62 protein-coding genes, 3 tRNA genes, 2 pseudogenes and 1 riboswitch (2 of these 68 cut by a window edge) are annotated in these 54281 nt (G+C 66.5%); of the genes and pseudogenes, 28 read left to right on the top strand and 39 right to left on the bottom strand.

The features are described 5' to 3' along the window. The 6 genes from EV138_RS13260 to EV138_RS13285 all read right to left on the bottom strand — a co-directional run. Nucleotides 1-124, bottom strand: the 5' portion of a protein-coding gene (locus EV138_RS13260) for an ATP-binding protein (protein ID WP_133979116.1). The gene continues 956 nt to the left of window position 1, outside the view; only the first 124 of its 1080 coding nucleotides appear in the window; the start codon lies at nt 122-124; its stop codon lies beyond the left edge, outside the window. Then, nucleotides 121-1521, bottom strand: coding sequence for a DUF5691 domain-containing protein (locus EV138_RS13265; protein ID WP_133979118.1), 1401 nt, complete (start codon nt 1519-1521; stop codon nt 121-123). The genes EV138_RS13260 and EV138_RS13265 overlap by 4 nt, the downstream gene beginning before the upstream one ends. Nucleotides 1522-1636: 115 nt before the next feature. Continuing rightward, nucleotides 1637-2947, bottom strand: coding sequence for an SWIM zinc finger family protein (locus tag EV138_RS13270; protein ID WP_133979120.1), 1311 nt, complete (start codon nt 2945-2947; stop codon nt 1637-1639). 70 nt (nt 2948-3017) lie between these two features. Further along, nucleotides 3018-5336, bottom strand: coding sequence for an MDR family MFS transporter (locus EV138_RS13275; RefSeq protein WP_238158109.1), 2319 nt, complete (start codon nt 5334-5336; stop codon nt 3018-3020). Nucleotides 5337-5690: 354 nt separating this feature from the next. Then, nucleotides 5691-5852, bottom strand: a complete 162-nt coding sequence (locus EV138_RS13280; protein ID WP_238158110.1) for a hypothetical protein — start codon at nt 5850-5852, stop codon at nt 5691-5693. Between the two features lie 450 nt (nt 5853-6302). Further along, nucleotides 6303-6674: a glyoxalase superfamily protein gene (locus tag EV138_RS13285; protein WP_133979124.1), complete on the bottom strand. Its 372-nt coding sequence runs from the start codon at nt 6672-6674 to the stop codon at nt 6303-6305. A gap of 123 nt (nt 6675-6797) precedes the next feature. Between EV138_RS13285 and EV138_RS13290 the strand changes: the two genes are divergently transcribed. The 6 genes from EV138_RS13290 to EV138_RS13315 all read left to right on the top strand — a co-directional run bounded on the left by EV138_RS13290 (nt 6798) and on the right by EV138_RS13315 (nt 10742). Then, entirely contained in the window at nt 6798-7244 is a 447-nt protein-coding gene (locus EV138_RS13290) for a phage holin family protein (protein ID WP_133979126.1), read from the top strand. Continuing rightward, entirely contained in the window at nt 7241-7705 is a 465-nt protein-coding gene (locus EV138_RS13295; protein WP_133979128.1) for a DUF3618 domain-containing protein, read from the top strand. The genes EV138_RS13290 and EV138_RS13295 overlap by 4 nt, the downstream gene beginning before the upstream one ends. Continuing rightward, the gene (locus EV138_RS13300) at nt 7702-7974 is read left to right on the top strand and encodes a DUF4235 domain-containing protein (RefSeq protein WP_133979130.1); all 273 of its coding nucleotides are present in this window, start codon (nt 7702-7704) and stop codon (nt 7972-7974) included. The genes EV138_RS13295 and EV138_RS13300 overlap by 4 nt, the downstream gene beginning before the upstream one ends. A gap of 286 nt (nt 7975-8260) precedes the next feature. Continuing rightward, nucleotides 8261-9133: a LysR substrate-binding domain-containing protein gene (locus tag EV138_RS13305; RefSeq protein ID WP_133979132.1), complete on the top strand. Its 873-nt coding sequence runs from the start codon at nt 8261-8263 to the stop codon at nt 9131-9133. 194 nt (nt 9134-9327) lie between these two features. After that, nucleotides 9328-10155: a SigB/SigF/SigG family RNA polymerase sigma factor gene (locus tag EV138_RS13310; protein WP_133979134.1), complete on the top strand. Its 828-nt coding sequence runs from the start codon at nt 9328-9330 to the stop codon at nt 10153-10155. Nucleotides 10156-10244: 89 nt separating this feature from the next. Continuing rightward, the gene (locus tag EV138_RS13315; protein WP_133979136.1) at nt 10245-10742 is read left to right on the top strand and encodes a DNA polymerase ligase N-terminal domain-containing protein; all 498 of its coding nucleotides are present in this window, start codon (nt 10245-10247) and stop codon (nt 10740-10742) included. Here the strand turns inward: EV138_RS13315 and EV138_RS13320 are convergent. The 8 genes from EV138_RS13320 to EV138_RS13355 all read right to left on the bottom strand — a co-directional run bounded on the left by EV138_RS13320 (nt 10729) and on the right by EV138_RS13355 (nt 16517). Then, a complete protein-coding gene (locus tag EV138_RS13320; RefSeq protein WP_133979138.1) occupies nt 10729-11037 on the bottom strand; it encodes an AzlD domain-containing protein in 309 nt (102 codons plus the stop codon). The genes EV138_RS13315 and EV138_RS13320 overlap by 14 nt on opposite strands. After that, nucleotides 11034-11723, bottom strand: a complete 690-nt coding sequence (locus EV138_RS13325; RefSeq protein ID WP_166678577.1) for an AzlC family ABC transporter permease — start codon at nt 11721-11723, stop codon at nt 11034-11036. The genes EV138_RS13320 and EV138_RS13325 overlap by 4 nt, the downstream gene beginning before the upstream one ends. Next, nucleotides 11720-12262, bottom strand: a complete 543-nt coding sequence (locus tag EV138_RS13330; protein ID WP_133979142.1) for a CGNR zinc finger domain-containing protein — start codon at nt 12260-12262, stop codon at nt 11720-11722. Before EV138_RS13330 ends, EV138_RS13325 begins: the two co-directional genes overlap by 4 nt. Before the next feature lie 61 nt (nt 12263-12323). Beyond that, on the bottom strand, nt 12324-12968 hold the full coding sequence (locus tag EV138_RS13335) for a nitroreductase family protein (RefSeq protein ID WP_133979144.1): 645 nt from the start codon (nt 12966-12968) through the stop codon (nt 12324-12326). Between the two features lie 43 nt (nt 12969-13011). Next, complete coding sequence (locus tag EV138_RS13340) at nt 13012-13632, bottom strand: L-threonylcarbamoyladenylate synthase (protein WP_133979146.1); 621 nt, start codon at nt 13630-13632, stop codon at nt 13012-13014. A gap of 9 nt (nt 13633-13641) precedes the next feature. Further along, nucleotides 13642-15006 carry a S41 family peptidase gene (locus EV138_RS13345; RefSeq protein WP_133979148.1) on the bottom strand — a complete coding sequence of 455 codons (1365 nt, stop codon included), beginning with the start codon at nt 15004-15006 and terminating at the stop codon, nt 13642-13644. 69 nt (nt 15007-15075) lie between these two features. Continuing rightward, on the bottom strand, nt 15076-15675 hold the full coding sequence (locus tag EV138_RS13350) for a class F sortase (RefSeq protein ID WP_166678578.1): 600 nt from the start codon (nt 15673-15675) through the stop codon (nt 15076-15078). A gap of 32 nt (nt 15676-15707) precedes the next feature. After that, a complete protein-coding gene (locus EV138_RS13355; RefSeq protein WP_238158111.1) occupies nt 15708-16517 on the bottom strand; it encodes a DUF4397 domain-containing protein in 810 nt (269 codons plus the stop codon). 221 nt (nt 16518-16738) lie between these two features. On the opposite strand from EV138_RS13355, the gene EV138_RS13360 reads away from it, so the two are divergent. Further along, the gene (locus EV138_RS13360) at nt 16739-17449 is read left to right on the top strand and encodes a hypothetical protein (RefSeq protein WP_133979151.1); all 711 of its coding nucleotides are present in this window, start codon (nt 16739-16741) and stop codon (nt 17447-17449) included. Between the two features lie 28 nt (nt 17450-17477). Beyond that, nucleotides 17478-18977, top strand: a complete 1500-nt coding sequence (locus tag EV138_RS13365; RefSeq protein WP_133979153.1) for a DHA2 family efflux MFS transporter permease subunit — start codon at nt 17478-17480, stop codon at nt 18975-18977. On the opposite strand, the gene EV138_RS13370 is transcribed toward EV138_RS13365, so the two are convergent. Continuing rightward, nucleotides 18974-19738 (bottom strand): DNA alkylation repair protein, encoded by a 765-nt coding sequence (locus EV138_RS13370; protein ID WP_133979155.1) that lies wholly within the window; start codon nt 19736-19738, stop codon nt 18974-18976. The genes EV138_RS13365 and EV138_RS13370 overlap by 4 nt on opposite strands. Nucleotides 19739-19925: 187 nt before the next feature. Here EV138_RS13370 and EV138_RS13375 point away from each other — a divergent pair, with 187 nt between their 5' ends. From EV138_RS13375 to EV138_RS13405, 8 genes and pseudogenes are all read left to right on the top strand, one after another. Then, a complete protein-coding gene (locus tag EV138_RS13375; protein ID WP_133979157.1) occupies nt 19926-20315 on the top strand; it encodes an STAS domain-containing protein in 390 nt (129 codons plus the stop codon). A gap of 16 nt (nt 20316-20331) precedes the next feature. Beyond that, nucleotides 20332-21249, top strand: a complete 918-nt coding sequence (locus EV138_RS13380; RefSeq protein ID WP_166678452.1) for a chemotaxis protein CheB — start codon at nt 20332-20334, stop codon at nt 21247-21249. Next, nucleotides 21249-22040: an ATP-binding protein gene (locus EV138_RS13385; RefSeq protein ID WP_133979160.1), complete on the top strand. Its 792-nt coding sequence runs from the start codon at nt 21249-21251 to the stop codon at nt 22038-22040. The genes EV138_RS13380 and EV138_RS13385 overlap by 1 nt, the downstream gene beginning before the upstream one ends. Nucleotides 22041-22049: 9 nt before the next feature. Then, a pseudogene (locus tag EV138_RS37970) lies at nt 22050-22208 on the top strand (hypothetical protein); the annotation flags it as partial. A 133-nt stretch (nt 22209-22341) separates the two neighbouring features. Continuing rightward, a complete protein-coding gene (locus EV138_RS37625; RefSeq protein WP_238158417.1) occupies nt 22342-23940 on the top strand; it encodes a CheR family methyltransferase in 1599 nt (532 codons plus the stop codon). 4 nt (nt 23941-23944) lie between these two features. Next, nucleotides 23945-24976 (top strand): LacI family DNA-binding transcriptional regulator, encoded by a 1032-nt coding sequence (locus EV138_RS13395; protein ID WP_133979161.1) that lies wholly within the window; start codon nt 23945-23947, stop codon nt 24974-24976. A gap of 24 nt (nt 24977-25000) precedes the next feature. Then, nucleotides 25001-25585 (top strand): D-sedoheptulose-7-phosphate isomerase, encoded by a 585-nt coding sequence (locus EV138_RS13400; protein WP_112248073.1) that lies wholly within the window; start codon nt 25001-25003, stop codon nt 25583-25585. Between the two features lie 121 nt (nt 25586-25706). Beyond that, complete coding sequence (locus tag EV138_RS13405) at nt 25707-26438, top strand: polyprenol monophosphomannose synthase (RefSeq protein WP_202866709.1); 732 nt, start codon at nt 25707-25709, stop codon at nt 26436-26438. Nucleotides 26439-26617: 179 nt separating this feature from the next. Here EV138_RS13405 and EV138_RS13410 read toward each other — a convergent pair whose 3' ends face one another. Further along, on the bottom strand, nt 26618-26968 hold the full coding sequence (locus EV138_RS13410; RefSeq protein ID WP_133979162.1) for a metallopeptidase family protein: 351 nt from the start codon (nt 26966-26968) through the stop codon (nt 26618-26620). Between the two features lie 626 nt (nt 26969-27594). Between EV138_RS13410 and EV138_RS13415 the strand changes: the two genes are divergently transcribed. The 3 genes from EV138_RS13415 to EV138_RS13425 all read left to right on the top strand — a co-directional run bounded on the left by EV138_RS13415 (nt 27595) and on the right by EV138_RS13425 (nt 27927). Then, nucleotides 27595-27667 (top strand) — tRNA-Glu (locus EV138_RS13415). Between the two features lie 59 nt (nt 27668-27726). Beyond that, nucleotides 27727-27803, top strand: a tRNA-Asp gene (locus EV138_RS13420). Between the two features lie 51 nt (nt 27804-27854). Further along, a tRNA-Phe gene (locus EV138_RS13425) sits at nt 27855-27927 on the top strand. A gap of 74 nt (nt 27928-28001) precedes the next feature. Here EV138_RS13425 and EV138_RS13430 read toward each other — a convergent pair. The 13 genes and pseudogenes from EV138_RS13430 to EV138_RS13480 form a co-directional block, all read right to left on the bottom strand. Then, on the bottom strand, nt 28002-29213 hold the full coding sequence (locus EV138_RS13430; RefSeq protein ID WP_133979163.1) for a tyrosine-type recombinase/integrase: 1212 nt from the start codon (nt 29211-29213) through the stop codon (nt 28002-28004). After that, entirely contained in the window at nt 29210-29416 is a 207-nt protein-coding gene (locus EV138_RS13435) for a helix-turn-helix domain-containing protein (RefSeq protein ID WP_133979165.1), read from the bottom strand. The genes EV138_RS13430 and EV138_RS13435 overlap by 4 nt, the downstream gene beginning before the upstream one ends. Before the next feature lie 32 nt (nt 29417-29448). After that, a complete protein-coding gene (locus EV138_RS13440) occupies nt 29449-30759 on the bottom strand; it encodes a DUF3631 domain-containing protein (RefSeq protein ID WP_133979167.1) in 1311 nt (436 codons plus the stop codon). Next, the gene (locus EV138_RS13445; protein ID WP_133979169.1) at nt 30756-31634 is read right to left on the bottom strand and encodes a bifunctional DNA primase/polymerase; all 879 of its coding nucleotides are present in this window, start codon (nt 31632-31634) and stop codon (nt 30756-30758) included. The genes EV138_RS13440 and EV138_RS13445 overlap by 4 nt, the downstream gene beginning before the upstream one ends. Nucleotides 31635-31658: 24 nt before the next feature. Beyond that, nucleotides 31659-32099, bottom strand: coding sequence for an RRQRL motif-containing zinc-binding protein (locus tag EV138_RS13450; protein WP_238158112.1), 441 nt, complete (start codon nt 32097-32099; stop codon nt 31659-31661). Continuing rightward, nucleotides 32096-32386, bottom strand: coding sequence for a DNA cytosine methyltransferase (locus EV138_RS37975; RefSeq protein ID WP_238158113.1), 291 nt, complete (start codon nt 32384-32386; stop codon nt 32096-32098). Before EV138_RS37975 ends, EV138_RS13450 begins: the two co-directional genes overlap by 4 nt. Then, nucleotides 32383-32553: a hypothetical protein gene (locus EV138_RS37980; RefSeq protein WP_238158114.1), complete on the bottom strand. Its 171-nt coding sequence runs from the start codon at nt 32551-32553 to the stop codon at nt 32383-32385. The genes EV138_RS37975 and EV138_RS37980 overlap by 4 nt, the downstream gene beginning before the upstream one ends. Nucleotides 32554-32584: 31 nt before the next feature. Beyond that, nucleotides 32585-33154, bottom strand: a pseudogene (locus EV138_RS38585) (DNA cytosine methyltransferase); the annotation flags it as partial. Continuing rightward, nucleotides 33049-33384, bottom strand: coding sequence for a hypothetical protein (locus EV138_RS13460; protein ID WP_133979173.1), 336 nt, complete (start codon nt 33382-33384; stop codon nt 33049-33051). The gene EV138_RS13460 and the pseudogene EV138_RS38585, both read right to left, overlap by 106 nt. Before the next feature lie 173 nt (nt 33385-33557). Continuing rightward, on the bottom strand, nt 33558-35765 hold the full coding sequence (locus EV138_RS13465) for a cell division protein FtsK (protein WP_133979175.1): 2208 nt from the start codon (nt 35763-35765) through the stop codon (nt 33558-33560). A gap of 2 nt (nt 35766-35767) precedes the next feature. Further along, entirely contained in the window at nt 35768-36622 is an 855-nt protein-coding gene (locus EV138_RS13470) for an ABC transporter permease (RefSeq protein WP_133979177.1), read from the bottom strand. Continuing rightward, entirely contained in the window at nt 36619-36861 is a 243-nt protein-coding gene (locus EV138_RS13475) for a hypothetical protein (RefSeq protein WP_133979179.1), read from the bottom strand. Before EV138_RS13475 ends, EV138_RS13470 begins: the two co-directional genes overlap by 4 nt. After that, complete coding sequence (locus EV138_RS13480) at nt 36858-37109, bottom strand: DUF6284 family protein (RefSeq protein ID WP_133979181.1); 252 nt, start codon at nt 37107-37109, stop codon at nt 36858-36860. The genes EV138_RS13475 and EV138_RS13480 overlap by 4 nt, the downstream gene beginning before the upstream one ends. A gap of 190 nt (nt 37110-37299) precedes the next feature. Between EV138_RS13480 and EV138_RS13485 the strand changes: the two genes are divergently transcribed. The 5 genes from EV138_RS13485 (at nt 37300) to EV138_RS13505 (ending at nt 40801) form a co-directional block, all read left to right on the top strand. Beyond that, nucleotides 37300-38031 (top strand): GntR family transcriptional regulator, encoded by a 732-nt coding sequence (locus EV138_RS13485; RefSeq protein ID WP_133979183.1) that lies wholly within the window; start codon nt 37300-37302, stop codon nt 38029-38031. Beyond that, nucleotides 38031-38528 (top strand): GNAT family N-acetyltransferase, encoded by a 498-nt coding sequence (locus EV138_RS13490; protein WP_133979185.1) that lies wholly within the window; start codon nt 38031-38033, stop codon nt 38526-38528. The genes EV138_RS13485 and EV138_RS13490 overlap by 1 nt, the downstream gene beginning before the upstream one ends. 125 nt (nt 38529-38653) lie before the next feature. Beyond that, nucleotides 38654-39253 carry a hypothetical protein gene (locus EV138_RS13495; protein WP_133979188.1) on the top strand — a complete coding sequence of 200 codons (600 nt, stop codon included), beginning with the start codon at nt 38654-38656 and terminating at the stop codon, nt 39251-39253. A gap of 269 nt (nt 39254-39522) precedes the next feature. After that, nucleotides 39523-40341, top strand: a complete 819-nt coding sequence (locus EV138_RS13500; protein ID WP_133979190.1) for a hypothetical protein — start codon at nt 39523-39525, stop codon at nt 40339-40341. Then, entirely contained in the window at nt 40328-40801 is a 474-nt protein-coding gene (locus tag EV138_RS13505; protein WP_133979192.1) for a type II toxin-antitoxin system VapC family toxin, read from the top strand. The genes EV138_RS13500 and EV138_RS13505 overlap by 14 nt, the downstream gene beginning before the upstream one ends. A 70-nt stretch (nt 40802-40871) precedes the next feature. On the opposite strand, the gene EV138_RS13510 is transcribed toward EV138_RS13505, so the two are convergent. From EV138_RS13510 to EV138_RS13525, 4 genes are all read right to left on the bottom strand, one after another. Beyond that, on the bottom strand, nt 40872-42173 hold the full coding sequence (locus tag EV138_RS13510) for a restriction endonuclease (protein ID WP_133979193.1): 1302 nt from the start codon (nt 42171-42173) through the stop codon (nt 40872-40874). Nucleotides 42174-42322: 149 nt separating this feature from the next. Further along, on the bottom strand, nt 42323-42973 hold the full coding sequence (locus tag EV138_RS13515; RefSeq protein WP_133979195.1) for a hypothetical protein: 651 nt from the start codon (nt 42971-42973) through the stop codon (nt 42323-42325). Nucleotides 42974-44335: 1362 nt separating this feature from the next. Next, nucleotides 44336-45133, bottom strand: a complete 798-nt coding sequence (locus tag EV138_RS13520) for a pentapeptide repeat-containing protein (RefSeq protein WP_166678580.1) — start codon at nt 45131-45133, stop codon at nt 44336-44338. Between the two features lie 1253 nt (nt 45134-46386). Further along, the gene (locus tag EV138_RS13525; RefSeq protein WP_133979199.1) at nt 46387-47085 is read right to left on the bottom strand and encodes an SDR family oxidoreductase; all 699 of its coding nucleotides are present in this window, start codon (nt 47083-47085) and stop codon (nt 46387-46389) included. Between the two features lie 538 nt (nt 47086-47623). After that, nucleotides 47624-47831, top strand: a riboswitch (cyclic di-AMP (ydaO/yuaA leader). A 4-nt stretch (nt 47832-47835) separates the two neighbouring features. On the opposite strand from EV138_RS13525, the gene EV138_RS13530 reads away from it, so the two are divergent. Further along, the gene (locus tag EV138_RS13530; RefSeq protein WP_133979201.1) at nt 47836-49380 is read left to right on the top strand and encodes a glycoside hydrolase family 16 protein; all 1545 of its coding nucleotides are present in this window, start codon (nt 47836-47838) and stop codon (nt 49378-49380) included. Between the two features lie 222 nt (nt 49381-49602). Next, nucleotides 49603-49962, top strand: coding sequence for a YciI family protein (locus tag EV138_RS13535; protein ID WP_133979203.1), 360 nt, complete (start codon nt 49603-49605; stop codon nt 49960-49962). Between the two features lie 52 nt (nt 49963-50014). On the opposite strand, the gene EV138_RS13540 is transcribed toward EV138_RS13535, so the two are convergent. Together EV138_RS13540 and EV138_RS13545 are read right to left on the bottom strand one after the other, a co-directional pair. Continuing rightward, complete coding sequence (locus tag EV138_RS13540; RefSeq protein WP_133979205.1) at nt 50015-50647, bottom strand: histidine phosphatase family protein; 633 nt, start codon at nt 50645-50647, stop codon at nt 50015-50017. Nucleotides 50648-50708: 61 nt separating this feature from the next. After that, nucleotides 50709-51401, bottom strand: a complete 693-nt coding sequence (locus EV138_RS13545) for a DUF4386 family protein (RefSeq protein ID WP_133979207.1) — start codon at nt 51399-51401, stop codon at nt 50709-50711. Nucleotides 51402-51545: 144 nt separating this feature from the next. Between EV138_RS13545 and EV138_RS13550 the strand changes: the two genes are divergently transcribed. Further along, nucleotides 51546-52214, top strand: coding sequence for a class I SAM-dependent DNA methyltransferase (locus EV138_RS13550; RefSeq protein WP_133979209.1), 669 nt, complete (start codon nt 51546-51548; stop codon nt 52212-52214). Nucleotides 52215-52264: 50 nt separating this feature from the next. On the opposite strand, the gene EV138_RS13555 is transcribed toward EV138_RS13550, so the two are convergent. The 4 genes from EV138_RS13555 to EV138_RS13570 form a co-directional block, all read right to left on the bottom strand. Then, the gene (locus EV138_RS13555) at nt 52265-52846 is read right to left on the bottom strand and encodes a carboxymuconolactone decarboxylase family protein (RefSeq protein WP_133979212.1); all 582 of its coding nucleotides are present in this window, start codon (nt 52844-52846) and stop codon (nt 52265-52267) included. Next, nucleotides 52836-53159, bottom strand: coding sequence for a hypothetical protein (locus EV138_RS13560; RefSeq protein WP_133979214.1), 324 nt, complete (start codon nt 53157-53159; stop codon nt 52836-52838). Before EV138_RS13560 ends, EV138_RS13555 begins: the two co-directional genes overlap by 11 nt. Before the next feature lie 83 nt (nt 53160-53242). Continuing rightward, nucleotides 53243-53689, bottom strand: coding sequence for an AAA family ATPase (locus tag EV138_RS13565; RefSeq protein ID WP_133979216.1), 447 nt, complete (start codon nt 53687-53689; stop codon nt 53243-53245). A 67-nt stretch (nt 53690-53756) separates the two neighbouring features. Continuing rightward, a complete protein-coding gene (locus EV138_RS13570; RefSeq protein WP_133979218.1) occupies nt 53757-54143 on the bottom strand; it encodes a VOC family protein in 387 nt (128 codons plus the stop codon). 75 nt (nt 54144-54218) lie between these two features. Between EV138_RS13570 and EV138_RS13575 the strand changes: the two genes are divergently transcribed. Further along, nucleotides 54219-54281: the 5' portion of an NUDIX hydrolase gene (locus EV138_RS13575; protein ID WP_133979220.1), read on the top strand. The gene runs 414 nt beyond the window's last position; 63 of the gene's 477 nt are visible here — the first part of the coding sequence; it begins with the start codon at nt 54219-54221; the stop codon falls past the right edge of the window.

A 54281-nucleotide genomic window follows, 5' to 3' on the forward strand; every position in this document is an offset into this window, starting at 1 on the left:
AGGTCACCACCGCGGCCGGGGACATCCGCCAGGCCGGCGGCCGGGGCCGGTCGTCCGAGGCGATCAGCGCGGCCAGCTCGTCGGCGTACTCGTCCTCGGCGTGCGGCCGCAGTACTTCAGTCATGACAGCTCCTCGTACATTTCCCGGCGGAAGATCAGGGTCTCGACGAGACGCAGCCGCCAGGTGTCTTCCTCACCGGTCGGCTCGCGAGTGATCGGATGGTTCAGTACCTCGGGCGGTACGGCGCGGGCCGCGATGCTCGCCAGACGAGCCCACTTGCGGCCTGTTCCCACCTTCATGAGCAGGTCGAGCACCATTTGGCCGAGCGCCGGCGGCCACGGAACCGGCAACCCGCCGACCAGCTCCGCAAGATCGACCTGGGCGCGCAGTACTTCGAGCGCCGGCACCCATTCGTCGTCGGGCAGCACCCGCAGCAACTCGGCGATCCTGTTGCCCGTGGCAGCCTTGGTCTGCAGCAACGCACGAGCCCACTCGACGTTCCGCTCGCGCACGGCCGCTTCGGCCCAGGCCACCTGCAGTACTTCGGGAGCGCATCCCTCGACCGTCAGCTGCAGATACTCCGGCTCGGAGGCCGCCAGTGGCGCCGCGGCGAGGATCTGCCGGAACCACCAAGCGCGTTTGCCGATCCCCTCCTGCGGCTGCGGATCGATCCCGTCCCGCTGCATCGCCGCGTCGACCCGCGAGGGCAAGGTCACCGCGAGAACACCCTGACTGACCATCAGGTGCGACCTCACCCGCGCCGCCATCCGTTCGCCGTACTGCGAACCAGGCAGCCGCGCGAGCAAGGCGGCCGCGGCCCGGCGGACCTCCTTCGATCGGTCGTCGAGCGCCGCCTCGAAAAACTCCTCGTCCGCCAGGGACAACTCGCTGCCCAAGAGGGTAAGGAACTCGACCCTGGTCGGCGCCACCTCGGCCGGCCAGACCTCACGAAGGGCCTCCAGTGCGGCGATGGGATCGCGGCGACGCAACTCGCGCAACCAGCTCCGGCGCTGGATCGCGTTGCCGTGCGTCCAGATCTCGACCTTGTTGCTGTCAGCAACCGCTTCGTGCAGGAACCGCCACTCCGGGTTGAGCTCGGCGAGCCAACTCGCCCGCCGCCCGGCCGCCTTGACCACCAACGGCCTGTACTCCGAGCGTCCGCGGGCGTAGTCGGCCAGGGCGGGCAGGTGCTCGGGCGGCACCCCCCAGCCGCGGGCGTCGGCGGCCCGCAACCACTCCCCGAGCGCTGCCGTCTGGAACCCACCGAGCATCGCGGCCAGCCGTCGGACGGCGGCCCGGCGCGGCAAGGGTTTGTCCTCACCTGTTGCTTGCGGCAACGGCTCCAACCCTTCGAGCGGCTTCCGCCCCGCGCGTTTGTAGACGGTCGCTAGCGCTGCGGCGTCCAGCAGTCCACCGTCACCGAGCTGCTCCCGGATCGACTCCGGCAACTCGTCGAAATGCGCCGGCCGCCGCTCCGTCCCGAGCAACGCCGAACTCACCAACCCGTCCCAGCCCCTCACAACCCCGTCACCCTCCCGCCACCGCGGCCACTCGAGCCGGCGCCGCAGCTCAACGCGCCACCGCGCCGTCCACCCGCCCCTCGGCTCCCGACCCGGATCGCGAGCGGAGCCCGGCTCATGACAGCACCACCGGGCGGTCGGTGTGCCAGCAGGTCATCGGTTTGAAGCCCGCGCGATTCCACTCGCCGGCAACGGTGATCGGGTCGCCCGCCGAGACGGCGAGCAGCTTCCACGGATCCACGCCCGGCAGCAGTTCCAGCCCGCCGGTCTCGTCGACCAGGGCCCAGCCGTCGCCGTTGCGCGCTGGTCGCACATCGGCCAGCACCAAGGGCCAGCGTTCGTTCCACGGGTCGGCCGCGAGCGACTCGACGTACGAGGCCAGGGCCTGTTTCGCGGTGAAGCCGCTCGGGCGCGGCCCGGGCAGACGTGGCGCCGACTGGGTGAGCAGCGCGCGCATCGGCAGGACGCCGGGGTAGAAGGACAGTACGCCGGGGACGAGCTCGCCGGGGCGGCCCGGCAACGGATCGAGCTGGCGGCCACCCGCGGCGAAGTTCAGGATCAGGGCGAGTCTGCCGGTCGAAGCGCCGCGCAACCACACCCGCCGTACGGTCAGGTGGTCGTCGGGCTCGATCACGCGGCCGAGCACGAGCCAGTCGTCCTCGACCTTCTCGCCTTCGGCCAGCACTCGCGCGGTCTCGACGGTCCAGCCGATCCGCGACTGCACGGTGTCCGCGAGCGACGGCGGCAACTCCGCCAGCCGCGCATGGGCCGACACGGTGAGGTGGATCAGCGAGAGCTCCTCCAGCAGCTCACCCGGCCAACCGTGGCCCCGGCCGACGACGCCCGCCGCCCGGCGTACGGAACCTGCAACGCCCGGCGCCTGCGCGTCCACCATCCGCGCGGCGAGGCGGCTCAGCTCGGCGGACCCGCGCTGCTCGAAGCCGCTCAGCCCCTGCCGCACCTGATCGTCCAGCCAGCCGCGCAACTCGGCCATCCCACCCGCGACGCGCTCCATCCGGCGGGCCACCCGCTGCTGCGCCGCGAGCGGATCGACCACCTCACCAGGCTTCTTCTCCGCGCGCTCGGCCGCACGATCTGCTCGATTCGCGCGCTCTTCGACCCACTCGGTCACCCACGGCGGTTCGCTGCCGGCGGCGATCAGGTTCGTGGACCACTGCAGGAGCAGCCCGAGTGCGTGCTTGCAGGGGAACTTCCGGCTCGGGCAGCTACAGCGATACGCGGGACCGCTCAGGTCGACGATCGTCTGGTACGGCTTCTTGCCACTGCCCTGACAAAGCCCCCAGACAGCCCGCTCCGAACTGCCCTGCTCCGACCACTTGGCCGGATTCGCCTGGCTCTGCCCCGCCTTGGCCGAGGCGGCATCAGGGGCAAGCGCCAGCACCCGCTCGACATCCCAAGGCCCCACGACACCCCCAACCGCCTCTAGAGCAACCTGTGAGTCGAGAGCATGCCATCCGCCGCCGACAGCCGCTCCACTACCCGAAGGCCTGGCGCTCCTTCCCGTGGGTGGGATAGCCGTTGCCGTGGTCGACAGTGGCATCCGGGCGATGCGAGTTGATCGCCTGCGGAGGCGCAGCGGGCGGGGGTGGAGTAGCCGACAGACCATCGCGTACGGCGCCGAGCAGGCGCACCTCAACTGCTTCCAGCTCCGCGATGCGCTGCCTGATCGCCTCTTCTTCGAGCCGGGCCGCCGCCAGCAGCTCGTCGGCCTCGGTCTTCGCGGTCTCGCGGAGGTGATCGGCCGTCCGCTGGCTCGCACTCAGCACGCTCAGCTCGTACCGGCGCAGCTCTCCGACCAGCGCGCCCTGCTCACGTTGCGTGTCCAGCACCGGCGCCATCGGATGATCGCTCTCGACTCCGGGCAGCGTCTGCTCCAGCTCCGCAAGCTGCTGGTCGACCCGGGTGAACAGGTCGGCCACATCGGTCCGCATCTGCCGGATCACCGTTGCCGCCGCGTGAACCCGCTCGGTCGCCTCCCGCTCACGCTCCAACGCGGTCCGCTCAGCCGAGGCGATCACGTCCAGCGCGACGGCCGCTGCCCGCGACGCGTCGTCGTCGGGCACCGGCACGACACCTGGACTTCCCGCACCGGGCGCCGCCGCCGCGGCCAGATCCGCTTCAGGCAGCCCGTCCGCGGGCCCTGCGTCGGGATCGGTCATCGCGACGGTCCGGCGCAGCGGGACCTCGCGGATGAACAGCACCGCCAACAGACTCACCAGGGCGGCGCCGGCCGCGATGGCGAAGATGCGCCCGGTCGCATCGCCGTACGCATGCCGCACGATGGTCGCCAGCTGCGGCGGGAGCGCTCCGACATCCAGCACGCTCTTCCCCGACCCGTCCTGGAGCGCCTGACCGGCTTGAGCTCCGGCAGGGCCGAGAGCGCGCAGATTCGAGGTGATCAGGTCCGTCACCCTGGTCGCAAGGACCGCGCCGAGCACGGAGACTCCGACAGCACCACCGAGACTGCGGAAGAACGTGACCGAGGCGCTGGCAGCACCCACCTCGCTGACGTCGACGGTGTTCTGTACGGCGAGAACCAGGTTCTGCATCATCATGCCCATGCCCATGCCCATCCCGAGCATCCCGAGGCCGACGTACCAGTACGGGCTGGTGTGGTCGATCGTGCCCAGGACGGCGAGTCCCGCGACCAGGAACAGGCCGCCGAGGACGAGGTACCGCTTCCACTTGCCGAAGCGCGTGATGAGTTGTCCGGCCCCGACCGAGCCGACGAACGACCCGAACATCATGGGGATCGTCAGCAGCCCGGCCTCGGTGGCGCTGTAACCGCGGGCGATCTGGAAGTACTGGCCGAGGAAGACCGCACTGCCGAACATCGCGACGCCGACCGCGAGGCTGGCCAGGATCGCCAGCGCCGTGGTGCGCTCACGGACGACCTTCAGCGGTACGAGCGGCTCGCTGGCCTTGCTCTCGACGACGATCGCCAGGATGGCGAGAAGAGCAGCGCCGCCCAGGAACGCCGCGGTCTCGCGCGACCACCAGGGGAAGTGGTCGCCGGCGAAGGTGACCCAGATCAGCGGCAGGCTGGCGGCCGCGCTGATCAGCAGGGCGCCTGCGTAGTCCATCTTCACCTTGCGCTTGATCAGCGGGAGGTGGAGATAGCGCTGCAGAACGATGAGGCTGAGCACCGCGAGCGGCACACAGACGTAGAAGCACCAGCGCCAGCCGAGCCAGGAGGTGTCCACGATGACCCCGCCGAGCAGCGGACCGCTGACGGTGGCGACGGCGACGACGGCGCCCATGTAGCCGGAGTACCGGCCTCGGTCCCGGGGTGGGATCGCGGCGCCGATGATCGCCTGGGCCAGCGCCATCAGGCCGCCCATCGCGAGGCCTTGCAGGACCCGGGCGCCGATCAGGAACGGCACGTTGTGGGCCATCCCGGCCAGCGCCGAGCCGATCACGAACAGGACGATCGCCAGCTGCACCAGCAGCTTCTTGCTCATCAGGTCGGACAGCTTGCCCCAGACCGGGGTGGACACGGTCATCGCCAGCAGGCTGGCGGTGATCACCCAGGTGTACTGCGTCTGGGTGCCTTCGAGGTCGGCGATGATCGTCGGCAGGGCGTTGCTGACGATGGTCGAGCTGAGTACCGCGGTGAACAGCGCCGCCAGCAACCCGGCCAGGATCTCGAGGATCTCCCGGTGCGTCAGCTCAGGATCAGCCCGTACTCCGGTCGGCGCCGTCTCGGAGTCGGCCGGCGCTCCTGCGGGGCCTCCCGTGGGGCCTCCTGCTGCGGGCGGTCCTGCGGGCGGGACCAAGGTTTGCGTGGCAGACATCGGGTGTCCGTTCTCCTGCGCGATCGTTCGGCCGGCGCGGCTGATCGAGCCGCACCGGGGCGGAGGACGGCGGCCGGCACCTCGCCCTGCACGGACGAGGCCTCACCCGAACCACATTTGGTTGCAGGAGCCAACAATACGACCCGGCGTTTTCTTTTGAGACACCCACTGCCGCGGAAGGCGTTCTCCCCGTACCATCTCAGCCTGTTGAGTAATCAACAAAAGCCTCGGTGGAGCTGTCAGGGCCCACCGAGGCCCCTTCGCCCCACCTGCGGAGTCCCGCGCTCGAGCCCGGACCTGGGCGCGCGTGATGGCACGACCGCGCGCGACTGCCCGGCGTACGGACCGAAGGGGTCAGGGGGTGCGGACGGACTGCTGGTTCACCCAGACCAGGTGGCCGTGGTGGCTGACCAGGACCTCGTCGTCGCGATGGGACAGGGCCTGGCCGGCGATCCAGCGGCCGCCGATGCGGACCTGGACGTCGACGGGCCTGGCTGGAGAGGTGGCGACAGGCATGGCACTCGACTTCTTGACAGGGGCGGCAGCGGATTGACGGCGTCGTGGAGCACGGTGGGGGTGGTGGTGCAGATCGGTCATCTTCGTCCTCGGCAGGGACCGCAGTCGTCGACGCATCCAACGTCGGCTGGCTACTCAACCAAAGGCCACCTTACAACCGGTCACCAGCCTAGACCCAGCGGTAACTCGAAACGTCCGATGCTCGGGATCACCGATGGAATCCTCAACCAGGCAAGGACTTTCGAACCGTTCATCCAAAAGTCCACCTCAAGCCCCCTGCAACTTACTGACCAGTCAACAGCCCACGCCGGCCACCGAGGAGTTGCTTAGGGATCGGCAGCTCAGCAGCCACCCGGCGAGTAGCCGAGGCGATGACAGCTCAGCGTCAGCCCGTGGGTTTGAGCAGTTCGCAGCCAGCGCCAGCCGGGGAGGTGCTGAGGAGCCGGCGTTTCAGCGCCAGGTGGGGAGTTGTTGGAGGGACCAGCTGTTGCCGTCCGGGTCGTTGAAGAAGGCGAAGTTGCCCCAGGGGAACTCCTCGATGTCTGAGACCTCGACGCCGCGCTCGACCAGTTCGGCCCGGGCGGCGGCTACATCGGCGACGACGATCTGGAGGCCGCGGACCGAACCCGGTGCCGCCTGCGGCAACCCGGTGCCGATGGCGATCGAGCAGGCCGATCCCGGGGGTGTGAGCTGGACGAAGCGCAGCTCGTCGGTGACCTGGTGGTCGTGGTCGGCATGGAATCCGACCTGCTCGGTGTAGAACGCCTTCGCCCGGTCCACGTCGGACACCGGTACCGAGACGAGTTCCAGCTTCCAGTCCATCTTGTTCCCTCCCGGAGATCGCGTGGCTGCAATCTACCGATCGCGACCGGTCAAAACCGGCCGATCGCTTGGCGTGACCCTCGATGGGTACCGGGCCAGTACGCCAACTACGGGAGACGCACCATGACGACGCACCCATCCGCCGTCCGGGAGGACGGCCACCGGACCGGCCAGGACGAGCACATCGGCGCCTTGGTGGCCCAGTTGAGCAGCGATGTGAGCCGGCTGGTCCGCGACGAGCTTCAGCTCGCCAAGGCCGAGCTGAAGGACAAAGGCAAGGAAGCCGGGATCGGCATCGGGTTGTTCGGTGGCGCGGGGACGGTCGCCGTGTACGGCGTGGGCGCGCTGGTGGCGGCCGCCATCCTCGGCCTCGCGGCCGCGGTACCGGCTTGGTTGTCGGCGCTGTTGATCGCGCTCGTCCTGTTCGCGATCGCCGGGGTGGCCGCGTTGCTGGGGAAGCGGCATGTCAGCCACGCGACCCCGCCGCTGCCGCAGCAGGCCGTCGAGGGAGTTCACGAGGACCTGGAAGCGCTGAAGGGCCACGAGCCGGAAGGTAGGGCAGTTCGATGACCACCACCAAGAACACCGAGGTGAGCGAGACCGAGGCGCTCCGGGCGGATCTGGAAAACACCAGGCAGCACCTGGCCGACACCGTGCAGGAGCTCAGCCGGCAACTGAACGTTCCCCGCCGCATCAAGGAGTCGGCCGCCCAGGCCCGCCACCGCGCCGCGGAGGCAGCAGGCACAGCCGGCCACCGAGCCGCCGACGCCGCGAGCACAGCAAGCCACCGCGCGGCCAACGTCGCGAGCACAGCCAGCCAGCGAGCCGCGGCAGTAGCCGGCACAGCTGGTCACCGCGCAGCAGAAGTCGCCGGTACTGCGGGACAGCGGGCCGCTGCGGTCGCCGGGAGCACAGGTGAGCGGGCCAAGCAGGTGCCTGGTCTCACCAAGCAGCATCCGGGCATCACCGCCGCGATCAGCGGCGTGGTCGCCGGAGCCGCGGCCGTCTGGATCGCGGGCGGTGGAAAGTGACCAAGGCCGCCAAGCTCGCCTACCGCCCGTTCGGCCTGCTGTCCGGTATCGCCGGCGGCTTGGTCGCCGGTGCCGTCTTCAAGCAGGTCTGGCGCCGGATCAGCGACGAGGAAGACGCCCCGAACGCGCTGCAATCGGAATATCCGTGGCGCGAGGTCCTGCTCGCCGCCGCCCTCCAGGGCGCCGTTTACGCCGTGGTCAAAGCGGCCATCGACCGCGGCGGCGCGAAGGCCTTCGAACGCTGGACCGGCGAATGGCCGGGTAACTGAAATCGTGCGCTGTGTCACGTAATGCAGGAAAACCCGAATAAAACAAGGGTTTCCGGGCACAGGGTCAGTGCAGGTGATGGTAACCGGGCCCCGGTGTTGAGCAGACAGCACCGGGGCTGTTTCCTGTCCACCGCCGGATTCGGGCTTCCCGGGTTGCCCTGTGGCCCTCACGCAGTGTCGTTGAAGGAATCACGTTGAGTGTGCTGAGGTCTCGACGTCAACACACAGTCGCACTAACGTCGCATTCTCTGGTCGTCACTGCAGGTAGGAAGGTTCCACAAGCGTCATGGACGTCGATTTACGGCTGGTCCGGTATTTCTTGGTGATGGCGGAGGAGCTGCATTTCACTGCGGCCGCACGCCGGCTCTATGTGTCACAACCGGCTTTGAGCAACCAGATCCGCCGCTTGGAGGCCCAACTCGGGGCCCAGTTGTTCGAACGCTCCCCGCGGGGAGTCAGCCTGACCGCGGCCGGCGATGCCTTCCTGCCGCACGCGCGCGGCGCACTCGCCGCGATCCGGTCCGGGGTGGCCGACGCGACCGCCGCGGCCGGCCGGGACCAGGTACTGCGTATCGATGTGCTCCAGACCGATCTGGCCACTCCCCGTGCCGTGCTGGCCAGGTTGCGGGACCGCCTTCCGTCGCTCCGGCTCGAAGTGAGCAGCCGGGGGACCCGGGATCAGGAGCGCCGCCTGCTCAGCGGTGAATTGGATCTCGCCCTCTGCGGCTCGACCGCGCACTGCCCGGAGGGGGTGGCCCAGCGACTGATCCGGCGCGAGGCACTCGGCGTCGCCCTGCCCGCGGATCATCCGCTCGCCTCGGCCGAAGCAGTCGCCGTACGGGAGCTGACCGGTGAGACTCACTACCTGCCGCGGGACGACTTCGCGCCGGAGTGGAACGAGTTCGTGCTGGCCTGTTGCCGTACCGCGGGGTTCACTCCGCGCCGGCATCCCGCCAGCACCGACGGGACGAGTTCCGCGCTGGAGCTCGTTCGCGCCGGCGAGTGTGTGGCGGTCGGGCTGCTCTCGACCCCGCATCCGGACGGGGTCATCGTCCGGCCCTTGGCCGCCGGCGTCCCACCTTACGGATGGTCCTTGCGCTGGCGGGATTCGGCGCGGACACCGGTCGCAGCCCTGGCCGCCCTTCGTAACCTTGAGTAGTTTTCGAACTCTGCATCGCCGCGGATCCCCTTGCTACACAGTGTTTCCGTCCGGTCACGACACCTGCGGGTTGGTGAAGGTCGAAGGTCGAATGCATAACTTCGGGTTTTATAGGGTAGGAATGACTCACACAGATATTGACCGCGGTCCAGACATGTGCCGCGCCGTGACTCACAGTCGCGAGGTCAAGAATCATGGTTACCGCACTTGCCAGCACCACCGTCGACGAGCAGTCTGCACCGAACGATCCGAAGCAGCGCCGCGACAGAGCCACCCGGGCCCTCCTGGCCCAGCGGGCCGGCTCCACGAACGAAGAAGAGCGTCAATCCCTGCTCGAGCAGGCGATCGAGCTCAACCTGGGGATCGCCCACAGCATCGCGAGCCGGTTCCGCGGCCGCGGGGTCGAGTCCGACGACCTTGACCAGGTCGCCTACCTCGGCCTGCTGAAGGCGGCCCGCAGCTACCGGCCGGACACGGACACGCCGTTCCTGGCGTACGCCGTACCGACCATCCGGGGCGAGGTCAAACGGTACTTCCGGGACTGTTCCTGGACCGTCCGGATCCCGCGCCGCCTGCAGGAACTGCAGGGCTCCATCGCGGCCGCCCGGCCGCAACTGGTCCAGGATCTCCAGCGCGATCCCACGCTGGAGGAACTCGCCGAGGCGATCGGCGTCGAGGTCGGCGACGTCGAGGCCGCCATCGCCGCGGACGGCTGCTTTTCCGTCCTCTCCCTGGACCGTCCGATGGACGGCGAGTCGACCGCCAGCCTGGCCGACACGATCGCTGACGAAGAGGACTCAGCTTTCGAGCAGACCGAAGCGGTCGCCGTCCTCGAACCGGTCCTGAACGGCCTGTCCCCGCGCGAGCGCAAGATTCTCGAGCTGCGCTTCGTCGAGGGGCACACCCAGGCCGACATCGGCGCCGAGATCGGCGTCAGCCAGATGCAGGTCTCCCGGCTGCTGCGCGGCATTCTCGACCGGCTGCGCAACCAGATCGAGCCGCCTGCCGCTGTCGCGGCCTGATCACTTCCGATCACCCGCGAACCCCTCCCCCGCTGGCGGTCCGCCGTAAACTTGTCTGTACGGCGGACCACCAGCGGACGGGAAGTCAGATGCCGACGGCACCTATCTTCGTGGTTCAGTTGCACGACGCCAGACGGCTGCACTACGACGTCCGGCTCGAGGTCGACGGTGTGCTGAAATCCTGGGCCGTACCACGGGGTCCTTCACTGGACCCGTCGGTGAAGCGGCTCGCCGTCTTCACCACCGACCACTCGATCGAGTACGCCGAGTACGAGGGCGTGATCGCGGACAGCCAGTACGGCAGTGGTGCCGTGATCGTCTGGGACGCAGGCATCTACCAGAACCTCACCAGGGACAAGCAACGCCTCGTCGACCCGGCCACCGCCATCGATCGAGGCCACTTCAAGTTCCGGCTGCAGGGCGTCAAGCTGAACGGCGTCTTCGCCTTCACCCGCACCGAGCGTGACTGGTTGCTGGTCAAGGTCCGTGACGACGACGCCGATCCGCTGCTCGATCTCACCGTGGCGGAGCCGCGCTCGATTCTCAGCGGACTCACGATCGAGGAGATGGCTGCTACTGGAGGCTGAGTCGCACCAGAGCAGTGACGACGATTCCGCCCGCGACCGCCACCAGCATCGGCACCCTGGTCAGGCACAATCCGCCTGCCACGCCGACTCCGGCCAGCTCGGTCCAGTCGAGCTCGCGCCACCCCGGGCCACCCAGGTCGGTCACGATCAACCCGGCGAGCAGCACGGGAGCGGTCAGAGCGGTCATCCGCACCACCGTCGGCGGGAGCTTCTTGCTCCCGATCACCAACGGTGCGCTCGCCTTCATCAACCAACTGAGCACCGTCAGCACCAGAACCGAAAGCCACATCTTCATTCCTGCTCACCACCTTTCTCGGGCAGAACGCCCAGCAGGGCCGCGGCTGTCGCGCCGAGCAGCGCGTAACCAGGTGCCGTGACGAACAACAGCCCGGCGGCGATCGCCGCGCCCAGTACTGCGGCCACCAGCGCGCGGGACGATCGCCGCAATTCGTCCAGCGCCAGGATCACGAAGAACGCCGGGAAGGCGACATCGAGCCCCAGCCGGTGCATCAGGTCCGGCGTGGGCGAAAGCAGTACGCCGATGGCGGTCCCGCTCACCCAGGTCAGCCATTGCGTGGCACTCGCTCCGATCAACCGGCCCACGTCGTACTCGCCATTGTTGCGGTGGGCAACGACAAAGGAAGCGTCGACCAGCGTCTGGGCTTGCAGTGCCCGGGACAGCCGGCCGCCTTGCAGGCTGTCGTTCAGCGCCAGGCTCATCACCAGGTACCGGGCGTTGATGAGCACTGCCGCGGTGACGGCCGCGACTGCCGATCCGCCGGCGAGCGTCGTCAGCAGGGTGAACTGGGCCGATCCGGAGAACGCGAACATCGAGAACAGGATCGGCAGGCCGAATCCCCAGCCCCGGGCCCGCGCTTCGGCGCCGAAGCTGAGCGCGAGCACGAAACCTGCCGTCGCGGGGCCGATACCCAGCCGCATCCCGTCGAGGAAGGCCGACTTCTTCTCTGTGCGCAGACTCATGAGCCGCGCACCTTCTGGTAGTGCCGCTTCGCCCGGGCGCGGTTGCCGCAGTCCGCCGAGCTGCACCATCGTCGCGAACCGTTCTTGCTCCGGTCCAGGAACAACCAGCCGCAATCGTCATCGGAGCACTCGCGCAGCCGAGTCAGGTCCTCCCGCTCGAGCAACCTGGCGGCCGCCAACCCGAGCGTCGCGACGAGACCTCCGGCCTCCCAGTCGAGCAGCCGCACCCCAGCCGTACGGGGTGGTTCGGCGGCGGCCAGGGCCTCGACGACAAGGTGGCGCAGTGCCTCCAGATCAGGTTCGGTCGGCAGTTCACCGCGCGCTACGGGCCGTAGTACCCGATAAGTCGTCTCCCGGACGTCGCGGACCTGCTGGAGGGACGCCGCGTCCGGGTTCAGGCCGACGGCGGCACACCAGTTCGCCAACTCCGCCGCCGTGACCAGCCGGTCGACGCGGCGCGAGTCGTCGAGACGCCACGCCACCGTGTTCACCAGGTCGACCGCCAGGTGGCCGCCGATCAATTCGGGCTGGTAGCCCATGACAAATCACCTCACTAACAAGCTAAAGTCATTTAGCTCGTTAGTGCAACCGCTCGGCGATTCACCAGCCGTCGACGTGCAGGATGTCCTCCAGCGGCTGGCGAGGAGCCGGCTTGAAGGTGTCGCCGGTGTAGTAGGCAGTGGGCAGGAGAACGGCTTGCCGGATGTCTTCCGGCAGTCCGAGCAACTCGGAGATCTCCTGCTCGTACGTCAGGTGCAGGGTGGTCCACGCAGTACCGAGGCCGCGGGCGCGGGCTGCGAGGCAGTAGCTCCAAGCGGCCGGCAGGATCGAGCCCCAGGTCCCAGCCTGGTTGCCCGCGCCCAGTGACTTGACCTGCAGGCACGGGATGACGAGAACCGGGACCTGACCCATCCGCTCGCCGAGATACGCCACACTCGACCCGACGCGCTGCTGCACCGGCGCCCGGTCCGGATCATCGGCGTACAGGCGACCGGCCGCGCCCGCCGACTCCAGGTACGAGGCGACCGAGCGGCGGTAGTACTCACCGATCGCCGCCCGCTTCGCGGGATCCGTGATCACCAGCCAGTGCCAGGTCTGCCGGTTGGAGCCGGACGGAGCCTGGAGCGCGATCTCGATGCATTCCTTGATCAACTCCGGCGGCACCGGCCGATCCAGCTCCAGCCGCTTGCGGACGGTCCGGGTCGTGGTGAGCAGGTCGTCGGGGGTCAAGTCGAGTGTGGTCACCGCTTCAGTTTGTCAGCCCCCGTACGCCGTACCGCGCGCCTGCCTACTCGAAGGGCGTGGGGTCTCCGGCTCCGACGCGGACGATCTCCGGGGTGTCGTCGGAGAAGTCGATGACGGTGGTGGGCTCGGTGCCGCAGTCGCCGGAATCGACGACGGCGTCCACCTGATGGTCGAGGAGCTCCTTGATCTCCCAGCCCTGCGTCATCGGCTCCTCCTGGTCGGGGAGCAGCAGGGTGGACGACAACAGCGGCTCGCCGAGCTCCTCGACCAGGGCCTGGGTGACGATGTGGTCGGGGATCCGGACCCCGACCGTCTTCTTCTTCGGGTGCAGCAGCCGGCGCGGTACTTCCTTGGTGGCGGGCAGGATGAAGGTGTAGCTGCCCGGCGTCGCCGCCTTGATCGAGCGGAACACCGCGTTGCTGATGTGCACGAACTGCCCGAGCTGGGCGAAGTCCTGGCAGACCAGCGTGAAGTGGTGCCGGTCGTCGAGGTGCCGGATGGTCCGGATCCGGTCGATGCCGTCCTTGTTCCCCAGCGCGCAGCCGAGCGCGAAGCAGGAGTCCGTCGGGTAGGCGATCAGGCCGCCACCGCGAACCAGCTCGACCACCTGCCCGACCGCGCGCTTCTGCGGATTCTCCGGATGCACATCGAAATACCTGGCCATCCCCAGACCCTAGCGGTCCTTCCGCTTGCGCAGCAGGTCGAGTGCGGTGGTGAACGCGGTGTCGCGGTGGGCTTTGAATTCCTCGGCGGTGAAGACCGGGACGCGGAGGTCCGGCGGGATGCCGGGGCCGTCGAAGGAGGACCAGTCGAGCGTGCGGAACTCTTCGTTCGGGAGGATGTACTCCCAGCCGTTCGGCAGCGTCCGCTGGAGGGTGTCGGAGAAGACGCCCTGGGTGTTCTGCCCGACCCGGACCGGCCGCGGGCTCCGGTTCATCATCGCCTCGGTGAAGGTCTCACCCGCGCTCAGCTGGGAACCACCGGTGAGGATCACCAGCGGACCGGCGTACCGGGGTCGTTGGGACGGCTTGACGAAGAACGGCTGCGGCGCGGTGAAGGACGACGCGTCCTGCGGATCGTTGCGGGCTCGCTTGAAGTAGGCGAAGTACGGCTTGTTCGTCAGCCGGCCGGCCACATCCAGGGCGAGCTGGTCGGAGCCACCGCCGTTGATCCGCAGGTCGAGGATCAGCCCGCGCAGCCTGGCGGCTCCGGCGAGCGCTTTGTCGAGTGCCTGGTTCAGCGCGACGCGTTCCGCGGTGTAGTCGGGGATGTCGCCGTAGCCGAGGAACGCGATCACCCGCAGGTAGCCGATCCGGCCCGGCAGGTCGGCGTACCCGATCCGATCATGCCCGTACGACGTGTAGGTGAGCCCTTTGAGCGCAGTGCTCTCGATGTACGGCCGGATCTGCGCCTCGAGTTTCTCGGTCGGAAACGTCGTACCGGGGCGCACGCCTTCGTAGAACTTGCCGCTCGGCGTGCGGATCGCGGTGTGCGCGTCGCCCAGCGGCCGGATCATCGACGCCAGCAGTTCGAACAGCGCGTCCTCCGAGATGCCCGGCGTCACCAACGGCCGGTACTTCGCCCGGACGGCGCGCCAGTCGATCCCCTTGGCGGCGAAGAACGGGTAGTTCTCGGCGTAGTCGGTCCAGAACTGGTCGAACACGGCGAGCGGCCCGGTCGGCTGGGGTCGTGTGCAGGTCCGCGGAAGCTTCTCCAGCCGGCGGAGGACCTTCTCGCCGACGTTGCCCTCTACGTGCAGGCGGTTGTGTTCGACGGTGAAGGCCTGTTCGCCGGCAGCGGTGAACCGGTTCCCGTCCTGCTGGTAGGTCGCGGGCGCCGAGCAGCTGATGCCGGTGACCGAGTAGAGCCGCGCCTTTCCATTGCCAATGGCAACTATCGTGCCGTAACCCTCGGTCTGCCACACGCCGTCGAGGCTGCTCGCGGCCGTCGCGGCCGTCAGTGGGGCGGCGATCAGACCGGCGGCGACCGCGGCACCGATCAGCACCCGGCGGGCAGGTCGGAATGTCTGTGAGTCCATGCCGCAACTCTCGACGGACGGCCGGGGGCTCACCATGGCGCGAAGTCCCCCAGCGAGGTGGTGTTACGTCTACCTCGCCAACCCGATCGCGGCGGCGGTCACCACCAGATTCTCCGCATAGCCACCTTTGGCCGGGTCGTAAGCGCCGGTACAGGTGATCAGCACCAACCGGTGATCACCCGTCTGATCGAAGGCACCGCTGGTGGTCGCGAGCGCGTCCTTGGGAACGGCGGTCACCGTCGAGATCCGGTACGACGCGCTGTGCCCGCCGTCGCCGCGCAGTACGACGATTTCGCCGGGCTTCACCTGTCGTAGCCGGACGAAGAAGCCGATCCCTTCCGTGGCCGAGTCGACATGGCCCGCCAGCACCACGGACCCGAACGGATCACCCGCCTCGGCGCCGCCGTCCCACCAGCCGACTCGCTGGACGTGTTCGGGTACGACGAGTTGGCCGTTCACCGTGCTGGCCGGAAGCACCGGCGCCCGGCGCCCGCCGGGGAGCACCACCTCGGTCGGCACGAAGCGGACCCGTTGGCTGGCGGCCGGCGTACCGACTCTTCCGGGCAGCACGGACGGCGGCGCCGACTGTTCCACAGCCGGTACGCCGCCGCCCTCGCCAGGAGCCGGCACAGCTTGGTCGACCTGCGCGGCACACCCCTCCAGGGCCACGCAGCACAACAGCAGTCCGAGCAGGATCCTCCTCAGCGACGCACGACCTTCCGCACCGTGACCACCGAGGCGCCTACCAGCAACAGGGCGACGAGTGCGATCGGCGCTACCGGCGACTGCTCATCGTTCATCAGGCCGGCGGCCTGACCGCCTGTTCCCGTGTTCACCAGGCCCGGCCGGTCGGATCCGGTACCGGGCAGCCGCAATGACGTCACCACCACGTTCATCGTCTTCGAGTTCGGTTCACCGATCGCGAAGACCCGGGTCAGATAACCGGCCTTGACCGCCAATGACAACGGCCCCAGCACGACCGGCGAAGTCGCTCCGGCCGGCACGATGTCGACGGAATATTTACCGGCCGGTACGACCACGTCGAGTGATTCCCCGTTCGCCACATTCGCGAACAGCACCTTTCCGTTCACCCGGATGTCGGCCGGTCCGACCGCGGCGGTGTGCGCGACCCGGAGCGCGGCCTTGTCCTTCGGCACCCCGGTCAGTTTGTTCGCGTAACTGGTGATCACCGGCGCCGCCGTCGGCGCGGCCGGCCGGTGGATGACCACGTCGAGGTTGCTTCCGGCACCTACCGTGACGACCCGCTCGATCACCACCTTGCCACCGTCACGAGCGGTCACTTTCCGTTGGCCGGCAGCCACGTCGAGCGGACCGACCACCTCGGCGCCCTGCACCCCGCGGGCGACCGTCCGGCCGTCGACCGAGATGTCGAGCGACCGCCCGGGCAGCCCCTGGATGACGTGCAACTCACCCTTGCCGGCGGCATCGGCCGGTACGGCGAACAGTGCGGAGGCGGCCGCGATCATCACCGCGAGCGCCAGCGAAATCACCCTCAGAGAATGCGGACCTCGGATTCTCGATATTTTCGTCGCGCTTTTCCGGGGCTTTTCCGCAACCCTTCGGAATGGCTTGAACACGCTCCGTTCCAGCATTCTTCCCCCTCATCGAGAACATTCTGGAAATAGTGGCGAGTGCCAATTTCGGCGTATCGTATGCGGAAGTCGATCCGGCCACCAGAGGAAGTGTCCGGGTCTTTGGGGGACGAGATCCGATGTCATTGTTCAGAGGACTTGCATGCGTCGCGCTGGCACTGGGGCTGAGCGTGGCCACCGCTTGCTCGGGCGAACAGGCCGGACCGACGCCGCCGAGTCCAGGGGCGCTGGCCAGTGGTGGTGGCACGGCTCCGGTGCAGCCACCGCCGACGCCCGAGGGGACCGGCCTGACGGCACCCGGCATCCGGCTGGCCGCAGTACCGCGGGGTGACGGCAGCTTCGACATCACCGAGGACGTGATCGTCCGGAGTGCCATCGCCACGTTGCCGCTCCGGCCACCCGACTCCGGTGCGGACCTGCCTGGCATGATGACCCCCACCCAGCCGAAGATCAGCGAGCTGGCAGTGCTCGCGGACGGTGAGCCGGTGCCGGTGGATCAGGCGACCATCAGTGGACCCAGCCAACTGCCGCTGATCACTGCACCGACCAAGTTCAAGCTGACCTACCGGCTCAGCGGCTCGGTGGTCCGGCGGATGCCGTCGACCACCGGACGCGCGGCTGCAGCGATCAAGCCGCTCACGGCCGATGTCGACAGCACTCTGCCGACCGATCTCATCGTCTCTGGCGGCGGCCTGCGCAACGCGATCTGTCCACAGCTGACCGAGAGCCGCTGCGCAGTGGGCGAGCCACCGGGTATGTCGGTGCAGCCGGGCATCCCGTCCGGCCAGTCGCTCGCAGTATTGCAATTGGATCTTCCGCTACAGCCGTAGCGACGCCGGGCACGCTTACGCTGTGGCCATGGTCGACGCGCAACCTGAGGACACGGATCGGATCGCCTTCGGGACCGCCCGGGCCAGGTGGGTGCTGGCCGCCACGGCTCTCGGCTCCGGCATGGCCTTCCTCGACGGCACGGTCGTGAACGTCGCCCTGCCGGCGATGGGCGAGGACCTCGGGGCGGGCATCGCCGGGCTGCAATGGATCGTCAACGGCTACATGCTGATGCTGGCCTCGCTGATCCTGCTCAGCGGCTCACTCGGCGACCGGCTCGGCCGGCGACGGCTCTTCGTCGTCGGCGTGATCTGGTTCGCGCTCGCTTCTCTGGTTTGCGCCGTCGCGCCCACTCTCGGCGTGATGATCGGCGGCCGCGTCCTGCAGGGCGTCGGCGGTGCGCTGCTCACCCCCGGCAGCCTGGCGATCCTGCAGACCAGCTTCCGGCATTCCGATCGGGGCAAGGCGGTGGGCGCCTGGTCGGGTCTGACGTCGGTCGCGGCCGCGATCGGTCCGTTCGTCGGCGGCACGCTGGTGGACCACGGCTCCTGGCGGCTGATCTTCCTGCTCAACCTGCCGCTCGCCCTGATCACCGTGCTGGTGGCGATGCGGCACGTCCCGGACACCCGCGACGAGACCGCCTCCGGCAAGCTCGATCTCGGCGGTGCCCTGCTGGCCACGATCGGGCTGGCCGGGCTGACGCTCGGCCTGATCAGCGCCGGGGATCGCGGGTTCGGGGATCCCGCAGTACTGACGAGCCTCGTCCTCGGTGTCGTTGCTCTCGCGGTCTTCGTGGAGGTCGAGCGGCGGAGTTCGCACCCGATGCTGCCCCCGGGGATCTTCAAGAACCTCCGCTTCACCGGCGCGAACCTGGTCACCGTCGTCGTGTACGGCGCGCTGGGCACGGCAACCTTCCTGGTCGTCGTCTACCTGCAGACAGTCCTCGGGTACGACGCCCTGCACGCCGGCGCCGCATTGCTGCCGATGACCTTGCTGATGCTCAGTTTGTCGGGCTACGCGGGCAGCCTGTCCGAACGGATCGGTGCGCGGGTCCCGATGACAGTCGGCCCGGTGCTGATGGCCGGCGGCTTCCTCCTGATGCGCCGGATCGGCCCGGGCGCCGGCTACTTCACCGAGATCCTGCCCGCTGTCGTCGTACTCGGGCTGGGACTGGTGTCGACGGTCGCCCCGCTGACCGCGACCGTCCTGTCGTCCGTCGAGGATCACCACGCCGGCATCGCTTCCGGGGTGAACAACGCGGTCGCCCGATCGGCCCAGCTGATGGCGGTCGCCGCCATCCCGCTGGCCGCCGGCATCACCGGCGACTCCTACCGCGACCCGGTCGCCTTCGGCCACAGCTTCATGACCGCCATGTGGATCTCCAGCGCCCTGGCCGTCGCCGGCGCCGCCTTGGCCTGGCTGACCCTGGCCGACCACCGCCCCGAACCACGCAAACCGGTGGCCGTCAGCACCCACCGCCACTGCGCCCTCGAGTCCCCACCCCTCTCGAACTGCCCAAGCTCCCGCTAGGCGTCGCCGGCCGACTTGTCGACAAAGCGCGCCTTCTTCAACGTCAGGTAGTGCTTGCGTACGTCGGTCGGCAGACGCTCGATGGCGTAGCGGAGCATGGTACGGGGCATCGTGGCGGCGTACTGGTCGAGGAAGGCCAGCAGCTCGTCGGCGGAGACGCGCTTGCCGGCTTCGCGGAGCATCCAGCCGGAGGCTTTGTGGATGAGATCCTCGGAGTCGGTGAGAACCAGGGCGGCGAGCTGGTAGGTGTCCGCGGTCTGGCCGGCGCCGATCAGGCGCTGGGTGGCGATCAGGGCGATCCGGCGTTCCCAGATGTTGCTAGAGGCAATCAATTTGTAGAGTGGGTCGCGAGGTTTGTCGAGCAGATGGCCGCCGACGATCTGCGGGGCGCTGCAGTCGACCAGGTCCCAGTTGTCGATGTGCGCGGTGTTCCGCAGATAGAGGTGGTAGATCTCGGCGAGCTCGGCCGGGTTCGCGGTACGGGGTTTCAGGGCGAGCGATGCCCGGTCGGCCAGGAGTGCCAGTACTGCGAGTCGGTGCTCGTGGACCGGACTGGCCAGCGCCTTCTCCAGGTCGGGCAGCGGGAGGCCGGCGCGGACGTAGGGCTTCAGGAGGCCGCGCAGGGTGGACAGCTTCACACCGATCATCCGGTCGCCGAAGCCGTAGCCGCCGGGCTGGAGCTGGAAATAGCGGGCGAGCACTTCGGCGACAGCAGGATCGGCCGCGTCGTCGATCGCTGACAGTAGTTCGTCGACAGTCATCGGAGTCCCTTCGTCACGCGTTGCGAAGTCTAGGAGAGAAAGGCTCCCCGGGGTTCATCACGCTCCGGGGTCGCTCGTGGCGGGGGCGTTGTGGGTGTGGAGCGTTCGGGCATACGGTGAGGGGAGGGCAGTTCCCCCACGCCAGGACCCACCGGCGTCCGCGGAGCCGCCCTCGGGGAGGATGGCCGTGACGAGCCAGCCGGAGTCGCCGGACCACGAGATGGTCCGGACCATTTTCGACGCCGTCACCGAGGAGCTGGAGCCTGGGGTCCTGCTGGTTCGGATGTCGGGGGAGATCGACATCGCCAGCACCGAGCTGGCGGCCGAGGCGATCCGGGCCGCCGTCGTACCGCCGACCCGGCTGGTGCTGATCGACCTGTCCGCGGTGACGTTCTGCAGCTCCGCGGGGTTGGGAAATCTGGTCGAGGCGCGGCGGCTTGCGGGCCAACATGGCATCGATCTCGCATTGGTCGGCGTCGGTCGTCCGGTGGACCGCCCGCTGTCCATCACCGGACTCGGCGGACAGTTCCGCATCTTCGCTTCGGCCGCTGACGCCCTTCGCCAGCGCGAAGGCTGATGGACAGCCGGTCCCGGTGAAGCGGCCGGGTCCCCTGCGGGACCTGGTGGTCATCGGCGCATCCGCCGGCGGGGTCGAGGCGCTCCGTGCACTGGTGTCCGCCTTGCCGCCGGACCTGCAGGCCGGCGTACTGATCGTGTTGCATCTGCGCGAAGGCAGTACGAGCGCTCTGGCGCACATCCTCGATACGGCCGGTCCCTTGCCGGCGCGCTTCGCCGAGGACGGGGCTCCGATCGAGAACGGCCACCTGTACGTCGCGCCGCCTGATCACCACCTGCTCGTCAACGGCGGGCACCTCAGCTTGTCCGACCGGCCCGCCGAGAACGGGCACCGTCCGTCCATCGACGCGCTCTTCCGATCTGCCGCGAACGATCGCGGCCGATCGGCCGTAGGCGTCGTCTTGTCCGGCGTGCTCGACGACGGCACCGCGGGGCTGGCTGCGATCAAGTCGCGCGGCGGGATGGCGATCGTCCAGGACCCGGCGGACGCGGCGTACCCAGGGATGCCGGACAGTGCGCTGGCCAACGTCGAGATCGATCAGCTGCTGCCTGCCGCGGCCATCGGCGCCGAGCTCGGCCAGATCCTCGCCGCACCGGCCGGCCTGGTCTGTCCGGACTGCGGCGGCGGGCTGTCCGTCCTGACCCCCGACCAGTCGGGGGTCGGCTGCCGTTCCGGCCATGTCTGGTCGGCCGACGCGCTCCTCGACACCACCGACCAGCCGCTCCAGGCGGCCTTGTGGACAGCGGTGCGCTCCCTGGACAACAAGGTCGAGCTCGCCGAACGGATGGCGGCCACCGCGCGGCAGCGCGGGAACGTGGCGCTGGCGCAGCGGTATTCGGGGTCGATGGAAGAGGCCCGGGCGGCGGCCAGGCTTCTGCGCAACAGACTGACCGCGGGTGAGTCCGAGGTTGCCAGAGACGGCGAGGTGAACTGATGGGTCATGGTGGCCCCCTCGACATCGCCGTCCGGACGGTCGGCGAGGCGATCGTCATCACGCCTTCCGGCGTCCTGGAGGTGGCCACGGCGCCGCAGTTGCGGACCCTGCTGTTCAAGGCGCTCGCGGACCAGCCGGGAGCTGTCATCGTGCAGTTGCAGGATCTTGTCCTCGCCAAGGCCTACACGCTCAGCCTGTTCACCGCGGTGGCGCGACAGACCGCGGACTGGTCCGGCATCCCCTTGCTGCTCGTCGCCGGTCAGCGGAACACCCGCGCGTTCCAGGTGGAGTCCGCGGCCGTCGCCCGGTTCATCCCGGTCTTCGCCGACCTCGCGTCGGCGCTGGCCGCGATCCACACTCCCCCGGCCCGGCAGCTGACCAGACTCCGGTTGCCGTCGGATCCGAACAGTTGCCGAGTCGCCCGGCGGTTCGTCGCGGCGACCTGCGAGCTGTGGCGCTGCGAGGACCTGTCCGAGGACGCCGTCGCCATCGTGTCGGAGCTGATCGGCAACGTCGTACGGCACACCCGCTCCGATGCCGATCTCCGGCTCGAGTTGCGTCGGCAACTGCTCACGGTGGCGGTCTCCGACACCGACCCGGGCTTCCCGGTACGCCGGCCGCCGTCCACCACCAGGGAAAGCGGGCTCGGGCTGGGCATCGTCACCGAGCTGGCAACCGCGTGGGGTGCCAACGCGACCTCGACCGGCGGCAAGGTGATCTGGGCGACGCTGCGGCTCGAGCCGCTGAACGCCAAGCTCGCGATCAACAACGACTGGTGTAACGGCCGCTAGCGTGACGGCGTGATCACCCCCACCGCGGCCGACTCCGCGGACCTCGAAGCCCTGCTCGACTACCTGCGCGAGTCCCGTGGCTTCGACTTCGGCGGGTACAAGCGGACCAGTCTCGGCCGCCGGATCCGGCACCGGATGGACCAGGTCGAGGTCGGCAGCTATCACGACTACCTCGACCTGCTCCAGGTCGATCCGGGCGAGTTCACGGCACTGTTCAACACGATCCTGATCAACGTCACCAGCTTCTTCCGCGATCCGCAGTCCTGGCAGGTGCTGCAAACCCAGGTGGATCCCAGCACTCCTGACCGAGCGGAGTCCCGGCGACCCACTCCGGGCCTGGAGCACCGGCTGCTCCTCCGGCCAGGAGGCCTACACGCTGGCGATGCTGCTCGCCGAGGAACTCGGCCTCGACAACTACCTGAAGCAGGTGAAGATCTACGCCACCGACATCGACGACGAGGCGCTCACCCAGGCGAGGCAGGCCGCGTTCTCCGCGGCGGATCTGCAGGACGTGCCCGAGGACCTGCGGACGAAGTACTTCGAACTCCGCGACGGCCGGTACCTGTTCCATCCGGAGCTGCGCCGTACGGTGATCTTCGGGCGCAACGACCTGGTCCAGGACGCGCCCATCTCGCGGGTGGACCTGCTGCTGTGCCGCAACACGTTGATGTACTTCAACGCGGAAACCCAGCAGCGGATGTTGAACCGTTTCCACTTCGCGCTGGTTCCCCGCGGCGTGCTCTTCCTCGGCCGCGCGGAGATGCTGCTCGGCCGGACCCGGCTGTTCGAGCCGATCGACCTGAAGCAGCGGATCTTCCGCCGGGTGGCGAACCGGACGGTGAACGCCGGGCGCTCCACCGCTGGTCCCGCCGGCGACCAGGAGCGACCGAGTGAGCGGCTGCACGAACTCGCCTTCGTCGCGAGCCCGATCGCCCAGCTGCTGATCGGCGCCGACAACACCCTGGTGATGCAGACCGATCAGGCGGCGACCCTGTTCGGCCTGTCCGGACGTGACCTCGGCCGGCCGGTCCGGGAGCTGGACGTCTCGCACCAGCCGCTGGCCCTGCGCAGCTACCTGGACCAGGTGGTCGCCGAGCGCAAGCCGGTCCGGGTCTCCGAGGTGGAGTTCGGCCGTCCGGGCGGCATCGTGCACTGGTTCGAGGTCCACCTGAACCCGGTCACCGAGGGCAACGAACTGCTCGGTGTCTCGGTGGCCTATCACGACGTCAGTGCGATCCGGGCGCTGCGGCTGGAGGTCGACCGGGCCGGGCGCCAACTGGAGACCACGAACGCCGAACTCCAGTCCACGAACGAAGAACTGGAGACCACGAACGAAGAGCTCCAATCGACTATCGAGGAACTGGAGACCACCAACGAGGAGCTCCAGTCGACCAACGAAGAACTGGAGACGATGAACGAGGAACTGCAGTCGGCGAACGACGAACTGCAGAGCATCAACGAGGCGGTGCGCGAACGGAGTACGGAACTGAACGACGTGAACGACTTCCTCGAGTCCGTGCTGACCGCGTTCACGGTCGGGGTCGTCGTGGTCGATCTCGAACTGCTGGTGCTCGCCTGGAACGCCGCCGCCCAGGAGCTGTGGGGCGTCCGCGGTGACGAGGCCGAGGGCCGGCATCTGCTCAACCTCGACGTCGGGCTGCCTGCCGACGTACTGCGGCCGCTGGTCCGCGACGCGCTGAACGGGTCGGGGTCGGCGACCGAGGCCGTGGTGGAGGCAGTCAATCGGCGCGGCCGGGCCATCGTCGTACGGTTGATCTGCAGCGTGCTGAGCGGCGCCGAGGGACGGCGGCGCGGGGTGCTGCTCACCATGGAGCAGATCGATTCCGGTGAGGCACGAGGCTCAGAACCGCTCCCCGAAGGTGGCCGGGCCCTACGATGACGGCGTGACTGGGGATTCGAAGAAGCAGGCGAGCCGGCCGACCGTGCAAGACGTCGCCCGGGAGGCGGGCGTGTCCCCGTCGACCGTTTCGCGCGCGCTGCACACCCGTGGTTACGCCTCCCGCGAGGTCCGCGAGCGGGTCCAGGCGGTCGCCCAGCGGCTCGGCTACGTCCCGAACCACATGGCCCGGAACCTGCGCAGCCGGACGTCGACGGCGATCGGCGTACTGATCTCCGACCTGCGCAACCCGTTCTACGCCGACCTGGCCGCGGGGGTGGAGGAAGTACTGCGCGCCGAGGGGCACCAGATGATCCTGGTGAACGACAACGGCGACCCCGACGAGGAGATGCACGCGGCCGAGACGCTGCTGGCCATGCAGGTCGCCGGCGTGATCGTGACCCCGGTCGCCGCGGGCTGCTCGAAGATGTTGCAGGACAACGGGATCCACGTCGTCTGCGCCGACCGGCGGCTCGGCCGGACCGGCTCCGACGCGGTTCTGAGCGACAACAAAGCGGGTGCCCAGGAGCTGACCCAACACCTGATCGACCTGGGCCACGAGCGGATCGGCCTGCTGATCGACGAGACGAAATGGTCCACCGGGGCCGGTCGACTGTCCGGATTCCGGGCAGCTCACGAAATTGCTGGAATCGATCTCGACGACGATCTGATCGTCTACACCAGCTTCGACGCCGACGCCGCCCGGCAGAGCACCCGGGAACTGCTGAACGACCACCACGTCACCGCGATCATGGCCGCCAACAACGTGCTGGCGCAGGGCGCACTGGCCGAAATCAAGCACCGCAGGCTGCGAATCCCGCACAAGATCAGCCTGGCGGCGTACGACGACGTGCCCTGGATGTCACTCGTCCAGCCCGGGATCACCACCGTCGATCAGCACACTGTGGATATAGGCCGTAGCGCTGCGCAACTGTTGCTGGCCCGGATCCGGGACGAACTGCCCGCCAGACACCGCACGATCCGGGTCGCGCCGCGGCTGATTGTGCGCGGATCCACCGGATCTCCTCCCCGCAACTAGCAAAACTGGCGTACCACCGTCCACATGACCCAAATTTATGTGGACCGAGTCATCGCCAGGCAGCTCGACCGTCACGCCGAGGTCGCCTACGCGATGCACAGCCAGCTGGACGCGATCCAACAGGTCGCCGACGAGCTCATCCGCCGACTGGACTCGGGCGGAGTGCTCTACACCTACGGCAACGGAGGATCCGCTGCCGACGCCCAACACCTGGTCGGTGAGCTCATCGGCCGCTACCTGCGGGAACGGCGGCCGCTACCCGCCGTTGCCCTGGTCGGCGACGCGGCCGTGACGAGCTGCATCTCCAACGACTACTCCTACGACGAAGTGTTCTCCCGCCAGGTGGAGGCCCTGGCGCGGCCGAACGACATGGTGATCGGGTTCACCACCTCCGGTACGTCGCCGACCGTGGTGAAGGGGCTCGCGATGGCCCGCTCGCGCGGCGCGTGCTCGGTCGCCTTCACCTCCACCCGCGGGATCGCCCTGGCGGCAGCGGCCGACCTGGCGATCGTCGTACCGGCGGAGGAGACCGCCCGGATCCAGGAGATGCATCTGGTCGCGCTGCACCTCGTCAGTGAGCTGGTCGATCAATGGGCGACCGCCTGCTGATCGCACCACTTCCGCCCGAGCGGCGGTCCGGGCGAACCCTGTGCGCCCGGTCCGCCGCTCTGTACTGGTAGCGTCCTGTGTCCCCCGCATTGGCGTCCGGCGTACCGAAGAAGGAATGTTCATGGGCGAGAGCTCCTCCAAGATCATCGTCGTCGTGCCGACCTACAACGAGCGGGAGAACCTGCCCGTCCTGGCCGGCCTCCTGTCGGACCTGCGGCTGCCCGGCCTGCAGATGCTGGTGGTGGACGACAACTCCCCCGACGGCACCGGCGCCGTGGCCGACGAACTGGCCGAGAAGGCGCCCGAGCAGGTCGCCGTACTGCACCGGACCGAGAAGGACGGCCTCGGCCGCGCCTACATCGCGGGCATCACCCGGGCCCTGGCCGAGGACGCCGACATCGTGATCCAGATGGACGCCGACCTGTCCCACCCCGCCTCGGTGATCCCGACCATGGTCGAGACGCTGCGGACCACCGACGCCGGCGTGGTGATCGGCTCCCGGTACGTCGAAGGTGGCTCGGCCGCGGCCGAGTGGGCCTGGCACCGACGACTGCTGTCGGCGTTCGCGAACGTCTACGTGAACACCATCCTGCGGCTGCACGTGAAGGACGCCACGGCCGGCTTCAAGGCCTGGAAGGCGGACACCCTGCGCGCGATCGACGTCTCGACCATCCAGAGCAACGGCTACTCGTTCCAGGTGGAGATGAACTACCGGACCGTACGCCGCGGCCTGCGCATCGCCGAGGTCCCGATCCGCTTCGAGGAACGCACCGTCGGCGCCTCCAAGATGACCCTCAAGGTCCAACTCGAATCCGCCATGATGCCCTGGAAACTCCTCTTCAAGCGCTCCTGACCTTTGCCGTCACCCCGGCAGCGCTGTGCGTTGCGGTGCGGTGCATCTTGGCCACCATGCTGGACGCGACCAGCAGGGCCGCACTGTCGCGGATCGTGTCCGCGTCAACCTGGGTGCCGTAGCGTGCCACCCGGCGGACGAAGCGCGGCTCTTGACCCGGTGCTGGTGAGAGCTGCGGATCAGCCGTACCCGAGGGCGTGCAGGCGGGCGTCGTCGATGCCGAAGTGATGCGCGATCTCGTGCACGACAGTGATGTTCACCTCGTCGACAACGTCCTCGACGGTCTCGCAGATCGACAGCGTCGGATTGCGATAGATCGTGATCCGATCCGGCAGCACGCCGCCGTAGTAGTGCCCCCGCTCGGTCAACGGAATCCCCTCATAGACCCCGAGCAACTCCGGATCACTCGCCGGCGCATCGTCCTCGACGAACACAGCCACGTTGTCGATCAACGCCGCCAACTCCCCCGGCACCAAATCCAACGCCTCGGACACCAACCCCTCGAAGTCCGCCCGACTCATCTCAATCACCCCACCACCCTAGTGACCCTCCCCACACCCACCCCGTACTCCGTACGCCGGCCCCCCGTTGTCTAAGCGCACCCACACGCCCTCCTAGCCCCCTCCCCGCCTCCCCGCCTCTCAGCCCTCTCCCCGGCCTCCTCGGCTGCCGCAGGCCTGTCCACGGCCTCCCGGCCAGCGCGCCCTTTCACGGCCTCACCGCCCCCTCCGCCCTCTCCACGGCCTGCCCGGCTGCCTCGGGCCTGTCCACGGCTCCCCGGCTAGCGCGCCCGTTCCACTGCTTCCCCGCCTTCCTCAGCCCCTCCCAGCCTTCCCGCTTCCTCAGCCTTTCCAGGCCTCCTGCTGCCTCGGCGCTCGCCGACCCTTCGCCTCTCCCCTCGCGTCCCCCGGCGCCCCTCCCCTCGCATGCCTCAGCGCCCCCTCCGCCCGCACTTTGCCGCGCGCCCATCGCCCTCACCCGCACCCCACCCACGCCCTCACCCGCACCCCACCCACGCCTTCTCCCCCACCCCACCCCCCACCCCACCCCCCGGCCTCCCCTCCCCAATCCCCCTTGCCAGGAACTCGTTTTGGACCTCAGCCCGGTGTCCTCTATGCTTACGGCTGTCCCTGGAGCTTCGGCTCCCGCGGTCCGAGTCCCCATCGTCTAGTGGCCTAGGACGCTGCCCTTTCAAGGCGGTAACGCGGGTTCGAATCCCGTTGGGGATACGGTCGAAAGACCGATGTCGGCAAGGCTCGCAAGATGGTGTAGCATCATCGAGCAATCTGGCCCAGTAGCGCAGTTGGTTAGCGTGCCGCCCTGTCACGGCGGAGGTCGCGGGTTCGAGTCCCGTCTGGGTCGCCAGGAGAGAAGTGGCGGCGGGTGTCCACACACCGCCGCCATATTTTCTCTCCCGGTCAGGTAGCTCAGCTGGTAGAGCGTCCGCCTGAAAAGCGGAAGGTCGGCGGTTCGAGACCGCCCCTGACCACACTTCTGACCTGCGGTTTCTCCATCGGAGAACCGCCGACCTCCCGCAAATGACCGCAACGTGGACCGCAACGCCTATCCGGCGAGATGCTCCGCGAGCTGGTCGAGCGCCTTCCGCTGGTCCTCAAGTGATGCGTGCGCGTAGACAGCCATGGTCACCTGGACGTCCGCGTGCCCGACGATCGCCTGGACGATGTGCGGCGGCACCTTCAGCCGTAGGAGCAAGGTCACACAGCTATGCCGCAGATCGTGGAAGCGCATCTTCCCGAGTTCGGCCGCGTCCCGCAGCGGGTACCAAGTCCGCCGCAGGTTGTCCGGCTCGATCGGCGTTCCAATCTCAGTCGTGAACACATAGCCGGTGTCGATCCATTTCTCACCGGCCGCGAGCCGTTCCATCGCCTGCTGCTTCTTATGACTCCTGAGCGCATCAACGCAAAGCTCGATCAGCGGCACCGTGCGGCGTGACTTCTTCGTCTTCGGAGTGACGGCCCGAAGCACACCGTCGACTCGTTGCAGCGTCCTCCGGATCTCAACTGTCTTCTCTGCCCAATCGATGTCGTGCCATTGCAGTCCGAGTAGCTCACCGCGACGCAATCCCATGAACAGAGCCAGCGCGAACAATGCGTATAGCCGGGTGGTCTTCGCTGCCTCCAACAACAGTCGGGCCTGATCCTCTGTCGCTCCCCGGTTGGTGTCGTACTGCGCGCCCTGCACCTGGACCAGCTTCGCGACATTGCGCTGGAGGACTTCCTCTCTGACTGCCGCCGACAACGCGTTCCGCAGTACCGCGTGAATCTGCTCTACAAGCCGGTCTGACGGACGCTGCTTGCAGCACCGGCCGACAGCGCAGCACCTCGCCTTATCGCCGCGCCGCTCGTCATATCCATGCAGGCAGCAAAGGCACATGTTCTGAATCCGCTTCATAAACAGCCGGACATCGGCGCCGCTCAGCTTGTACAGCTTCTTCCGCCCAAGGTGAGGAATGAGATGCACCCGCGACACCAACTCGTAGCCCTGGTGAGTCTTCGGCTTCTTCGAGGGCTTCACGATGTGCTCCAACCAGTACTTGAGGAAGGCTTCGACGGTCCAGTTGGTTGCCTCGGCCGGGATCCCCTTGTCTGATTTCGACTGCAGATCCCGGAGCTTGCGGACGGTCTCGTCCCTGTCCTTGCTCGACACCTCCTGTCGGGCATACGTGCCGTCGGCTTGCAGTAGGTAGGCCGCTCCGTACCAGCGCTTCTTACTCTCGCGGTAGAACACCGAACCGTCGCCGTTTGCGGATTTCATGCTGCGGTCTCCTCCTCCAGGAGTTGGATTGCTTCCTCCAGAGCCGAGACACGCACCAGTCGGCGAGCGCCGATCTTCACGGTCTTCAGCTTCCGGCTGCGGATCAGGTCATAGAGCGTCGAGCGATGGATACCGAGCCGAGCGGCGGCGTCTTCCGTGGTGATCAGCAAGCGGTCGGCGTCGGCAATCTGGATCGTGGTCATGGAAGGCGTGACTCCGTTCTGTCCAGGCGTGCTCATGCGGTCTCGCGGGAGGATCGGGTGTCATCGGTGAGAGCCGGAACAGGCCTGGGTCCCCAAGCCGTCCCAGCCGTCCCAGGCGTAACTTCGCAGGTCAGCCCCGGGACGGCTTGGGAACCTGGGACGGCTTGAGCCGTCCCAGGGGGTGAAGCCGTCCCCGTGCTGACCTGCGAAGGGACGGCTGGGACGGCTGGGACGCCTTCTCCCGAGACCGTCTTTGGCTCAGGGCAGTAGCGGTTCCACGCATCACTGAAATCGCTTCGGGTGTAGCCCTTGGCCTGCCCGGTGGTGAAGCGGATGTTCGCGCTACGGATCTCAAAGTCCCGCAGCAAGTTGCCCATCTTCATCGGGGTCAGCCCATTGGGTCCGTGGGTCGCCCAGGGAGCTTCCGGATCAGCCTTGAGCCGGTCGAGAAGTACAGCGGTCGGCAGTGCGTCCGCGTCCTGAAATGCGATGCGGCAGTCGGACAGGAGCCGGGTGTGCAGCGACGCCTCATCGCCAGCGTCGCGGTCGCTAGTCAACGCAACGGCGGCCTTGCGTGCTGCCCGGGGCCAGGTCCCGCCCGCCAGATCGGCAACGGCAATCAGCGGTTCCCAGGTGTCAGCAGCACGGTCCTCCAACGGCATATCCGGGGCAGCGTGGGTGAGTTCGTCCAGGTGCGCGGTGAGCCATAGGTTGAGGCGCTGGCGCAGCTCGTCCAGTTGGGGGCCGTCGCGGCGGACCCGATACGGCTGGACTTCTTCACCGGGCGCACGGCGGCGCATTCGGACGATCGCGGCGCGGTCCTCGATGGTGTCGGGCATGACACCAATCCCTGCAAGTGCGGCCATGGCGAACGTCTGGATTTTCTCCACCGCATCCTTGCCCGCGTTGTAGCGCAGAGTGGGACGCCCGCGTTGGTGACCGGCGTTCAGCAGTCCGCGCAGGTCTTCGTTGTCGCCCGCCTTCGGACCGAAAATAGTGTCGGCCTCATCGATCAGCAGCGTGGGCGGATCTGATGGCATGAGGCCAATTGATCGGTAGACGGCTGACGGGCTGGCGTTGGTGGTCATCAATGGCCGGTGACACATCCCCTCGACCATGTCGAGTAACCGGGATTTACCGCACCGCTTCTCAGGCGCTCGGATCACCAACCGGGGTGCGCAGTTCCATGCCGGAATGGCGTGGGATGCGGCGATCCACAGGACGACCGCGACCATCGCTGAAGTGCTGGGCAGGATGACATAGCGGGCGACAGTGGCGGTGACGTCGTCCAGGAGTTCGGCGCCGTTTTCCGTGTCGTCGGTGGTGTCGTTCGGGGTGGTCATGCGGCGATCCCTTCGTCGCGGAAACCGCCGGCGATGGCGGCTTTGATGTCTCGGTCGCTTTGCGCGGCTTGGTGTCCGGCGTAGGTCAGGGCGGCGAGTGCGGTGGTCTGCTCGATTGCTCCGGCTGCGACCATCCGGGCGGCGCCTCTCGCGGCGCCGTACAGGGTCGTGCGGCGCTTGCCTTGTGGTGCTCGTCGAACGGCGTCGAGCAGGCTGTCCAGGAGCTTGTCGGGGTGGGAGATGCCCCCGCCCGGTCGTGTGGTGACGAGGCTGGTTCGCGGGGTGGCCGGATCGGCCGGCGCGGGTGGCAGGCATGCGGTGATGAGAGCGGGGGGCATCTCTGCTGTGTCGGGTGTGCTGGTGGTCGCCCACCGGTAGGGCAGGCCAGTGCGGTGGTGGATCGATGGTGGGAGCACGACGTATCCCCCGTCGGCTTTGATGTCGATTCCCGGGTGTCCGGGCATCGGGCGTGAGGGCATCGGGTGTCCGGGGTGGCGGTAGTAGAGGTGTTGTCCGCCGGAGCCGGTGATGACTCGCAGGGTGCGCGGGAGCAGTCCGTCGTTCACCAGGTTGGTCATGCTCGTGGTGCCGCCGTGTGCGGGGTCGACGTCGACCACCAGGAGCCCTGACACGGCGCCGGCGCGGAGCGCGAGTTGGCCGTATGGGACGGCGGCGATGATCGCGGCGACGCGGTGCGGGTCGGTGGTGGCGGCGTAGAAGCCGTGGCAGGTGAGGTGTCCGCAGGTTGCGGGGTCGTGGTCGGTGGCGGTGTGGCAGGGGGTGCAGTTGGCTACGGGCCGCTTGGATCGGGCGAGCATGAACACGGGCCATCCGTGGGTGGCGGCCTCGAGTGCTGCGGTGAGGATCTGGTTCATCGTTGGTTCTCCCCTCGAGTGGGTTCAGGCGGCGTAGGCGTTGGGTGTGGTGTTGCGGTAGGCGCCGGTCATGCAGTCGGTGCAGCGTCCGTCAGAGGTCGGGATGCAGTAGTCGGCGACGTGGCCGCAGAGCTTGCAGCGGCGTCGCGCTTCCATGGCTTTGTCCAGGGCGTTGAGTTGGGCCGGTGAGGCGACGCGGGATGGTTTGGCGAGGTCGAGCCGGTACAGCCAGGCCCACCGTTTGCCGTTGCGCCACACGAGCAGCGCGTAGGGTTCGTGGCCGCCAGGGCACATGCGCATCGCGCGGAGTTGGCGGCGGGTGGCGAGTCCGCCGGGTGCGAACTTGTACTTGAACACCGGTGTCCCGTGCAGGTCCCAGCCGAGCCACTCCCCGCCGTTCCACAGCGTGACCCACCGCGAGGCCGCCGGGTGCAGACTCGCCCGGTCCATCAATGCGCCGGTCATGCCGCCTCGATCGAGTCGGCCGTGACGATTCGGCGGGCGACCCACTCGAACACCGGCACGGCGACCGAGTTACCGAGCTGCGTGTACCGGTCCCGATCGGACTGCGGTTCACCGTGGGACGTGGCCGTCCAGCCGTCCGGGAACCCCTGCAGGCGTTCACCTTCCAGCGGGGTGAGCCGTCGCGGTCCGGTGTCGGGTTGGACGACGTAGGTGACCATCGACGGGTCTTGTTTGTCGTTGCCACCGTGGCTCACGAGCGAGTACGCCGCCGCCGGCGCCCAGGTCATGCCGCTGCCTCGGTCGTCGCGGTCGCGGCGGTCTGCTCCAACGCTGCTCGCAGCTCCGGCGGCAGGTTGCGGCGTCGCCGGGCGGTGCGGGTGAGGATTCCCCGGCAGACGGTCGGGTTCAAGGAGTACTTGGACAGGTGCGGTCCGGTCTCCAGAATGTCCGACAAGGACGAGTCGGCGGCGCCTGTGGGGTACTCCGAAACCGCGAGCGTCCAGCACCCGCCAGGCACTGTCCATCCCGAGCTGGGCCAGGTCACCGAGGACCGCGCCGAAGTCGTGTCCGTCGTTGACGGACAGAAGGCCAGGGACGTTCTCGCCGACGAACCAACGGGGATGTAGCTGCGCCAGCAGTCGCGCGACGTGCACCCACAATCCTGAGCGTGGGTCACCCAGGCCGCCACGACGGCCCCGAGATGAGTTTCCCTGGCAGGGCCATCCGGCCGCGACGATGGTTCGTTCGGGAACAACGCCAACTGCTCTGAGGTCATCGGCGGTCACCTTCGTGAGGTCTTCGAACAGATGCGTTGCGGGGAACCGGTCGGCCAGGACACCGCGTGCGGCAGGGGCGATCTCGACAGCGGCGAGGGCGGGGATGCCGGCGCGCTGGAACCCGAGATCGATGCCGCCGATGCCGGCGCACAGCGACACCAGATGCAGGCCGGTCACTTGCTGCTCTTGCTGGTCGTGTTGGTTCCCGCGCCTCGGGTGGCGCGGATGTGGTTGATGACGTGGCGCCCGATCCGGACCCGTAGCCCGGAGCCGTCGCACTTGCCGCAATGGCGGTAGGCGTTGCCGAGCGGGGACTTGAACTTGCCCGCGCCCTTGCAGCGGCGGCACTTCCCGAACGGCCAGACAAGGCAGGTCAGGAGGTAGAAGGCGATGCTCACGGTGACGATGAGTGCCACGGTGGCGGCCTGGGCGAGGGTGTGGACGGTGGCGGTGAGTCCGCTACCGTGGGTAGCGGCTGTGAGGAGGGTGGTAGCGGTGGTGGTTGGCACGGGAAGCCTCCGAAGGGCTGTTTTTGGGCGTGAGGAGCCGTGGCCGCTACCCGCTACGCGTGGATGAACGGCCTGGTCAGGTTCTGGTTGTGAGGTAGCGGGACGGGTAGCGCAGCCGCTACCGGTAGCCCGGGGGCCGCTACCGCGACCGTCCCGCCGCCTTCTCTAGACGGTTACTCTGCGTTGATTTCGCGGCGGTGTATCGCGGCGCGGATGTCGTCGGCTCGGGCGCCCTTGCGGGTCGCGCCGTCGCGTTTGACGTTGACGCTGGGCACGTTTAGGCCGCGTGCCTGTGCCGAGATCGCTTCGGCGGTGGTGCCTTCGTACTGTTCGGGCATGTCCTGGGCCAGGCGTCCGGCGATGGTGTCCCAGTGCGCGGCGTTGTCGGCGCCCATCACGGTGAGCACGTCGGCCAGGACGTCGCGGGTGGCGCGCTCGATCTGCTCGCCGGCTGCTTCACCGGTGAGGGTGCCGAGGCGTTCGCGGTGTTTGCGGGCGGCGGTCAGGATCTTGTCGGCGTCGGTGTGGTCGGCCAGGAACGTCCGCACCGTGGGTGTCGCGTCGGACGCGCCGTACAGGTAGCCGACGCCCCGGTACTCATCACCGATCGGCAGCTTGGAGGCGTCGAAGCCTTCCTGGTAGGCGTCGCCTCCCAGCACGGCTTCCGATACGACGCGGTTGCCGCAGCGCAGGGCGAACCGGTTGGTGTGGTTGTCCCTGTACCGGTTGAACAAACGGGCCACGTCGCCGGCGCCGACACCGCCCGGCTTCTGCGAGCTGGACTCGATGATCACGCCCGCGCTCGGGCCGACTGCTTGGATGCGGGACAGTTTGGCGGCGATCTCCTTATTGATCGCTTGGTCTTCGGTCTCGAAGTAGACCTGGAACTCTTCCATCACCAGCACCAGGACCCGTAGGTCCGGGTAACGGCGGTCGCGTGCGAGTTCCTCGGTCAGCTTGCCTTCGGGGCACTGGTCGACCGGCAATGTCGTCAAGATGCTGTTCACGGTGTCGATGTGCGCCAAGATCTCGTCCAGGATCGCCCGGAAGTGCTCGATCGGGTCCGTGTCATTGGGGTTCGGGTGGGTCCCGAACACGATGCGGTGGGCAACCTTCTTGAACGCCAACCAGTCCGGGGAGTTCTTGCCGTCGACGATGACCAGCTTCACGTTCGGGTCCAACGCGGCATGCAGCGCGATCAGCCGGGCCGCGAACGTCTTGCCCTTGCGGGGCTGGGCACCGACCAGCAGCGACGTCCACATCAGCATCAGGTTGACCGGGTTGTCGCGTTCGTCGCGGCCGAACTTCACCGGCCGCCACACCGAGCGCGGCTTGCAGTCCAGCATGTCCGTACGGCCCACCGGCACGGCGAGCGGGTCACGGTCGGCCACGAACAACGTGTGCCGGCGCGAGCTGGTCTTGTCCGGAGTCAAGAACACCTGGTTCACGTGCACATCCAGACCAGAGGCGATCTTCTCCCGCGACCCGGACACGTCCGACCAGCCCTTGCCGTACGGAAGATCCACCAACACCTGAGACCCCGTGTTGCGGGCATCCCTGGACATCTGCGACCCGAACCGGATCTCCTGATCGGTCTTGTCCGGACGACCCAGCCCGGCCGCGTAGTAAGCGCGCAACACGATGTCCGAGTTCAGCTTCCGGAACCGAGGCGCCACAACCGCAGTACCAACCAGCGTCTGACCGGCCGGGCGCCCGTAATGCGCCAACGCAGCGACCGCACCGGCGCCCGCAGCCGTCAGAAGGGTCGCAGGAGCGGCGTTCCACAGGATCGGCGCACTGATCATCACGCCGATGTTCTGAGCCGTCAGAACGCAGCCACGCCACAACCGGGTCGCCTTGAGCTGACGGTGGATCTTCTCCCACTCCTTCAACTCCCGCTCATCGGCCGCTGCCTGCTCAAGAGCGACCGAGTTCGGGACCCACCACCACGCGATCTGCTTACCTACAAGGCGAAACAGGCCACGGCCAGCAAACCAGGACAGCTTCGCGCCGTACCACGGCGACCGGACCGCGTGATAGCCGAGAACATGACTCGACCGGCCCGCCGCACGGCGAACTGTGGCGGGCAGGTTCTCCGGGCGCAGGTGTACCGGGATGATCGGCAGCCACTCACCAGCCGCGACCGCGACCGGCACGCCCGGCTTGTCCACCGGCACGAGCACCCTGCCCGCACCAGGCGAGGTGTCGGTTCCGTCGTCCAGGGCGACTTCATAGGCGTTGTCCATCCGCTCGACCTCACCCGCCGACAGCGGCACGGTTTGGCCGGCACTGTCGTCGGGGCTCTGCGGGGTGTCGTCGCGGCGGGCGCGGTGGGCGTCCAGGTCGATCGGCTCGGCCACGTCGTTCGGCAGTTCAGTCATGGTCACTTCTCCCCGTTCTTGAAGAGGCGGGTACGGAGTTGGCGGAACCGGCTAGCGGTACGGGTGGGTCGTGGTCCGGCGTGGACCAGGTGGGCGAGGGCGGCGCCCATGCCGAGCACGGCGACGGGCAGGCAGGCGACAACGGTGGTGATCTGCCACGGCGCCTGCGTGACCCCGGCTGCCTCTAGCAGGTGGTAGGCGACCTGACCGAGCGCGCCCAGGACCAGCGCGGCCAGAGCGGACCACTTTGCAAACGTGCGGGCCGCTACAGGCACCTGCCCCGACAGCCAGACCCGCAGGGCGAACGCAGCGTAGGTCTCGACTCCGATCGGGAGGGTGATGGCGGAGTTGATGGTGAAGCCGTCCGCGATCCCGGGCAGCGGGTGAACCACCCCGAACCCGGTCAGCGTGCCCAGTCCAACCCAGCCGGACCAGACCGCGACGAACGCGGGTAGAGCGAGCAGCAGCACCGGCCACGACCGAACCGGCCGGGCATCCTGGGAGGCAGCCGCGGGGACCTTCTCAGCCTGGGCAGTTCTGGCAACGATTCCCGGGTCTACGGACGCTGTGACCTGCGGAGATGCCCCTTCCTCCGACGCGGAGGGCATCTCACCGGCACCCGCCACGGGCTCGGACTCGACCGGGCTCGGAACCGCATGCAAGCGTGGCTCGACCGGTTCCGGGGTGGGCTCGGCCAGCGCGTCCAGAATCGAGCGAGCCTTGTCGGCGCCTATCCGGTACTCCTTCATAATCCGGTTTCGAGACGGCAGCGTGCCCAGCTCCGTAGCGAGCTTGCGGGCGACCGGAATCAGGTCCTCAACAGGGACCGGGTACGTACTGCGAACGGGAGTGCTCATGGGTGGATCTCCTTGCCGGCAAGGACCCGTTGTGCGTCGGCGAGGAACCCGGTCAAAGCCCACAGATCGCCTGACGCAACGGCAGCCGCATCGGAACCGGCGGGGGATGAATCCGTCGTCACGAGGGTGATGACGTTCGCGAGGCGGCCTTCAAGGTCTGCCCGGATCTCGCCAGCGGCCTCGAGGCCGAGCCGCTCGGTCCACACCTCATCAAGGCGCGGAGCGCGGTGGCGGTTCATGCCGCGCCCTCATTGACGGTCTCGCTGTCGTTAGCCAGCTCGCGGCCAACGGTCAGGACTCGCCGCTCAGCGCGTCGGATCCGGCGCCAGTCCAGAGCCGACACATTCGGCCCGGCAATCAGGCAGGCGATCTCCGCGTTCAACAGATCCAGGTCTGCCGCGATCAGCGGCCATTCCCGCTCAATGGCGGCAAGGTCAGCCGGGCTCGGGTCCTCGCTGCTGACGGTCGGAAGGGAGATGATGCTCACGGGTTGTGCTCCTGTTCGTAATGGGACGGGCGCGACCCAGACGCCTCGGCGGGTGCCACCGCCGGGGCGTCGCTATTTCAGGTCCTATCGGCCTTGGTCTGCTTATTTGGCTTGTTGGAACAAGTTGCTTGAGTGACATGTTGGAACAAGCCGCATAAGCTTGTCAAGCACCAGACGAGAGGAACTTGAGATGCCGGAGACGTTGCAAGAGCGAGTGGCGCGCCTGATCCGCGACTCATTGGGCGAGCCGGGCTCGGCCCTGCCCAGTGAGGCGGAGCTTGTGGACCGCTACGGCGCGAGCCGGAACACGGTGCGTGCAGCGCTCGCCGCTCTGGAAGCGGAGGGGCTGATCACGAGCAGCCAGGGCCGGACTCGCCAAGTCCGCAAGATCCGCCGCTGGGAATGGAAGATGGCCGAGTGGGAGAAGGCCCACAACAACGACGGCGACGCCTGGGCGAACACCATCAAAGCCCAAGGCGGGATCCCGAAAAACGATCTTCAGATCCTCAGCATCCAGGCGCCGGCCGATGTCGCCGAAGCCCTCAAAATACCTGCAGGAACAGCGATCCAAGCACGCAATCGCCTCCGCTGGGTCAACGACGAACCCCACCAGCTCAGCGACTCCTACTTCCCGCCATTCGTCACCGACGGGAACGAACTGTTCTGGAACCCCAGCGACCTCGGAGTCCAGGGCGGCCTACTCGCCGCCACCGGCCATAAACAAACCCGCTGGCACGACACACTCACCGCCCGCATGCCTAGCGCCGACGAATCACAGCGCCTGATGATGGCCCCGGGCACCCCGCTACTCATCCACACCCGCGTCGGATACGACGCCGAGGGCCGTCCGGTTCGCTACATGGTCTCCCGCATGGCAGCCGACCGCGTAGAAGTCTCCTACGACCTGAATACGGACGATTGATGTTGATCACCCTTGACGAATCCCACCGCCAGCTCGTCCACCAGGTCCGCGACGAAGCCGGAGAATGGTTAGCCACAAAAGGCACCGACCAGTACCGAGGCGGCCTCGACATGGCCCAGGTCCACGCCAACATCGACCACGACTTTGACAGCTACCCTTTCGTCGGCTGGCTGGTCGATGGCAATGTGGTTGCAATGATGGCCCTAATCGCGCCAGAAACGGATTTTTGGTCACCTGAAGAGCTAGCCGAGCCACAGACCTACATCAGCAGATTCTTTGTAGTAGAACACGGCAAAGGCTACGGCTCTGCTCTGCTAGCAGCCGTGATAGATCATGCGCGAAAAGAAGGCCACTACTGGGTTCGCCTGAACTGCTGGAGCACCAACACTAAGCTACACGACTACTATATTCGGCACGGCTTCGATCTTGTCCGAATCTGCAACATCCCGGGCCGAATGAGCGGTGCGCTCTTCCAAATCTCCATCAATCAGGATTGAATTTTATCAGCGAGACTCCCAAAACATAGGCGACCGGAGGAAAGTTGGACGCGTTTTGGTCAGAGATTAGCAGTGCCCAATGGCTCGCGAACGAGGGCGTCCCACTGGTTGCGACATTTGCTGCCGTGGCATTCGCATACTGGGGCATCCGGAAGCAACTCAAGCATGATCGGGAATTGGCCCAGGCAGCCCGTCGAATTGAGGCTGCCCGAGAGTTCGCGACCGTCGCACTGACCATGATCGACATGCTTGAGGACCACAGTACCGCAGACCCCTGGTGGCTACGCCCTCGTTGCGATGAACTGATGGATGTCTATTCAGCCCAATTGAAGTCTCAGATCCTTCTTGGCCAATCCAGATTAATCGACGACATAACTTCTGGAATACGCGACATCTCTCACGCATGGGAAGGCTGCCACAAGAGAATCCAGGATGTCGCCAATCAGCCAGGCGTACAAGCAACGCCCGCTCGAATGGGGAGCGCACTAAGCTCAGGGATATTCGAATTATTCGATCCGGTCGTCATCGCCTCTGAAGAGCTGATCCGCTGGGACGGCCACCTACCGGAGCCAAAATTCGACTGGCCCAACCATCACATCCCGCTTAGAGGCAGGCGTGCGGATCAAAAAGAGCGCTGGCTGAGTTACTACGCAAATCAGTCCGAAGCGATGTTGCGGGTGACGCCTCGAAAGAAGCCTCATCGCTCCCCAAAGCAATCACCTTGACCATCCGAAGCCATCAGGGTCCTCCCGCGATGTCTTCAATTCCCACCCCGAGGGTTCGGACCGGATGGACTCGTTCCACGCGGAATGCCGCTAGGTCTCCTTCATAGGGATGGACTGACGATCTCGGTGCATGATCGCACCGAGCTACTCCTGGCGGACAACCAGCCACCAGCCTAGTTCTGACGCCTCACTGTCTGGTTGCAAACGCCCGATAGCGCCACCTTTGGCATTTCGATGCGTCGGAGGCCGAGGCGCTGTACCGTCGTGTCATGGCTGACCAAGTCTCAATCGACATGCGAGGACCCCACTCCCGCATGGATGCCGAGGCTGTCGTTGAAACACTCGATCAGTTACTCAAGACGATCGTTGAGCTGGAGGTTGCCCAGGTTCGCGGTGCACTGAAGGCCCCGCGTAGTCGGTGGCGCTTCACAAACCTCGGGCTCGGCAGCCTGCACGCAACCCTCGCGCCGCTGAAAGTCGAGGAATCCTCCAGTGAGGCGATCCTCGATGTTGCCGCCCTCAGATTGGTGAAAGGATTTGCGGTTGCCGAGACGGAGGATGTCATTCCGGAGGGATGGACGCCTACCGCAGTACGGCGTGGTCGAACCCTCGCGAATGGCTTGAAGCACCACCTGCCTGACGGTGTCACCTTGACCCTTGTGCGGAACGGAGAGCCAGTGCCCGACGTCCCGACGGCTCGTGTCACGTCCGAGGTCGCCGTCCACCTAAAGAACGCTCTGGACGTTCGGCAGGAGAGTATCGGCTCAGTCGTGGGCATGATCGGGTCGATCAACATCCACCGCCGAAGTGTCGCGGGCCTGTGGCCGGAGCGAGGGGGCTCACGCCTGGAGGTCACGTTCAACGCCGAGGACCTTGACGCGGTGCGCGCTGCACTTGGGCAGCGTGTTTTGGTTGCTGGCAGGCTCAAGCGAAACGGCGCCGGCCAGATCGTCCGCCTGGACATGCGGACCCTTGAGCTACTGCCCACGGACCACGAGAGCCTCCGTGAGCTGTACGGTCTCGATCGAGAACTCACCGATGGGCTCAGCTCGCTTGAGTATCTGAGGACAGTCAGTGACAAGCCCTGATAGGCCGAGTGCGGTCTACCTTGACTCATCCGCATTCATTGCCGCCATATTGGCGGAGCACGGTTCAGAGCCGATCATTGACCTGCTCGAGAAGGTCGAGCAAGGTTCCATCACCTTAGTAGCGGCCACAGCATCACTGGTGGAGGTTCGCGGCGGAGGCTTATCGCGGCCCGCCGACCCCGCTGTAGATGCGGCAATCCTTAGCCGCCTACTGGGCCCGAACGTACTTCTCGTGGAACTCGATCGAGTAACGGCGTTGAAGGCGCGCGCGCTGGCCCAGAAATACCGACTCAAGACCTGGGACGCTGTCCACCTCGCATCCGCGATCGTCGGCGGCGCAGAAGTCCTGATGACCCTCGATACCGATTTCCCGCTCGATACAGATGTTGAAGGCGTGTGGGTCTGCAAGCCCTACCAGTTGGGCGGCCATCACCTCTTCAGTCGCGACTGGACTAAGTAGCAACTCCTGAGCGGCGATCTTCCAGAACCGTCCTGGTTCAGGAACCGACGGACCTCCAGGTGATCAGTCGCTACTCCAGGAGCACCTCTTCCGGACGTCTGTTGGTGATCACGGCGCTCTGTCCACTCAAGATGTGGTCGATGCACGCCGGAAGGTCGCCACCGTGGTCGTCGCGAGCGATGGCTAGCAGCTGCCGAGCCAGATGCATCCCGTTAATGAGAACGATTGGATACTGGTCCTCAACCATCTCCAACTGCGCTGGTTCGGAGTACAAGCCGGTTGTTACATAGACGCCAATCCAGCCTCGGCGCAGACGGGCGACAACCCGCGCGATCTCTTCGGCAGAGACTGCACTACTGGGTTTAATGCACTTGGCCTGCCCCAGGACCACCAGGCTGGTTCCCGCCAGACCGCTGCCGATATCCAACCGACCAACGAAGTCTGCACCACCGTCGCCTGAGCGTCGGGTGAGCCATCCTTCGACGTAGCTGTGCCCGGACCCCCTCAGAACGCCAGCAGCTACTGCAGATGCCAAGGCTTCGAAGTCGTGCTTCCGCCCGTCGAATCGTTCGTAGATTGTCTGGAGCGCAGCAGACTCGGTGCTGCCGACGGCAGGCCGCTGTTCTCGCGTCTTGGTCACCCTGGCTCTCGCGACGCGGCGTCGCAGGCTGGGTAGAGCAGAGTTGCCCCGTCTAACCCACTCACGCCAGGAGACTGGGGCAAGATTGAGCGCTTGCGCGACCGTCTTGGACGAGTCCCGGCGAGCATCTATCCAGTTCCACGAGACTTGGTCGGCTTCCGCGCTGAGGTCAAGCAAGGCGATGTCATACACATAGTTGACGAAAGTCGTATGGCCACTGCCGCTCCACTGCACAAGACGTTCGGCGCGTTCGACTAGGCCCAGACCGCAGAACTCGACATGACCTTTGGGCTTGCCATCAATGGACACCGAGCGAAATAAGAACAAGGGAGCGGCGGCAGCTCGCTCAGCCGGGGTGTGGGCCTGGTGTTCGCTGAAGGCCTCTAGTAGCCAAGCGTTGCCCTTAGTAGCACCAGGTGGAACGGTGACTCCCGCCTTGTGGTCGCCGAAGTAGCGCACGTGACCGTTGTCCATGTCAAAGACGTCATGCCAAGGGGTCTGTTCAGATCCAGCCTTCCATGGGCTCGATCTGATGAGCACGGCCGGACGGCGGACACCATCCACACACGACAGCCGCGCAACTCCATTGATGCCTGCTTCTAGCAGCACCCGCTTCTGATCTGGGGAGTGAGTCACATGATGGAAGTTGGAATACCCGTCTAGGACCGCTGGGGCCTGATCCTTCCCTGCCGCATAGCGCAACACCTGGCCAATCTTCAGATTGCCTACCATGACTTGCCTTCCCCGATGAAGTCGTCCAGTGATCCTGCCATGTCCGAGATGAGATCCCAGGCCAGCGGCATCCGTCGACGCCGCCCGACTTCGACGCATCTCCAAATTGCGCTCGCTGAGAGTTCGGACGAATACGTCGCTTCTGGGGCTTAGCCAGCTCTGTAAAGAGTCGTGGCTAGGAGGCCAAGTATCACGATGCCTACCAGGATCCGTCTTGCGGAGCTGCGGACTAGCAGGGGCGGGGGCTCGATCGATAACGCCCGCAGGGTGTCGACGACCAGCGGCAGGCCCATCGAGATGAAGATCAACCAGTACGCGACAGTTGGCGCAACCGCGAGCAGCTTGAGCGCAATCACGGCGATCACCTCGCCAGCGTTAGGACCGCTACCCACCTCGAAACTGGAGAATGCTGCTCCGACCCCGAACCGGGCACCAACAAGTACCGGATCCAGGAGTTCGCGAAGGAGATCCCACGCCTTCAGGACGAGGAACATGAGGATAGCCCGGAGCAGGATGTCCTGCACTCGTCTTGCGATCACTGCCCGCGCGATCGCTGGCTGACCTGTTCTTGCAACAGATTCGCTCAGCTCCGGCTGGCTTCCCTGCGCAGGCTCCGCCGCGAGCTCACGTTCTAGCTTGAGGGCCTCGAGCCGAGTCTTCTTAACGACGTAGTAGGACGATGGAATGCCGATTAGTAATGTTGGCAGCAGCAGGATCCCGCCGAGAACGTGATACCACTCGACCTTGTCCGAACCATCCGCTGTTGCCGCAGCGACCACAACAGCCGCAATCTCAATCATCCAGGTCCCCCCTGCGTAGTCGCGCATATCGTTCCATGGATGCGGCCGAGTGTCGCTGATCCGCCTCCTGATCTCACACGATGTGGGCAGCCGAGACCCAGCCAAGCCCTCAAGCCAACACCGTGGGACCGCGACTGCTAACTCAGCGCGAAGACATCGGACGGCGTGGCATCGGTGGGCCGACGGATCGATAGCTAGCGTGGAAGCAGCCAGAAGCGGGCCAGGTGAGGCGGGAGCAAAATGCTAGAGGAAGTCGTTCGGCAGGCAACGGTTGGAACCTGGGATGTGCTTGATGCATTGGGGTCTTTCGTGGCTGGTCTGGCTGCCTTAGCTGTCCTCCTGTGGGAGTTGTCGGCGAACCGCAAGCGGCACCAGGTTGAAGAGAAGCAAACGATGCACTCGTACTAACGCCCTCGCGGCTTAAGCCGGTACTTCCGCCGGCCAACGACCAGACTCCGCCGACAGATCTGATTCTAGCCACCCGAATGCAGTCTCCAAGTTGGTCTCATCCGCCGCTATCCGGGCATGCTCAGCAATGTTCTGATTGCGGCCTCGCACGCTCCTGCGCAGCTGGTGGAACGCCGCTGAACGCGGAATCGGGGATTAGAAAGTGTGTTGAGTCTCGTGACATATGCAAGGGCTCGCGGCGCGAGCGAGGGTCTCTTCCATCCCGGCACAGGTCGCAGGTGCAAGGTCTCATGTGAATGTCGCAGATTGCGGAGGCGCGTCCCTTAGCCCCAACTGCGACACGCAGCGCCTACTAGACCAGCTGCAGGTTGCCGTCTCCAAGACCAACCGGCCGCGATCTTCCTAGCATGTGCTATCAATAGGAATTCGCGATCAGAGCATCACTGCTCAATTGATTTAGTGCCGTCACTGTATGGCTTCTGGATCGAGTCCATCATTGCGGTAGATAGTTTGGCGAGCTCGCGTGCGCGAATCTGGTCATTTGGAATTAGCGCAATCACGCCGACGGCGTTAGCAAATCTGTCGTCGTCCCGCGCAGCCGAATCGAGGGCCTTCCGCTCTCGGGAAACAGCTCGCTGCATCCGCCTAAGTCCAATACTCCCTGCGCCAGGCAGCAATCCGAGAACAGCAGACAACGTGCCGACAGCAAGGAGTGAGGTTGTCACCAAGAGTACAAACCCTGCCACAACCATGAGAGGCGCCAGAATCGCCGTACCGAGCATGGCCCAGAAGAGCCAACGCTCCTGGGAAGCCAGATCCTGTGCTGCGTCAGCTCGCCGAATGCGTCGATGGCGAGACTGACTCTCCAGATCTGCCAAGAATATTCTGGCTGCGATTTGGTCAACAGGCTGCATAGGGAGAACCGTCTCGCCGAAGGGCTCCAGGCTCGACCGGTCAGTCACCGGGGAGCCGATCCAACCGCTTCGCCACCCACAGCGACATATCGCTGTCCCCCTCAATGACTCGCACCCGTTCGAGTCTGGCCAACTCATTCCCGTGCATGGGGAAGCTCATAGGGTCCACCGCTGCGCCCTTCAAGCTACTGCCGTCGAACCTCGCCCCGCTGAGATTTGCGCCAATTAACAGAGCGTCTGTTAGATCCGCATCTCGCAAGTCAGCATCACTAAGGTTCGCTTCCGCCAGGAGCGTTCGTCTCAAATTAGCCTTACGCAATAACGCGTAGGAGAGATTTACGCCAGTTAGCAAAGCACCAGCGAACGATGACCCAACAAGCACAGCCGATGATAGATTCGCGTGGTCGAGCACAGCCTCGTCGAGATTCGCATTGAGGACAATGCAGTCACTGAGATCCGCTTCCTTAAGTGATGCACCCGACAGATTGGCTCGCGAGAGATCCGAGCCGGTTAGGGATGCCCGGGCAAGGTCAGCCCCCGGGAGCCAGAGATCAGACAGATTGAGGCCCTGCAGCGAGATACCGCGAATATCTGCTCGATATCCAGGATCGCCATATTTGATCAAGTCTGAAATTGCGAACACTGCGGCGCGACGCGCTGTCTCTGCATCGCGTCCATCCTCGCTCCACGACTGGCTCCTGAGCGCGCCGACGATGATGTCCGCGCATAGCCTCGCTGCTTGTGGAGACACACGGCCGAGCAAAGCGAGCGCGCTCAGGCCGGCGATACGCGCGGACGGTCCGCTCACCGTGTCTAGCAGTTTTGACGCCTCGAACACTGCACCTAGATCAACAGCCGGCAAGCGCGCACTCCGGCTGCTCCGGACTCGTTCGCCTCCGCTGTCCTCTGATCCAAAGTAGAACCCGAGCAAGGCCGCGAAAAGGGCGAGGAGCGGAGCGCCAGCGGCATACACGACTGGCCGAGACTGAGGGGAGACAACAACGACAGCCACGGCGAGTCCCGCGAGGACAGGGATGGCCACGGACGCGATCGCGGTTCGGCGTCTGGACCGTGATCTGCGCCGGCGGGCAAGCTCAACGTCGTCATGCGGCGGTGCTGGGAGAGGCAGGCCATCAGAGGGCGGCAAGATCATGGCAACCTCCTAGCTCAGGCCGGAGCAACCTCGGCGATATCAGAGCAGCTCTTGCTGACTTCCAACAGTATGGGGGCATCCGCACACGAAGCAGGCATCCAGCTGCCGCCCTGTCTGGAGGGAGGCGCTCCGATCTTCGTACTTGTTGGCGATCGGGTCGGCATGAGGGCCGCAACCCGGGCCGCAACACTTGGCGTCAGAGGCCTTCGGAATCCACCTCAGAGATCCACGGGGCGACCAGCCAGAGATATAGCGCGAGAGTCGCTGTCGAGCTGAAAAGCGGAAGGTCGGCGGTTCGAGACCGCCCCTGACCACCTCAACCCTCTCCACATCCGGGGAGGGATTTTTCTTTCCCACGCGCGCTCCGCAACCGCTCCTCCGTCGCGGTCACTACACCCGCTCCCGCCCGCCCGGCCTCTCTTGCGGCTACGCCGCGACTGCGGGCTGACGCCCGCCCGCGACAGCCTCGCCGCCACTCGCGCCGCCAGGTGAGGCTGGTCAGTCGGATCGCCCCGAGCAATCGCCCAGGCCGCCTCCAACTCGGCGCTCATCTCGCCGCATCCGCGATGAGACACCCAAGGCCTGTGTCTCGAGACTGCTCCTGACCGCCATCTCCAAGCGTGAGTCCCCCGCTAGGCCGATGTTTCCCTGGCCCGGCGACAGCCACGGCCTTCGAGGCACCCGCAGCCACCGCACCGCAATGCCGGCCGAGTTGGCATGCGTGACCGCGATCTACACAAGCCGTACCGAGTTCTCCCACGAAGTGCCATCGACCAAGCTGTTCGACATCGCTATGAGCGCCGCCCCCCGACCACCCTTTCTGACCTGCGGTTACTCCATCGGAGAACCGCCGACCTTTCCGCTAGTCCAGCAATTTCTGTCCAGCTAGGTGTTCCGCGAGCTGATCGTGCGGCCCGGCGTCCGCGGTGTGGGCGTGATCAGCTGACCTGGCCGGTGGGGCGTATGACGAGGTTGTTGATGTCCACGCCTTCGGGTTGGTTGACGGCGAACAAGATTGCCTCGGCGACTTGTTCGGCGGTCAGTGTCGGTGCCGCGGCGGGTGATCCGCCGCGCTCGTCCCAGAAGGGGGTGTCCACAACCCCTGGGGCGACAACGGTGACGCTGACGTGGTCCTTGGCTACCAGGAGGCGGACGTTCTCGGCGAGGGCGTGCGCGGCCCACTTGGTGACGGAGTACAGGTTGCCGGGTGTGTTCCTGGTGCCCGCGACCGAACCGATGATCACGATCCGGCCCTTGGACTTCCTCAGGTGCGGCAGTGTCTCGCGTACCAGCAGAGCCGGGCCGAGGATGTTGGTGAGAACCATGGCACGCATGGCCGCGGGGTCGTGGTCCTCCAGCGTGCCGGGCAGGGAGAACCCGGCGTTTGCGATCACCGTGTCCAATCGGTCCCACAAGCCCACGACTTGACGCACGGCAGCGGCGACATGGCTCTCGTCGCTGGCGTCACCGGTGATGGTCAGCAGCCGCTCGCCCGCTCCGGTGGAGGTGGCAAGCGCGGCCAGGCGATCGGCATCGCGGCCGGTGATCGCCACACGGTGGCCTTGCTTGAGCAGGACACGGGCAGTGGCCGCACCGATCCCGCTCGAACCGCCGGTGATCAACGTGACGGGTTCCATGGCACGGCCTCCTTGATGACGGCGGTATCGGCGATGCGCCAGGCCCCAGGTGTGTGACCACTGAGTTGGCGGACGCAGGCTACCCGACACTCGTGAAGTTGTGACGCGAAGATCAGGCCACACGAACCGCAACGGGGAATCGAACAGCGTTACCAGCAGCCCCCAGATCCGTGCACACCTGTGATGTAGCACGCAGTGTGGTGGGTTGGGGTGGGGCTCTCTGTAGGCAGTCGGAGACGGTGTGAAATCGGACGTTCGAAATGCGGTGTAAATTCCCGGACAATGTGGCCACGGAATGTCACGAAAAATGTATTGCGTTATTCGATAATCGGCGTCGGGCGACGGAAAGTAATGATCTGAGCGGCGACAGGACGTCGTGATTGTCACGCTGTGTCGATGGCGCGGTTCGATTGTTGCGGTGCGTAGTTGCTGACGGCGTTGTTACCGGTTTGAGACCTCCTGGTGGGTGTGCATATGCTCACCGGCGCCTGGCCGCGGACCTGGGGGACCGGACACAGGCGGTAATGCATACCCCCGCCGACTCGCAACGCCGAGTTCCGCCCTCCGGGTCGGTGGCCCCTCCCACAGAGCATCCGAGGGCGGAAGTGGGGAACCCAAGGTTCCCGGACCGGCCGTGGCGCCCGCGTGCGCTGCTGCCTGTCCTCGGGGCGAAGTCGCGCCAGCGACCGGGCAATCTTCCTGCCCGAGCCCGACAGCTAACCTCACAGGCGTGCAGGAAGGACTGTCCCCATGCGGGATGCTTTCTCCCGTCGGCATGCACAACATCGAGCTGCCGTTCCCTCCGACAGACTGAAAGAACCGGCCGCCAAGGCCGGCCGCCGGGCACTGATCCCGATCATCGCGGGCATCTCCTTGGTCCTCACCACCGCCGGAATCGGCGTGGCCGCGCTGACCTCCGACAGCATCCCGGCCCCGGTCAGCCTCACGGCCGGCGCCGATGCCTACGTGAGCACCACATCCCCGACCCAGAGGCACGGTTGGTCGTCCCGGTTGGTCGCGAAGATGAACGAGGCGACCAGTCTGATCCGCTACACCGTGCCCCCCGTGGCGGACGGCTACGACCGCAAGGCCACGCTGGTACTGACCCGGCTGACCACCAGCAACCCGGCCAAGATCGCGGTGTCGAAGGCGCCGGGCGGCTGGACCGAGGCCGTCACCTACTTGACTGCTCCGAAGCCCGGTACGCCGTTCGCGACCGTGGCCGACGACGGCAAGTCGGCGCAGTTGCGGATCGACGTCTCCAAGGGCGTCACCGAGGCCGGCGAACTGAACCTGGCCGTCACGCAGCCCGAAGGCGCCGGCAGCACCGTCTTCGGTTCGCGCCAGGCCGGTGCGCAGCAGACAAAGCTGGAGATCAGCTACGTCCCCGAGGGCACGACTGACCCGCTGCCGTCCACGCCAACGTCGGCACCAACGACGGTGGAGCCGACGCAGTCGCCCACGGCCATGCCCACGCCCACGGCAACAACGACCAAGCCGACAACTACCCCGACCACCGCGTCACCCACGCCGACCACTTCACCCACCGCCTCGCCCACCACAACGAGTCCGACGTCTACTCCGCCGACGACCGGCCTCGCACCGTCCTGGAGCCCGACGAGTTCGGCCAAGCTGACGTTCCAGGACGAGTTCAATGCCACGACAGTCGACACGACCAAGTGGGAGCGCGGCTGGTTCAAGGAAGGCATCTCGGACGGTGTCAACAGCGACAACCTCCAGTGCTACGACACCAAGCAGGTCACCGAGTCCGGCGGATACCTCAATCTGAGCCTCGCGCAGCGCGAAGCCTTCTGCCGAGGTGGCACCAAGCAGTACGTGTCCGGCCTGGTGAACACTCGTAAGACGTTCAACCAGCGGTTCGGGTCGTTCGAGGCAAGGGTCTGCCTGCCTGACGGTAACGGCGACGGCAAGGTCGACGGTTTCCCGGCCTGGTGGACGAACGGACCGTCCTCGGTGCCGTGGCCGGACCATGGCGAGATCGACGTCCTCGAAGGCATCGGTGGCGGCACCAAGGCTTCGCTGCACTATGTCGACCCGGTCTATCACGGCGGTACCTACTCGCCGACGCCGCTGGCCGGCTGCCACAACTTCGGCTCGCAGTGGACAAGCAGCGGAGTTACGTTCTACTACGACGGCAAGCCGATGTGGTCGCACGCCTTCGCCGGCACGCTTCCGCAGTTCCTCATCTTCAACTACGCGGTTCGCCAGCACGCGGGCGAAGCGATCACTCCCGGCACTGCTGTCCGAGTCGACTGGGTCCGGGTGTGGGCATGATGCGCGCACTGATCGCGTCCCTGCGGCGGTCCTGCTCCATCGACTGCCTGGCGTGAGCTGCTGAGGTAACAACACCGCGCGGGTGCACTCCCATGGCTCAACATGGGAGTGCACCCGCGCGGCCGTCCCAGAAAAGTTCTCGGTAGGTTGTCGGAATTGGTGGGGGCTGTTCGTAGCGTTGGTGGAGGCGGACAGTGGGTCCGCTCTAGTTAAGGAGCAGACATGGCCGAGTACCTCATCTACTTCAATCAGCAGTGGGTGGGCGACCACACCGAGGAGTGGTTCCGGGGGCGGGGGCCGCTGGCCATGGCAGTGGTGGAGGAGATGAAGGACGCCGGGGTCTACGTCTTCGCCGGCGGGCTGGAGGAGGAGGACGGTCCGGTCTACAGCGCCGACCCCACGAGTGGCGAGATGTTGATCACCGACGGGCCGTACGTCGAGACCAAGGAGTTTCTGGGCGGGTTCGCTCTGGTCGACGTACCCGATGACGAGACCGCCAAGATGTGGGCGGGCAAGGTCGCCGAGGCGTGCGGTTGGCCGCATGAGGTACGTCGGTTCAAGCCGCGACCCAAGGCCAAGTAGCAAGGCGCGCTTCACCAGCTGACGGTGCCGGACGAAGTCACAGCGCTGGTCGTTAGTCGAGGGCCTGTAGGTGCTCGGTTTCGTTCAGCGCTACGACTTGGTGGCTGAAGTGGGTGTCGTTGCGGCGGAGGGTGGTGATGCTGCCCGCCGTCAGCGGGAAGAAGACGCGGTCGGTCGACGTCATCGGCATGCCGATCCAGGCGGCGATCAGGTAGCTCGATGCGGATCCGTGAGACACCACGATCTGGTGCGGCGCCGGTCGGCGGAGGATGTCGTCGAGGGCGGGATACAGGCGTTCGACCAAGGCCAGTCGTGTCTCCGCGCCGGCCGGCCCGTCGTGGTGGCCGAGGCGATCGCCGTACTCCGGAAGCGGGATGCGGCGTTCGTCGAGCCAAGCCTGAGGACGGCCGTCCGCCTCGCCGTTGGACCGCTCCCGAAGCCGCGGATCAGTCTGTACGCCGACGGAGAAGCGCGCGGCAATTCGCTCTGCCGCTTCGCTGGCTCGCCTCAGATCAGAGGAGTAGACCTCCACGGGCTGGAGTCCGATCTTGCCGGCCAGGACGTCGGCGATGCGATCAGCCTGCTGGCGCCCACGAGCCGTCAGCTCCGAGTCGTACCAGCCGCCGACGAGGCCGTCGATGTGATGCTGCGCCTCGGGATGCGTGACGAGGTAGACGTGTCTCACTGGCCCTCCTCCGACCGGCCTTGGCAAGCCCAGAGCCTCTCACAAGAAGGCGTGAAGCAGGTCAGATGCCCTCGGCAAGCTTTTCCGGGAGGACGAAGCCGTTGCGGCGTACGAGGACCACGGCGGTGGTTATGAGCCATAGCCAGAAGGCGACGTACGGCAGGAGCCAGGCGCCTTCGATCGTCCAGAGGAACTGGGCCGGTGCGAGGGCGATTCCGCTGATGACGCCCCACCGGCCAAGCCAGCGCGGCATGACCCGGGTCGACGTGATGATCCAGCCGCAGGCGAAGGCGAAGCCGGCCATCGCCAACCAGGCATTGGCAAACCCGAGATGGCTGAGGTCGTACGCGTAAGCCAACTGTCCCGGGTCGAGATCGGCGGCCCGGTTGGCGCCCGCCGCGTCACCGGTCTCGAGGATGACGAACGCGGCGACCAGTACGGCGGAGACCAAGGCCATCGTCGACCGCAGAGGTACTTCACCGTCGACCCGGCGCAGCAGCAACGCCAGGCCCACCATGAACCAGAGCAGAACGAACATCCCGATGTCGCTTCCCGCCTCCGCCAGCCGCACCCAGGTCGTGTCCAGCCCTCTGACGTACGTCGCGGCCTCAGCGGTGGTGGCGTTGATCGCGGGCTCGCCCGGCGAGGCGCCGATCAGCGTCGCGAAGAGCAACAGAGTGCCGACCAGCCCTGTCGCCCCGACAATCCGAGCGAGCGGGGTACCGCGCACCGCCAATTCGTCACCATCGGCCATGTCCTCAGGATGCGCCTGCCGTCGCCTGTTGCCCACTGCGAACAGACCAGTTGACTACGGCAACGAACTCTGAGTGGCGACCGGCGAACGGACGGTGGTGAGCGGTCGGTGGATTGTCGGTGGTGGTGATTAGCATCCGGCGCTATGAATGCTTTCCCTGTCGAGCAGCCGGGCGATCTCGAGCTGGTTCGGGCTTCCTATGACCGAGTCGCAGACAACTACGTTGAGATGAATCTTGGTGACATCACGGCTTATCCCTGGTTGCGTACGGCGATCGACGGCTTCGCGGCCGCAGTACGGGAGCTTGGGCCGGTTCTGGATGTGGGATGTGGACCTGGGAGTGTGACTGCCTATCTGGCCGAGCGGGGCCTGGATGTTTCTGGGGTCGATCTGTCGGCTCGGATGGTGGAGCATGCTCGGCGGTTGTACCCCGGGCAGCGGTTCGCGGTTGCCTCGGCGACCGAGCTGGAGCTGGCCGACGCCTCGCTCGGCGGGATCCTCGGGTGGTGGTCGTTGTTCAATCTGCCCCGGCACATCCTTCCGCTGGTCCTCCAGTCCTTCGGACGAGCGTTGATTCCCGGTGGGCATCTCATCATCGGCACCCACATGGGCGACGGCGAGATCGAGCGGACCGAGGCGTACGGCGGGGTGCCGGTCGGGTGGACCACTTATCTCTGGCAGCCGGCGGAGCTGTGGGATCTCTTGGCTGCGGCCGGCCTGGAACCGGTGGCTGAACTGAAGGTCTCGGAGAGCGTGGCCGGCGTACCCTCCCTGGTGCTTGTCGCGCGGCGGCCCGGCGAGAATCTGCGCTGACGCCCGTGGGCGAATTGCACGTTGCGCTAATCGGTGTTCGCAGGTGGTGATTACTGGTAGCCGCGTTTCAGCAGGTATTTGGCGCCTGCTTCGAAGGCTTCAGGGGTCAATTGTGCGAAGCCGAAGGTGTCTGCGAGGCGGTTTGTGGTGTTGAAGGATGCGCAGACGGCCAGGGCGTCTTTGAGTTGCTGAGGTGAGGCACCGGCGGCGAGGGCTGCTTGCATGTCCTCGGCCGTCACCGTTCCCTCTTGGGTGAGTTTGCCGAGGATTCGGAGGGTTGCGCGGAGTGGTTCGTCGACGGGCGCTGAATCCAGGTCGTCGAGAACGGCTGCTACGCGTGATCCGTCTGCGTAGGCTTGGCCCGCGGTTGCCGTATGGGCGCTGATGCAGAACGCCGAATTGTTCACCTTGGAGACGTAAGCGGCCATCAATTCGCGGTCGGCGACGGACCAGGCGGACGGCCCGCGCATCGCTTCGTGCGTGAATTTCTTGGCGAGGGTGCCGTAGAAGTCGGGGCGGTAGAAGACCAGCTTCGCGGCGTCCGGTACTGGTTGACGCGAAAACAAGCGGATCATCGCGAAGAGCATCTTGGTGCCGCGGCTGTAGCCGTGGTTGAGGATGTCAAGACGCATTGCCGTGCCTCCCCTCGGCTGCTGCCAGGGCGGCGAGTCCGGTTTCATAGAGCCGGGAGGACTGGCCGACCGCCGCGCAGATCACCAACTCGAAGAGTTCGTCTTCGGTGCAGCCGGCCGCCTTTGCCGCTGCAAGGTCGTGCTCCGTGACCTCGGTCGGCCTGTTGGCGACTTTGTCGATCAAGGTGTCCAACGGCGCAGACAGACCGTGATTGCTGAAGGCGCGTGCTCGCTGGTCCGCGGAGGCTCTCCCGTCACCGTTGAGGATTCGATCCACCAAGGCTTGCTGCGCTGCTTGTTTCTGGTCCGGCATGGTTGCGCCGCCTTCTTTCCAGTTCGAGTTGACTGTCCAATCTGTAGACGATCGGCACGCCGCAGAATCGACAGGTGAGCGAATCAGTGCGCGGCGATCAGGCTCTCGATGGCGTCGGCGAGGTCGGACACCGGCCGGCGGCCGTCCAGCTCGAGGGTCGCTCCGCGCCGGAGTACGGGCTCGACGGTTTCGACGTACTGCGCGATCTCGGCCCGCTGCTCGGCGGTTCTGCCGTACGGATTGTTCGTCCGGCGGCTTACCCGCTCGATGAGGGTGTCGAGTGGCGCGCTGAGCAGGGCGATCTGCTCGAAGCGGTCGTAGAAGCGGCCTTGATTCTCGACCGTTCCTGAAATGACGATGTCGGAATTATGTGCCAGCAATTGGTCCATTCGTGCCTCGTCCCAGGTGCCGTCGGGTCGCACCCATCCGTCATAGTCGGTGTCGACCGTGAGACGACCTCGCCGCCGAAGCTCGTCGAGGACGGTGGTCTTTCCCGCGCCGGACATACCGGTCAGCAGAACCCGCGCCATGTCAGCGACCGTAGCAAGTCCGACCCCACTTCGGTCACACGCTCCACGCGCTGTCCGTCCGCGTGAACTACTGAATCTTGGCGACGATTTCCACGAGGGTGCCGTCGGGGTCGCGGAGTAGGGCGTTGCGATTGCCGTTTCCGGAGTCGCGAGGCGGCTGGACGGCTGGTACGCCGGCGGCGGTGAGGTCGGCGTACGCGGTGTCGACGTCGTCGGTCCACACGACGAAGGCCATCGCGGGCGTTCCCGGTGAGGCGTCGACCCCGTGGGCCCTCTTGGCCGCCTCGACTGTGCCGAGACCGAGGGTGAACCCGTTAAGACGGAGCTCGACGTGCTCGGGAGTGCCGTCGACCGGAGTACGAAAAGTCTCCTCGAAGCCGAGGAGATCCCGGTAGAACCGAACCCCGGCCTCGATGTCCCGGGTATAGAGGTTGACCAGCGCTCCGACGTACATGCCGGAAATATACCGACGAGCCCGTCACCTGGCCTCGCGTCTACGTTGCGACCGGGGGCGGGTTAGCGTGCGGGGGTGAGTTTTCGGTTGGCTGCGTATGCGGTGTGTGTGGTGGGTGGGCGGGTTTTGCTGGCTCGG

This window comes from Kribbella voronezhensis (assembly GCF_004365175.1).
GTDB lineage: Bacteria > Actinomycetota > Actinomycetes > Propionibacteriales > Kribbellaceae > Kribbella > Kribbella voronezhensis.

Coding starts and splice junctions, on each gene's coding strand:
- EV138_RS13535 (WP_133979203.1), top strand. CDS start 49,603: ATGGCCGAGTACCTCATCTACTTCAATCAGCAGTGGGTGGGCGACCAC.
- EV138_RS13430 (WP_133979163.1), bottom strand. CDS start 29,213: ATGAAATCCGCAAACGGCGACGGTTCGGTGTTCTACCGCGAGAGTAAG.
- EV138_RS13550 (WP_133979209.1), top strand. CDS start 51,546: ATGAATGCTTTCCCTGTCGAGCAGCCGGGCGATCTCGAGCTGGTTCGG.
- EV138_RS13370 (WP_133979155.1), bottom strand. CDS start 19,738: ATGACTGTCGACGAACTACTGTCAGCGATCGACGACGCGGCCGATCCT.
- EV138_RS13465 (WP_133979175.1), bottom strand. CDS start 35,765: ATGACTGAACTGCCGAACGACGTGGCCGAGCCGATCGACCTGGACGCC.
- EV138_RS37975 (WP_238158113.1), bottom strand. CDS start 32,386: ATGACCTGGGCGCCGGCGGCGGCGTACTCGCTCGTGAGCCACGGTGGC.
- EV138_RS13570 (WP_133979218.1), bottom strand. CDS start 54,143: ATGTACGTCGGAGCGCTGGTCAACCTCTATACCCGGGACATCGAGGCC.
- EV138_RS13435 (WP_133979165.1), bottom strand. CDS start 29,416: ATGACCACGATCCAGATTGCCGACGCCGACCGCTTGCTGATCACCACG.
- EV138_RS13275 (WP_238158109.1), bottom strand. CDS start 5,336: ATGTCTGCCACGCAAACCTTGGTCCCGCCCGCAGGACCGCCCGCAGCA.
- EV138_RS13325 (WP_166678577.1), bottom strand. CDS start 11,723: ATGAGTCTGCGCACAGAGAAGAAGTCGGCCTTCCTCGACGGGATGCGG.
- EV138_RS13405 (WP_202866709.1), top strand. CDS start 25,707: ATGGGCGAGAGCTCCTCCAAGATCATCGTCGTCGTGCCGACCTACAAC.
- EV138_RS13320 (WP_133979138.1), bottom strand. CDS start 11,037: ATGAAGATGTGGCTTTCGGTTCTGGTGCTGACGGTGCTCAGTTGGTTG.
- EV138_RS13360 (WP_133979151.1), top strand. CDS start 16,739: ATGTCATTGTTCAGAGGACTTGCATGCGTCGCGCTGGCACTGGGGCTG.
- EV138_RS13330 (WP_133979142.1), bottom strand. CDS start 12,262: ATGGGCTACCAGCCCGAATTGATCGGCGGCCACCTGGCGGTCGACCTG.
- EV138_RS13530 (WP_133979201.1), top strand. CDS start 47,836: ATGCGGGATGCTTTCTCCCGTCGGCATGCACAACATCGAGCTGCCGTT.
- EV138_RS13400 (WP_112248073.1), top strand. CDS start 25,001: ATGACCCAAATTTATGTGGACCGAGTCATCGCCAGGCAGCTCGACCGT.
- EV138_RS13525 (WP_133979199.1), bottom strand. CDS start 47,085: ATGGAACCCGTCACGTTGATCACCGGCGGTTCGAGCGGGATCGGTGCG.
- EV138_RS13560 (WP_133979214.1), bottom strand. CDS start 53,159: ATGCCGGACCAGAAACAAGCAGCGCAGCAAGCCTTGGTGGATCGAATC.
- EV138_RS13545 (WP_133979207.1), bottom strand. CDS start 51,401: ATGGCCGATGGTGACGAATTGGCGGTGCGCGGTACCCCGCTCGCTCGG.
- EV138_RS13440 (WP_133979167.1), bottom strand. CDS start 30,759: ATGACCACCCCGAACGACACCACCGACGACACGGAAAACGGCGCCGAA.
- EV138_RS13280 (WP_238158110.1), bottom strand. CDS start 5,852: ATGCCTGTCGCCACCTCTCCAGCCAGGCCCGTCGACGTCCAGGTCCGC.
- EV138_RS13315 (WP_133979136.1), top strand. CDS start 10,245: ATGCCGACGGCACCTATCTTCGTGGTTCAGTTGCACGACGCCAGACGG.
- EV138_RS13385 (WP_133979160.1), top strand. CDS start 21,249: ATGGGTCATGGTGGCCCCCTCGACATCGCCGTCCGGACGGTCGGCGAG.
- EV138_RS13295 (WP_133979128.1), top strand. CDS start 7,241: ATGACCACCACCAAGAACACCGAGGTGAGCGAGACCGAGGCGCTCCGG.
- EV138_RS13305 (WP_133979132.1), top strand. CDS start 8,261: ATGGACGTCGATTTACGGCTGGTCCGGTATTTCTTGGTGATGGCGGAG.
- EV138_RS13475 (WP_133979179.1), bottom strand. CDS start 36,861: ATGAACCGCCACCGCGCTCCGCGCCTTGATGAGGTGTGGACCGAGCGG.
- EV138_RS13450 (WP_238158112.1), bottom strand. CDS start 32,099: ATGACCGGCGCATTGATGGACCGGGCGAGTCTGCACCCGGCGGCCTCG.
- EV138_RS13340 (WP_133979146.1), bottom strand. CDS start 13,632: ATGGCCAGGTATTTCGATGTGCATCCGGAGAATCCGCAGAAGCGCGCG.
- EV138_RS13445 (WP_133979169.1), bottom strand. CDS start 31,634: ATGAACCAGATCCTCACCGCAGCACTCGAGGCCGCCACCCACGGATGG.
- EV138_RS13470 (WP_133979177.1), bottom strand. CDS start 36,622: ATGAGCACTCCCGTTCGCAGTACGTACCCGGTCCCTGTTGAGGACCTG.
- EV138_RS13515 (WP_133979195.1), bottom strand. CDS start 42,973: ATGATTGAGATTGCGGCTGTTGTGGTCGCTGCGGCAACAGCGGATGGT.
- EV138_RS13500 (WP_133979190.1), top strand. CDS start 39,523: ATGGCTGACCAAGTCTCAATCGACATGCGAGGACCCCACTCCCGCATG.
- EV138_RS13485 (WP_133979183.1), top strand. CDS start 37,300: ATGCCGGAGACGTTGCAAGAGCGAGTGGCGCGCCTGATCCGCGACTCA.
- EV138_RS13345 (WP_133979148.1), bottom strand. CDS start 15,006: ATGGACTCACAGACATTCCGACCTGCCCGCCGGGTGCTGATCGGTGCC.
- EV138_RS13310 (WP_133979134.1), top strand. CDS start 9,328: ATGGTTACCGCACTTGCCAGCACCACCGTCGACGAGCAGTCTGCACCG.
- EV138_RS13510 (WP_133979193.1), bottom strand. CDS start 42,173: ATGGTAGGCAATCTGAAGATTGGCCAGGTGTTGCGCTATGCGGCAGGG.
- EV138_RS13490 (WP_133979185.1), top strand. CDS start 38,031: ATGTTGATCACCCTTGACGAATCCCACCGCCAGCTCGTCCACCAGGTC.
- EV138_RS13365 (WP_133979153.1), top strand. CDS start 17,478: ATGGTCGACGCGCAACCTGAGGACACGGATCGGATCGCCTTCGGGACC.
- EV138_RS13565 (WP_133979216.1), bottom strand. CDS start 53,689: ATGGCGCGGGTTCTGCTGACCGGTATGTCCGGCGCGGGAAAGACCACC.
- EV138_RS13290 (WP_133979126.1), top strand. CDS start 6,798: ATGACGACGCACCCATCCGCCGTCCGGGAGGACGGCCACCGGACCGGC.
- EV138_RS13555 (WP_133979212.1), bottom strand. CDS start 52,846: ATGCGTCTTGACATCCTCAACCACGGCTACAGCCGCGGCACCAAGATG.
- EV138_RS13285 (WP_133979124.1), bottom strand. CDS start 6,674: ATGGACTGGAAGCTGGAACTCGTCTCGGTACCGGTGTCCGACGTGGAC.